This window comes from Nocardia higoensis, assembly GCF_015477835.1.
Lineage (GTDB): Bacteria > Actinomycetota > Actinomycetes > Mycobacteriales > Mycobacteriaceae > Nocardia > Nocardia higoensis_A.
Genome location: NZ_JADLQN010000002.1, coordinates 745,330 through 803,000, shown reverse-complemented (window position 1 = coordinate 803,000; position 57,671 = coordinate 745,330). Strand labels below are relative to the sequence as shown.

At 68.8% G+C, this 57,671-nt stretch carries 45 protein-coding genes, 1 tRNA gene and 1 pseudogene (2 of these 47 only partly in view); 21 read left to right on the top strand and 26 right to left on the bottom strand.

The features are described 5' to 3' along the window. A protein-coding gene (locus IU449_RS17585) for a PIN-like domain-containing protein (RefSeq protein ID WP_195003122.1) crosses the window boundary here: on the top strand, positions 1–1,054 show its 3' portion. Its footprint begins 347 nt before the window's first position; 1,054 of the gene's 1,401 nt are visible here — the last part of the coding sequence; its start codon lies beyond the left edge, outside the window; its stop codon occupies positions 1,052–1,054. A 715-nt stretch (positions 1,055–1,769) separates the two neighbouring features. On the opposite strand, the gene IU449_RS17580 is transcribed toward IU449_RS17585, so the two are convergent. From IU449_RS17580 to IU449_RS29115, 4 genes are all read right to left on the bottom strand, one after another. Further along, a complete protein-coding gene (locus IU449_RS17580) occupies positions 1,770–2,327 on the bottom strand; it encodes a hypothetical protein (protein WP_195003121.1) in 558 nt (185 codons plus the stop codon). Continuing rightward, a complete protein-coding gene (locus tag IU449_RS17575) occupies positions 2,317–3,600 on the bottom strand; it encodes a cytochrome P450 family protein (RefSeq protein ID WP_195003120.1) in 1,284 nt (427 codons plus the stop codon). The genes IU449_RS17580 and IU449_RS17575 overlap by 11 nt, the downstream gene beginning before the upstream one ends. 17 nt (positions 3,601–3,617) lie before the next feature. Continuing rightward, the gene (locus IU449_RS17570) at positions 3,618–5,132 is read right to left on the bottom strand and encodes a cytochrome P450 (RefSeq protein WP_228804801.1); all 1,515 of its coding nucleotides are present in this window, start codon (positions 5,130–5,132) and stop codon (positions 3,618–3,620) included. 547 nt (positions 5,133–5,679) lie between these two features. Continuing rightward, a complete protein-coding gene (locus IU449_RS29115) occupies positions 5,680–7,326 on the bottom strand; it encodes a radical SAM protein (RefSeq protein WP_228804799.1) in 1,647 nt (548 codons plus the stop codon). Positions 7,327–7,992: 666 nt separating this feature from the next. Here IU449_RS29115 and IU449_RS17555 point away from each other — a divergent pair. Next, positions 7,993–8,853: a DUF5919 domain-containing protein gene (locus tag IU449_RS17555; protein ID WP_195003119.1), complete on the top strand. Its 861-nt coding sequence runs from the start codon at positions 7,993–7,995 to the stop codon at positions 8,851–8,853. Next, positions 8,840–9,649, top strand: coding sequence for an inositol monophosphatase family protein (locus IU449_RS17550; protein ID WP_195003118.1), 810 nt, complete (start codon positions 8,840–8,842; stop codon positions 9,647–9,649). The genes IU449_RS17555 and IU449_RS17550 overlap by 14 nt, the downstream gene beginning before the upstream one ends. A gap of 439 nt (positions 9,650–10,088) precedes the next feature. Here the strand turns inward: IU449_RS17550 and IU449_RS17545 are convergent, their stop codons facing one another. The 4 genes from IU449_RS17545 to IU449_RS17530 form a co-directional block, all read right to left on the bottom strand. Next, a complete protein-coding gene (locus IU449_RS17545) occupies positions 10,089–11,249 on the bottom strand; it encodes an acyl-CoA dehydrogenase (protein ID WP_195003117.1) in 1,161 nt (386 codons plus the stop codon). Between the two features lie 133 nt (positions 11,250–11,382). Continuing rightward, positions 11,383–12,078, bottom strand: a complete 696-nt coding sequence (locus IU449_RS17540; RefSeq protein ID WP_324188297.1) for a TetR family transcriptional regulator — start codon at positions 12,076–12,078, stop codon at positions 11,383–11,385. Positions 12,079–12,271: 193 nt separating this feature from the next. Continuing rightward, positions 12,272–12,787, bottom strand: coding sequence for a 5-(carboxyamino)imidazole ribonucleotide mutase (gene purE, locus IU449_RS17535; protein WP_195003116.1), 516 nt, complete (start codon positions 12,785–12,787; stop codon positions 12,272–12,274). Further along, positions 12,780–13,952, bottom strand: a complete 1,173-nt coding sequence (locus IU449_RS17530; protein ID WP_195003269.1) for a 5-(carboxyamino)imidazole ribonucleotide synthase — start codon at positions 13,950–13,952, stop codon at positions 12,780–12,782. Before IU449_RS17530 ends, purE begins: the two co-directional genes overlap by 8 nt. 138 nt (positions 13,953–14,090) lie before the next feature. Here IU449_RS17530 and IU449_RS17525 point away from each other — a divergent pair. Then, positions 14,091–14,519 (top strand): annotated as a pseudogene (locus tag IU449_RS17525) (GtrA family protein); the annotation flags it as partial. Positions 14,520–14,612: 93 nt separating this feature from the next. Here IU449_RS17525 and IU449_RS17520 read toward each other — a convergent pair. The 4 genes from IU449_RS17520 to IU449_RS17505 all read right to left on the bottom strand — a co-directional run bounded on the left by IU449_RS17520 (position 14,613) and on the right by IU449_RS17505 (position 18,056). Then, complete coding sequence (locus IU449_RS17520; protein WP_195003115.1) at positions 14,613–15,920, bottom strand: sensor histidine kinase; 1,308 nt, start codon at positions 15,918–15,920, stop codon at positions 14,613–14,615. A gap of 1 nt (position 15,921) precedes the next feature. Further along, the gene (locus IU449_RS17515) at positions 15,922–16,599 is read right to left on the bottom strand and encodes a response regulator transcription factor (protein ID WP_195003114.1); all 678 of its coding nucleotides are present in this window, start codon (positions 16,597–16,599) and stop codon (positions 15,922–15,924) included. A 50-nt stretch (positions 16,600–16,649) separates the two neighbouring features. Then, entirely contained in the window at positions 16,650–17,153 is a 504-nt protein-coding gene (locus IU449_RS17510; RefSeq protein WP_195003113.1) for a PH domain-containing protein, read from the bottom strand. A gap of 75 nt (positions 17,154–17,228) precedes the next feature. Next, positions 17,229–18,056, bottom strand: coding sequence for a biotin--[acetyl-CoA-carboxylase] ligase (locus tag IU449_RS17505; RefSeq protein ID WP_416382183.1), 828 nt, complete (start codon positions 18,054–18,056; stop codon positions 17,229–17,231). A 154-nt stretch (positions 18,057–18,210) separates the two neighbouring features. On the opposite strand from IU449_RS17505, the gene IU449_RS17500 reads away from it, so the two are divergent. From IU449_RS17500 to IU449_RS17490, 3 genes are all read left to right on the top strand, one after another. Continuing rightward, positions 18,211–19,851: an acyl-CoA carboxylase subunit beta gene (locus IU449_RS17500; RefSeq protein WP_195003111.1), complete on the top strand. Its 1,641-nt coding sequence runs from the start codon at positions 18,211–18,213 to the stop codon at positions 19,849–19,851. A 152-nt stretch (positions 19,852–20,003) separates the two neighbouring features. After that, positions 20,004–20,327 (top strand): acyl-CoA carboxylase subunit epsilon, encoded by a 324-nt coding sequence (locus IU449_RS17495; protein ID WP_195003110.1) that lies wholly within the window; start codon positions 20,004–20,006, stop codon positions 20,325–20,327. 34 nt (positions 20,328–20,361) lie between these two features. Beyond that, complete coding sequence (locus IU449_RS17490) at positions 20,362–21,003, top strand: Maf family protein (protein WP_195003109.1); 642 nt, start codon at positions 20,362–20,364, stop codon at positions 21,001–21,003. Here IU449_RS17490 and IU449_RS17485 read toward each other — a convergent pair. Continuing rightward, positions 20,929–21,720, bottom strand: a complete 792-nt coding sequence (locus tag IU449_RS17485; protein WP_195003108.1) for a helix-turn-helix transcriptional regulator — start codon at positions 21,718–21,720, stop codon at positions 20,929–20,931. The genes IU449_RS17490 and IU449_RS17485 overlap by 75 nt on opposite strands. 193 nt (positions 21,721–21,913) lie before the next feature. On the opposite strand from IU449_RS17485, the gene IU449_RS17480 reads away from it, so the two are divergent. From IU449_RS17480 to IU449_RS17470, 3 genes are all read left to right on the top strand, one after another. After that, the gene (locus tag IU449_RS17480; protein WP_195003107.1) at positions 21,914–22,834 is read left to right on the top strand and encodes a sulfurtransferase; all 921 of its coding nucleotides are present in this window, start codon (positions 21,914–21,916) and stop codon (positions 22,832–22,834) included. Between the two features lie 250 nt (positions 22,835–23,084). Further along, on the top strand, positions 23,085–24,878 hold the full coding sequence (locus tag IU449_RS17475; RefSeq protein WP_195003106.1) for an acetyl/propionyl/methylcrotonyl-CoA carboxylase subunit alpha: 1,794 nt from the start codon (positions 23,085–23,087) through the stop codon (positions 24,876–24,878). A gap of 72 nt (positions 24,879–24,950) precedes the next feature. Continuing rightward, positions 24,951–25,904 carry a patatin family protein gene (locus IU449_RS17470; RefSeq protein WP_324188295.1) on the top strand — a complete coding sequence of 318 codons (954 nt, stop codon included), beginning with the start codon at positions 24,951–24,953 and terminating at the stop codon, positions 25,902–25,904. On the opposite strand, the gene IU449_RS17465 is transcribed toward IU449_RS17470, so the two are convergent. Both IU449_RS17465 and IU449_RS17460 read right to left on the bottom strand, forming a co-directional pair. Beyond that, entirely contained in the window at positions 25,901–28,051 is a 2,151-nt protein-coding gene (locus tag IU449_RS17465; RefSeq protein WP_195003105.1) for a protein kinase domain-containing protein, read from the bottom strand. The genes IU449_RS17470 and IU449_RS17465 overlap by 4 nt on opposite strands. A gap of 19 nt (positions 28,052–28,070) precedes the next feature. After that, complete coding sequence (locus IU449_RS17460) at positions 28,071–29,210, bottom strand: RNA-guided endonuclease InsQ/TnpB family protein (protein ID WP_195003104.1); 1,140 nt, start codon at positions 29,208–29,210, stop codon at positions 28,071–28,073. A 485-nt stretch (positions 29,211–29,695) separates the two neighbouring features. Here IU449_RS17460 and IU449_RS17455 point away from each other — a divergent pair, with 485 nt between their 5' ends. Beyond that, positions 29,696–30,034, top strand: coding sequence for a hypothetical protein (locus IU449_RS17455; protein ID WP_195003103.1), 339 nt, complete (start codon positions 29,696–29,698; stop codon positions 30,032–30,034). A 227-nt stretch (positions 30,035–30,261) separates the two neighbouring features. On the opposite strand, the gene lat is transcribed toward IU449_RS17455, so the two are convergent. Next, positions 30,262–31,617 carry an L-lysine 6-transaminase gene (gene lat, locus IU449_RS17450; protein ID WP_195003102.1) on the bottom strand — a complete coding sequence of 452 codons (1,356 nt, stop codon included), beginning with the start codon at positions 31,615–31,617 and terminating at the stop codon, positions 30,262–30,264. Between the two features lie 64 nt (positions 31,618–31,681). Next, entirely contained in the window at positions 31,682–32,134 is a 453-nt protein-coding gene (locus tag IU449_RS17445) for an Lrp/AsnC family transcriptional regulator (protein ID WP_195003101.1), read from the bottom strand. A 121-nt stretch (positions 32,135–32,255) separates the two neighbouring features. On the opposite strand from IU449_RS17445, the gene IU449_RS17440 reads away from it, so the two are divergent. The 5 genes from IU449_RS17440 (at position 32,256) to IU449_RS17420 (ending at position 37,528) form a co-directional block, all read left to right on the top strand. Continuing rightward, a complete protein-coding gene (locus IU449_RS17440; protein WP_195003100.1) occupies positions 32,256–33,818 on the top strand; it encodes an aldehyde dehydrogenase family protein in 1,563 nt (520 codons plus the stop codon). Between the two features lie 65 nt (positions 33,819–33,883). Next, positions 33,884–33,957: transfer RNA gene (locus IU449_RS17435), tRNA-Met, on the top strand. 232 nt (positions 33,958–34,189) lie between these two features. After that, complete coding sequence (locus IU449_RS17430; RefSeq protein ID WP_324188294.1) at positions 34,190–36,754, top strand: ATP-binding protein; 2,565 nt, start codon at positions 34,190–34,192, stop codon at positions 36,752–36,754. Next, entirely contained in the window at positions 36,723–37,157 is a 435-nt protein-coding gene (locus tag IU449_RS17425) for a roadblock/LC7 domain-containing protein (protein WP_324188293.1), read from the top strand. Before IU449_RS17430 ends, IU449_RS17425 begins: the two co-directional genes overlap by 32 nt. Further along, positions 37,154–37,528, top strand: a complete 375-nt coding sequence (locus tag IU449_RS17420) for a DUF742 domain-containing protein (RefSeq protein WP_195003099.1) — start codon at positions 37,154–37,156, stop codon at positions 37,526–37,528. The genes IU449_RS17425 and IU449_RS17420 overlap by 4 nt, the downstream gene beginning before the upstream one ends. 98 nt (positions 37,529–37,626) lie before the next feature. On the opposite strand, the gene IU449_RS17415 is transcribed toward IU449_RS17420, so the two are convergent. The 3 genes from IU449_RS17415 to IU449_RS17405 form a co-directional block, all read right to left on the bottom strand. Then, the gene (locus IU449_RS17415) at positions 37,627–39,582 is read right to left on the bottom strand and encodes a GMC family oxidoreductase N-terminal domain-containing protein (protein WP_195003098.1); all 1,956 of its coding nucleotides are present in this window, start codon (positions 39,580–39,582) and stop codon (positions 37,627–37,629) included. A 137-nt stretch (positions 39,583–39,719) separates the two neighbouring features. Further along, entirely contained in the window at positions 39,720–40,499 is a 780-nt protein-coding gene (locus IU449_RS17410; protein WP_195003097.1) for a DNA-formamidopyrimidine glycosylase family protein, read from the bottom strand. A 9-nt stretch (positions 40,500–40,508) separates the two neighbouring features. Beyond that, a complete protein-coding gene (locus IU449_RS17405; protein ID WP_195003096.1) occupies positions 40,509–45,353 on the bottom strand; it encodes a DEAD/DEAH box helicase in 4,845 nt (1,614 codons plus the stop codon). A 73-nt stretch (positions 45,354–45,426) separates the two neighbouring features. Here IU449_RS17405 and IU449_RS17400 point away from each other — a divergent pair, with 73 nt between their 5' ends. From IU449_RS17400 to IU449_RS17390, 3 genes are all read left to right on the top strand, one after another. After that, on the top strand, positions 45,427–45,972 hold the full coding sequence (locus IU449_RS17400) for a histidine phosphatase family protein (RefSeq protein WP_195003095.1): 546 nt from the start codon (positions 45,427–45,429) through the stop codon (positions 45,970–45,972). Between the two features lie 148 nt (positions 45,973–46,120). Further along, entirely contained in the window at positions 46,121–47,482 is a 1,362-nt protein-coding gene (gene hpnE / locus IU449_RS17395) for a hydroxysqualene dehydroxylase HpnE (protein ID WP_195003094.1), read from the top strand. Continuing rightward, positions 47,479–48,102, top strand: a complete 624-nt coding sequence (locus IU449_RS17390; RefSeq protein WP_324188292.1) for a TetR/AcrR family transcriptional regulator — start codon at positions 47,479–47,481, stop codon at positions 48,100–48,102. The genes hpnE and IU449_RS17390 overlap by 4 nt, the downstream gene beginning before the upstream one ends. Positions 48,103–48,186: 84 nt before the next feature. Here the strand turns inward: IU449_RS17390 and IU449_RS17385 are convergent, their stop codons facing one another. Continuing rightward, the gene (locus IU449_RS17385; RefSeq protein WP_195003093.1) at positions 48,187–49,920 is read right to left on the bottom strand and encodes a glycerol-3-phosphate dehydrogenase/oxidase; all 1,734 of its coding nucleotides are present in this window, start codon (positions 49,918–49,920) and stop codon (positions 48,187–48,189) included. 225 nt (positions 49,921–50,145) lie between these two features. On the opposite strand from IU449_RS17385, the gene glpK reads away from it, so the two are divergent. Further along, positions 50,146–51,645: a glycerol kinase GlpK gene (gene glpK / locus IU449_RS17380; RefSeq protein ID WP_195003092.1), complete on the top strand. Its 1,500-nt coding sequence runs from the start codon at positions 50,146–50,148 to the stop codon at positions 51,643–51,645. 10 nt (positions 51,646–51,655) lie between these two features. On the opposite strand, the gene IU449_RS17375 is transcribed toward glpK, so the two are convergent. From IU449_RS17375 to IU449_RS17360, 4 genes are all read right to left on the bottom strand, one after another. Further along, positions 51,656–52,843 (bottom strand): PLP-dependent aminotransferase family protein, encoded by a 1,188-nt coding sequence (locus IU449_RS17375; protein WP_195003091.1) that lies wholly within the window; start codon positions 52,841–52,843, stop codon positions 51,656–51,658. 90 nt (positions 52,844–52,933) lie between these two features. Continuing rightward, positions 52,934–54,091: a hypothetical protein gene (locus IU449_RS17370; protein WP_228804797.1), complete on the bottom strand. Its 1,158-nt coding sequence runs from the start codon at positions 54,089–54,091 to the stop codon at positions 52,934–52,936. Positions 54,092–54,162: 71 nt separating this feature from the next. Further along, the gene (locus tag IU449_RS17365; protein ID WP_228804795.1) at positions 54,163–55,230 is read right to left on the bottom strand and encodes a hypothetical protein; all 1,068 of its coding nucleotides are present in this window, start codon (positions 55,228–55,230) and stop codon (positions 54,163–54,165) included. 291 nt (positions 55,231–55,521) lie between these two features. After that, positions 55,522–56,925, bottom strand: a complete 1,404-nt coding sequence (locus tag IU449_RS17360) for an NAD(P)H-quinone dehydrogenase (RefSeq protein WP_195003090.1) — start codon at positions 56,923–56,925, stop codon at positions 55,522–55,524. A gap of 140 nt (positions 56,926–57,065) precedes the next feature. Here IU449_RS17360 and IU449_RS17355 point away from each other — a divergent pair, with 140 nt between their 5' ends. Continuing rightward, positions 57,066–57,545 (top strand): gamma-glutamylcyclotransferase, encoded by a 480-nt coding sequence (locus tag IU449_RS17355; RefSeq protein ID WP_195003089.1) that lies wholly within the window; start codon positions 57,066–57,068, stop codon positions 57,543–57,545. Between the two features lie 61 nt (positions 57,546–57,606). Here the strand turns inward: IU449_RS17355 and IU449_RS17350 are convergent, their stop codons facing one another. Continuing rightward, a protein-coding gene (locus tag IU449_RS17350) for a M20 family metallopeptidase (RefSeq protein WP_195003262.1) crosses the window boundary here: on the bottom strand, positions 57,607–57,671 show its 3' end. The gene runs 1,090 nt beyond the window's last position; only the last 65 of its 1,155 coding nucleotides appear in the window; its start codon lies beyond the right edge, outside the window; the stop codon is at positions 57,607–57,609.

Sequence of the window (57,671 nt, the reverse complement as noted above, 5' to 3'; positions counted from 1 at the left end):
AGCTCTGTCGAGTTTTACCAAGTTGCGTGAGAAGAATCGATCCGCAAGGGAGTGGTCTCCTGCCGAAGCAGGCATTGGCCTAGACGCCCTGACGGCCAAGATAAAAGGCATTCTTGCGCCTGCTCTTTCCGAGTTGGATGCCCTTGAGGGGGAGATCGGAATAGGCCCGAAAGACTTGGACTCGGATCCGGTTCACCTCCGCTTGGCTGCTCTATTCACCGGCCGGATTGGGCTACCTTACTCTCCGGAGAAGCTGCGAACGCACGTCGAGTACGCCATGAATTTCCGATACCCGAACAACATTCCACCCGGTTTTGCGGACGTGTCGGATAAAGACACAGACCTCCGCCGATCAGGTGACTACCTGGTTTGGCGACAGTTACTCGACTATGCTGCAACACGCCCGGTAGAAAAGGGAGATCGGATCATGTTTGTCACCAGTGATGTTAAAGAAGACTGGTGGGTTCTGGATTCGAGCAAGAAGCCGGTGGAGCCACATCCCGAGTTGCTGCAGGAAATCTATGAAGAGACCGGGCACTCGATCCGTATCGTGACACTCACCCAGTTCCTTGAGGGCATACGCGAACACCTTAATTCCGCCATCTCGGATGAAGCGATCTCCGAAATTCAGGAGCAGGAAGTGGACAGCGATGAGATAGTTTTGAATGCTCATTCGACAATGCACGATTTAGCTCGCGTCGGCCCTGGAATGTTCCCCTATGTTGCGGAGACCATTCTGGGCACCCTTGGGCTGCAGTCCTTCCTGGACCCGAAGCTTATCCCCCGAAATTTCGGCCTGGATACAATTGCACGCGATTCTTCAGGACGGGTGGTCGGGGTAGTGCTGATGCCGTCCGGGGGAGACCCTGGAAAACTCGTGCGCGGTCTCCGCGCCATTCTAAACGCCAACAAAACTATCGACGGCATCATCGTGATAGCTCCAACGCGAATCTCCAGACGCCCATGGTCACCATCGGATGATCGTATAAATATCATCGACGGCGCCGATATTCTGCGGATTCTGCAAGATTTCGATGTTGAGATTCATATCTGAGGCGCGAACGGGCTTGCAGGGCTGATCGGAGACTACGGGCGGTGCTATCCCGCGGGGCCCGGCAAGTGGTACATGTGGCAAGCGAGCGAAGCTCGTGCGGCAGCCCATGAAAGCCTTGGAGCGGAAGGCTGGCGGTTAGAGCTGGAAGGGATCTGCGTTTCCGGTGGTGCGGTGTGCCGCCGACGCGACCTACCCGCCGCGGCGACCGTGCTGTTTGGGAGCCGCGCTGCGCATCGTAGCGCCCCGGCGGCGCGCAGCGCCGCCGGGGCGCCTTGACTTCATATGGCGAGTTTCGGCAACTACTCACGTAGCGGTTGGTCGTGGATCAACTGATGCTCTACACGTTGGCTGCGGCTGAAGGTGGCCGCCGTTGGTCGCAGGGGTTTGATTACCCGGACGTGGTCGTTCTGGAGAGCCTCCGGGCCGGCTCGGAACCCGGCGCGCAACAGCGCTGCGGCTGGTCAGGGGTTGGTTTCAGTCGGTGGTGATCGCGGTGGTGGGTCGGTGTTTGGTTTCCTCGGCGGGTTGATTCCAGTGAACTGATCGCCGCCGTTAGTTGGTGTGGCGGCGTGTTTGACCGCAGTCGGCCTTGGAGAGGCTGGTGAGTCGGGCCACCATGGCCAGACAGCGGTTGAGATTGCTGCCTGAACGTCCGCTGACTGACAGAAAGCCGGCCGCTCACGCTCCTGCACCCTTACCGTGTCGTCCTGCCAGGTCAGGGATTGGGGTTCCAGCCCCGAACCTGGGGAATGACGGCTCGGGGCACGACCAGCGTGGCTGCCAGGGTAAGGGCTTTGGTCGCTGTCCCGAAGTGTTCGATGCTCGGGGCCAGGATCGTGGTGGCGCGGATCTTGTGGGCGCTGTCGATGATGAGCGTGGTGGGCATGAAGGTGTCTTCGTCGATGTCGAGAACCTGGGTGATGGTGCAGCCGTGCGCCACGGCGAGTTCGACGAGTGTGTGGCGGTCGGTGTCGGGTGCGGTGCTGACGGTGAGGTTCAGCAGTCCGAGAGCGATGGGTGCCCATGCGTTTCCTTCGATCCGGCCGCGTTCGCGGAAGTACTGGTAGTCGTTCCTGCTCACCAGGAGGGCGGCGAGCTTGGTGGAGCAGTGCCACGCACAGCCACCGTGGAGCTGCAGCGCGTTCGCGGCGTGTTCGGGTGATCGTGTGGGCCAGTGCGGGTTGTCGTGGCGGCGCTCGTCGGCGGCGGTGCGGAGGCTGGGTGCCCGTTCGAGCGGGACGACGGCGCAGATCGGCGGAGTGTCAGCGGCCACGGTGGGGCCCTCCCGGGTCGCGCGGTCGGTCCAGATACGCGGGCAGGGACTGGTGTCCGTGGGATACGAAACTGGGCAGCGGCCGCAATTCCCCCGGCTCGACAGCGAGTGTCAGATCGGGAAACCGCCCGAACAAGGCGGGTAGTGCTTCGATGGCCTCCAGCCGGGCCAAGGGTGCGCCGAGGCAGTAGTGCGGCCCGTACCCGAAGGACAGATGCTCGGTGTTCGGGCGAGCCGGGTCGAAGACGTCGGGATGCGGGCCGTGCAGGTGCGGGTCACGGTTAGCGGCGGCGAAGCAGGCGAGGATCGCGTCCCCGGCTTGGATCCGCTGGCCCGCGATGTCGATATCGGTGACCGCATAGCGCAGCGGCAGATTCGGCACCGGCGGCGCGTACCGCAAGCACTCTTCGATCAGCTGCGACCACGTCACAGCACCGACGCGCAGTTGCGCCAGTAGCTCAGGCCGGGTCAACACCTGATGGATGGCCCGGTCGATCAGGTTGACGGTGGTCTCGTAGCCGGCGCTGATCACCAGCAACAGCGTGTGGACGAGTTCTTCTTCGCTGAGCCGGTCGGCGTGGGCGTCGCGGTGGCTGATGAGCAGGCTGGTCATGTCCGCACCGGGCTCGATGCGGCGGCGCGCCACCAACAGGGTCAGGGTGTCGACCAGCTCGGTGAAGGTGGTCGACGGGTCGCGGCGCGGGCTGGTGGAGAAGATCTCGGCGACACACACCCGCAGTCGTGGCTGGAGGTCGGCGGGCACGCCCATCAGGGCGGTGATCACCCGCAAGGGCACTTGGGTGGCGTAGTCCTCGCGCAGGTCGATCACCGTCCCGTCGGGTCGGGCGGCGAGATCGTCGAGCAGCCTGCGGATGATCATCTTGATCTGCGGGCGCAAGGCGAAGACGCGGCGGGCGGTGAAGGCGGGCCCGACGAGTTTGCGCAGACGGTGGTGGTCTTTGCCGTGGGCGGTGAACATGTTGCGCACCGACACCCATGTGATCAACGGCCAGTCCGGGGGCACCTCACCGGAGCGGAATGCGGGCCAATGCTGGTGGGCGTCTTTGGAGACTCGCCAGTCGGTGAACAGTTGCCTGAGCACCTCGGGGTCGGTGACCGCCCAGGCGTGGATATCGCCGGGCAGCACCACCCGGACCAACGGCCCTCGGTCACGCAGGGCGATGGCCTCGCCGGGGATGTCGGTGCCGGTGACATCCAACACGACAGGAGCAGCAGCGGGAGAAGAGGCGGGGGCGGAATGTATATCGGTCATGAGGGATTGCCTGACTTTCAGCGGGCGGCCGGAACGGACAATGACGCAACGGGAGCGAAAACGACAGGAAGCGCTTCCAAGGACCGATGGAACGGGCCCGGCCGCCAGCGCAGCCGGTCCGCGGGCACTGCCAGTTCGATCTCGGGCAGGACGTCGAGGAGCTGATCGATCGCGTCACCGGCGATCAGCTCGGCCAGCGCCCGTGCGGGGCAGCGGTGCGGACCCGCACCGAAGCCCAGATGGGACTCGTTGCCGAAGATGTTGCCGCCCATCACGGCCGGGTCGTTGTTGGCCGCGGCCAGGCTGATCACGATCGGCTGATGCGCCGGCAGCCAGGTGCCGCCGACGAGTTGCGGTTGGCGCGGGTAGGACATGCAGAAGTTCGCCAACGGCGGATCACGGAACAACACATGGTTCAGCGCGTCACGGGTTGAGACCTCGCCCGCGACGACCCGGCCCCCGAAGTCCGGGCGGCTCGTCATCAACGACACCGTGTTGACGATCAGATTCGTCAACGGCTCACTCGCCGCCGCATACAGGGTGAACAGCTGGTGGACCAGTTCCGCATCGTCCAGACCGGCCGGATGCGCGAGCAGCCAGGACGTGATGTCCTCCCCCGGCCGAGCACGTTTGCGGGCGACGAGTTCACCCAACGCCGCTACCGCCAGCCGGTTCCCCCTCACCGCATCGGTGGTGGTGTCGAACATCGTCGCCATACCGGCGGCAGCCCGCTCGCTGATGTCGGGGTCGCACCCGATCAGCTCGCCGATCACCTCGAAGACCAGCGGGCGCGCGTAGTCGCCGAGCAGATCGGCGCGGCCCGCACTGCTGAACCCGCCGATCAACCGCACGGCACTGCGCTCGACGACATCGTGCAGAGCGGTCAGATCCACGCGCCCCAGAGCGGCTACGTTGGCTGCGCGATATCGCGCATGTTCGATGCCGCTGCTGCGCAGTGCATTCGGGCGCTTCTCCATCATCGGCAGAACGGGGCAGCCCCGGGGAACATCACGCTGCCAGGAACTGGGGTCGGCGGGGAAGTGCTCGGCATCGTTGAGAATTTTCAGTGCGGTCCAGTAGCCGATTACCAACGTCGCTGGAACTCCGGGAGCCAGCCAGACCGGTACCAGTGGCCCGAATTGTGCTCGCATCCGGGTGTATGCGGCGTGCGGGTCGGAGGCGAATTGGTCGGTGTAGAGCGGTACACGCGACGCGTTGTCGACATCCGGTGGTGAGCCACGACCGACGGGGCATTTGCTGGGGGCAGCGCGATCGAGGTGCCTGGTGGACGAGTACGCGGTCGGCGGCTTTTCGCCGAATTGGGTGGTCGTGCGGTCGACCTGTCCGACACACACCCGGGCATCAGTCCGACCGCCGAGGTCGAACGAATTTCCCTTTGCGTCACGGTAATTGTTGGGCTGCAATGGGATCGGCGCGGCCGACTTCCGGGTACCGGCGAGAAACGGCACGAACACGCCGAACGCTGTCAGCGGGAGGACCGCCAGGAACAGATACATTTCGTACACAGGCATCTCAGATCCTCTGGACACAAGAGAGTTGGGAAGTACGCTGCGAATTTCTGCGCGACAAATAGCCCCGTTGCGCACGGAGCACAGGCGCGGTGTTGAAGTCGGCGAGCACGGCTCGATCAACGCGGCCTGTGGCCGGTATCCGTGGGCCGAATCAGTACGAGGCCGACGTGGCGGCGGCCGGTTTGGTCGAGGCCGACTGGTGTATCAGCAGCCGACCGAGACGTTCATTTCGAGGTGATCGATGTCGGCGGTACCCGGAATCGGTAGCACCACCGGCGACTGCCGAAGTAGCCACGGAGAGGGCGCCAGGACTGGGCAACTTCATTGACAGGCTGATCAAGGTGCGGAAACTATTCACTGAGGCCCTCTTTGACGACCTTTCCAACAACGAGACCCCTGGCTTCGACGTGCAGTTGCTCGACAGGACCAGGTCCAGGCCCGCAGAGCGAGATCGGTGACGCCTTGGTCGAAGGGCGGATACCCGACGCGGAATAGGACACGGCGACAGGGCATCCGCATCGGTCAGTGATCGCCGGCTGACGCGAGGTCAGAACCGCAGTTCTCGAATCGTGTTCAGGTCGATCCCGTGGCGAGCGTAGATCTTGATCGTGTTCTCACCGGTGAGATCGGCTTCGTGGTAGCCGAGAAGTTCGGCGACACGGATCACGTCGGCCTTGGTGGGGGCCTCGATCTCGAGGTAGGGCGGGATGCGGGGCCAGGTGTCGAGTTCGAGTTCCGCGCCGTCGAGGGTAAAGCTGACTCGTTTGGTCTCCTGGTAGGACTTCGCCGAGAAGCCGAGCATCACCAGCAGGGCGTTGGTGGTGGCGAAGTCGTCGACGGTCACTTCGACCTCGTGGGTGCCGTCGATGGCGTCGCTGGTGATCTCTTTGACGGCAAGGGTGGTGCGGTTCCCGTCGTCGCGGAGTCTGATCCATTTCCCCTCGACGCCAGGAGTGATGTCGTAGACGTGGCGGCGCATCAACCGTTCCCCGAGTTTGCGGCCTCCCTTGTCCAGGATGCGACATTCGATGGTTGCGGGGTCGACGTCGAGGACTTTCGCTTCGTGCTCGATCGGCACAGGTGCTCCTTGTGGGTTGACGTTGGCGTGAGGCTGTCCGACGCGGCAGGTTGTGAGCCGGGCGTATTCGTGTTCTCGCAGTGCGAGGACTTCGGCGCGTAGGGGGCTGGTCAGGAACTCGTCCAAGGGTAGGCACAGGTCCATGCGCTGGATGCAGACACCGACTTGCCAGGTGCCGGTTCTGTCGTAGTAGAGACGGACCCCGTAGAACCCTTCCTCGCAGTCGGTTCGGTTGTTGAACCGGCATCCAGCGCAGGTGTGCGGCAATCGGACGGGACGGATGTGTTTGAAGAAGATGCGCCGTCCGTCGGGCAACCGGTAGGCGGTGCGGGAGTTGGAGCCTCCGGCGGTGATGTAGTGCGCTTCGGCGACGGCTTCCCGGTCAGCGAGGATGCGTTCGATCGCCTGACGGGAAGTGTCACCGCGGTCGAGCGACATGAGCAGCCGCACTGTCAGATTCGGCGAGAACTCATCGAGCAGCCGGTGTACTCGTGGGGCATGCGTGTGGTCGGGGACAACGATGTTGGCACTGGCCTTGACGCCGTGTGTCTCGCAGGCGGAGATCGACCGTGTGAGTGCATCGATCTTGCGCTGGGCCAGGGAGGGATTCCGAAAGCGGGTGTGCTGGACTTCAGCGAGTTCGGATGCGGTGGTGCCGAAAATGGAGAAGTTCACCCGGTCCAGCCCTACGGCAGCGCAATCGGGGATGACGCGTTCGCCGCGTTCACCGTTGGAAGTCATGCCGACGCGGAACCCCGCATCGACGGCGATCTTCGTCAGGGTGGCGACGGCTGGGTGCAAGGTCGGCTCGCCGCCGGTCAGGTGCAACTCTGTGAGTTCGAGGGCCGCCCCTAGTGTGGTGAGTGCGTGGGCGAAGTTGTCGGTGGCAGGGACCGGCGCGGGCAGGAATGCCGCACCGTTGGTGAGGGCGTAGATCGACATGCGTCCGCTGGGACCGGTCGCGAGGAAGTCACCGGCCCCACGGTCGCGGTTGTCGGCGGCGACGGGTGTCCCCTCGTTGTGACAGAAGGTGCAGGTCAGGCCACATGCGTCATGGATCTTGACGCGCAGAGTGGTGTCTCTGTCGACGTGGACAGGGATTTCCGCACGGGACATGGCCGTGCTCCCTTCGTTGAGTTTGTCAATGGTGCCGGTAGTGGCCCGGAGGGGCGGTGACCTTCGGCTCACTACCCGTCGTGGGCGGTCAGTTGGTGGCGGGGCCGGCGTGTGCCCGGTCCATTTCGGCGCGGATTTTGCGCCCCGAAGCAACCGAGCATGATCTCGGCGCCGATCGGCCGACGCGATCTGTGATCCGGCCGATGCCGGGATCCACAACGGCGTCCAGTCCGCACACCAACTGGTGGAACTCACGCCGGGATTTCGGTGAATCAAGAGCCACCACAGCCGGATTGACGACTCCACCGCCTCGCGATGTGATGGTCACCGGGGCCGGACGATGACCCAACCCGCCCCAGGGACGGCTTGTCGGCCCGGGAACGAACAGCGGATGCGACTCTCTCCAAGACTTCGGCGCGCCGCGGCTGTCCCGCATGCGTTCCTCCTTATAGCCGGTGTATCAGTGGGTTTCGCGGACAAATCGGCTTGGTCGTTCAACTTCGGCCGGGTCTGCGCCATATCGCTGACAACCTTGTCGCCTCGCGCGGTATCACCGCGCCGCCAGGCGTGTCTTATCTGCACGCTTCGAGGTCCGATCTGGTGTCTTCTATGGCTCATCACAGATACAATCGGCCGAATAGGGCACATGATGACGAGGGGTACGACATGGGAACAGTGCTCAAGGCTCTACTTCAGCAGCAACACCTTCAGACAGTTTCCGCATTCAATCGTGAATATGACGCAATAGCGACGAAGATCGCCCCCGAGTCCGTCGGAGTCGGACCGAAGAAAGCGCAGTTCTATCGATGGCTTTCAGGAAATATTTCCACTATTCCATACCCGCACCATTGTCGAATACTTCAGAATATGTTTCCCGGATGGACGGTTGCGGAACTGTTTTCGACTTACAAGGAGGGCATGGATTTATCGGATCGAAGACGGGCCGTCGTGCGGCCGACCGAGGTGCGCGCCGACGCAATGTCGGACATCGAACGCGTATTCGCCAGACGAGGCGACTTCTTGAGAGTTAATCCTCCGCAGGAAATGTTTCGGGACGCCAGAACGATTGATCTGGTAGGGCTGTCTCTGAATATCCTGTGCCAGCAGTGTTCGGATAGCGAAGTGCTGCGCTTGATGCAGGAAGGGACAAAAATGCGATGCCTGTTCCTCGACCCGGAGGGGTTGAACATCGCCGAGCGGGAACGGGAGGAAGGCCACGCACGTAGAGCGCTGGTCAACCTGACGAAGCTGAACATCCGTATGCTGCAACGAGTCCGGTCGAACTGGACAGAGGAAATGTGCGGGCGGATCGAAATCCGCGTCTACGATGCACCGGTCCGATTCAACATTTGTATAGTGAACTCAGAAATTTGCATAATGCAGCCATACTTGCCATTCGACCGCGGCCTGGAGTCACCGACGTTCGTATCGAAGCGAAGTGAACGCGAAGGCACCTTTCAGACCTTCGCCACAGTATTTGAAGAAATGTGGACCAAGGGAACGGAGCCCGTGGGTGAATATCACTAGGGAATCATTGCTCGAATCGGCACGTCGTGCGGTGAAGAGCGGAGTTTCCATAGTCGATTCGGCCGCCGTCGGATCGGTAACGACGAAAGGAGACCGAGATTTCGTAACCGATATCGACATCAGAGTGCAAGAACATATCCGACGGTTGCTGAGTGCTGAAACTCCACACATTGCATTTCTCGGCGAAGAGGGCGGCCAAGCCGGTCGAGATCATGACCCATTCTGGGCACTCGATCCCATAGACGGCACTTCGAACTTCATTCACGGCATCCCGCTCTTCGGGATATCACTCGCACTGTTCGAAGGCAACGAGCCGACCATTGGCGTTATCGCAATGCCCGCATTACGCATCGAGTACTACGCGGCAATCGGAATGGGCGCCTTCAGAAACGGTAATTTGATCCGAGTAGGTAATGCGTCGAAACTTTCCGAGTCAATAGTTTCCATGGGAGACTATGCGGTCGGGAACGCTGCTGTGGAGCGAAACCGCCCGAGACTGTCACTGACCGGGCTGTTGGCTTCCCGGGCGGAGCGGATCAGGATGTTCGGGTCCGCCGCCTTCGATCTTGCCTGCGTAGCCGATGGCAGCACTGACGGGTGCGTGATTTTGTCGAACAATCCTTGGGATATCGCTGCGGGCACGGTCATCGTGCGTGAAAGTGGTGGATCTGTGTATGACTCGGACGGGAGTACGCATGACATCCGTTCACGGCACACCATTGCCGGAAACGGGGTAACGGCAAAGGAACTCGTGGCGTTGGTGCAGAAAGCACACTCCGAGTCGACAGTCTACTGAGGGGCCGGAGACTTCTCGGACAGCGAAATTTTGGTCATCTCGCGCTGTCTGATTCCGATCGAACCATTCCGACTCCACTTCGTTCGGTGTGACACCGCTACGCTGGTCACGAGGTCTCCGGCTCTGATTCAGGTTTGCTTGGTCGCTAACCCGAACTACCGGAGACCTCACACATATGCCAACGCAGACAACAGCTTCGACCACAAGCAGCGATGGGGTGGCACCGCTGAGCGGTACCACCCCATCAACTCACTTCGACACACGCCCTAGTCGAAATGTGGCCCTTCCCTACGCACACACACGCATCTGGTGCCGTCGAGCTTCGAGCGTGCGCGGACGGCGTTGGATGAAGCGCTTCGGCGGCCTGGTACGGCTGACGGCCTGGAGGCGGCCTGAGATGCGTACCGGGACCGACCGAAGCGCCTCGGCTTTGGAGAAATCAGCCCTTGAGCAGGGCGCGGGACATGACGACCCGCTGGATCTGGTTGGTGCCCTCGTAGATCTGGGTGATCTTGGCGTCGCGCATCATCCGCTCGACCGGGAAGTCGGTGGTGTAGCCCGCGCCGCCGAAGAGCTGAACGGCGTTGGTGGTGACTTCCATCGCGACGTCGGAGGCGAAGCACTTGGCGGCGGCGGAGATGAAGCCGAGGTTCTTCTCGCCGCGCTCGGCGCGGGCCGCGGAGGTGTAGACCATGAGGCGGGCGGCCTCGATCTTCATCGCCATGTCGGCGAGCATGAACTGGGTGTTCTGGAAGTCGGCGATCGGCTTGCCGAACTGCTTGCGGTCCTTGGTGTAGGCCAGCGCGGCGTCCAGGGCGCCCTGGGCCAGGCCGACGGCCTGCGCGCCGATGGTGGGGCGGGTGTGGTCGAGGGTCTGCAGCGCGGTCTTGAAGCCGGTGCCGGGCTCGCCGACGATGCGGTCGCCGGGGATGCGGCAGTTCTCGAAGTACAGCTCGGCGGTGGGCGAGCCCTTGATGCCGAGCTTGTGCTCGAGCGGGCCGACGACAAAGCCTTCGTCGTCCTTGTGGACCATGAATGCGGAGATGCCGTTGGCGCCCTTGTCGGCGTCGGTCACGGCCATCACGGTGTACCAGCTGGACTTGCCGCCGTTGGTGATCCAGCACTTGGAGCCGTTGAGGATCCAGTCGTCGCCCTCCTGGCGGGCGCGGGTGCGCATGGACGCGGCGTCGGAGCCCGCCTCGCGCTCGGACAGCGCGTAGGAGGCCATTTCGCCGTTGACGATGTCGGGCAGCACCTTGGCCTTGAGTTCCTCGGAACCGCTGAGGATCAGACCCATGGTGCCGAGCTTGTTGACCGCGGGGATCAGCGAGGAGGAACCACAGACGCGGGCGACCTCTTCGATCACGATGCAGGTGGCGACCGAGTCGGCGCCCTGGCCGCCGAAGGCGTCCGGGACGTGCACGGCGTTGAAGCCGGCGGCGTTGAGCGCGGTCAGCGCCTCTTCGGGGAAGCGGGCCTCACCGTCGACGGCCTTCGCGTGCGGCGCGATCTCCTTCTCCGCCAGGGCACGGATGGCCGCACGCAGCTCGTCGTGGAAGTCCTCGAGCTTGAACAGGTCGAAATCGGGGTTTCCCGCCATCGGGCACACTCCTGGGTATCGGGGTCAACGCATCGGCACTCGGTGCCATCCTACCGCGAAGCGCGCACCCGACCAAGGGCGACACTAGGGGATACGTATTGGCACTCAGTGTCAGGCAGTGGTGGTTATCGCTTCACAGCGTACCCAGCCTGCGGGTGAGCAGATCGGCAACTCGGCGCGTGGGCATATCGCGAGGGAACACCGCCACCACGAGTTCGTCGGCGGCATGCTCGCGCTCGTGCCCGCGCGGAATCGAGGCCAGCTCCTGACGCAGATCGGCGGCGCCCGCGTCGGACTCCCCGCGCACCATGCGGCGCAGCAGGTAGTTGTGGGTGGCGGTCACCGCGGCGGTGAACTGCACACGCGCCAGATCGGGCGAGTCGGGCAGCCGATCACGCAGGTAGTCGGTGAACAGCCGTTCGTAGCGGAATACCGTGACGATCTCGCGTTCGCGCAGGGCGGGTACCCGGCGCACCACCCGGTACCGGCGCGCGGCGATATCGCGCCACTGGGTGAAGCGCTCGAAGACCTGCACCACCGCTTCGCAGACGGCATCCCACGGATCCCCCTGCGCGGCTTCCAGGAACGCGGACGCGGCGACGAGCTGCGCCTCGTGGTCGGCGAAGATCACGTCCTCTTTGGAACGGAACTGCCGGAAGAACGTACGCCGCGAGATGCCCGCGGCCTCCGCGATCTCGTCGACCGTGGTGGCCTCGTAGCCCTTGTCCGCGAACAGCCGCAGCGCCACGTCCACCACGGTCAGCCGGAACCGCGCCGGATCCACCCCCGTCACCCCGGGACGTACCCGGGAATTCTCCGCACTCGCCACCGAACCACCGTATCGGCTGACGCGAGCGGCACGGCCCACGGAACGAGCCGACCTGCCAGTAGCCTGTCCCGGAAACGCGCTCCGGCCCGCCGAGCTCCCATCGCCGTTCACATCGACGAGCTGACGCGATACCGGCACCGTCCCCCGTCCCGATCCGGACGATCTCGGATCCGGGCCGCCACGAACTCCGGCTTCAGCCGAGCAGCTTCTCGCGCAGAGCGCGGTCCTTGTCGAGCACCATGCTCTCGAGATCCGCCTGGAACCGCTCCATGCGGGCGCGCAGCGCGGGATCGGCGGCGGCGAGGATGCGCACAGCGAGCAGGCCCGCGTTGCGCGCGCCGCCGATGGAGACGGTGGCCACGGGCACGCCCGCGGGCATCTGCACGATGGACAACAGCGAGTCCATGCCGTCGAGGTACTTCAGCGGGACGGGCACGCCGATGACCGGCAACGGGGTCGCGGAGGCGACCATGCCGGGCAGGTGGGCCGCACCGCCCGCCCCCGCGATGATCACCCGCACACCGCGGCCCGCGGCCTGGCGGGCGTAGTCGAGCATGCGCTGCGGGGTGCGGTGGGCGGAGACGACGCCGACCTCGAAACGAACGCCGAATTCGGCCAGTGCCTCGGCGGCGGCCTCCATGGTCGGCCAGTCCGAGTCGCTGCCCATGATCAACCCGACCGCCGGGCCGGTATTGCCGATCTCACTCATGCGGATCCCATCCGTCGGTCCAAACGCCGTGCGACATCCAGTGCGCCGCACGCTCTGCCTTCTCACGAACCTCGGCGACATCCTCGCCGAGCACGTTCACGTGCCCGATCTTGCGGTCGGGGCGCTCGCTCTTGCCGTAGAGGTGCACCTTGGCCTCGGGCATCCGGGCGAACAGGTGGTGCAGGCGCTCGTCCATCGACATCGCGGACGCTTCGGCGGCGCCGAGGATGTTGGCCATCACGGTGACCGGAGCCAACGGTGTGGTGTCGCCGAGCGGATAGTCGAGGACAGCGCGCAGGTGCTGTTCGAACTGGCCGGTGCGGGCGCCGTCCATACCCCAGTGACCGGAGTTGTGCGGGCGCATCGCCAGCTCGTTGACCAGTAGCTCGCCCTGCCTCGTCTCGAACAGTTCGACCGCCATCACGCCGACCACGCCGAGTTCACGCGCCAGGTTCAGCGCCATGGTCTCCGCCCGCGCACCCAGTTCGTCGGACAGGTCGGGGGCGGGCGCCAAGACCACCGCGCACTGACCGTTGCGCTGCACGGTCTCCACCACCGGCCAGGTCGCGGCCTGACCGAAGGGCGAGCGTGCCACCATCGCGGAGAGTTCACGGCGCAGATCGACCTTGGCTTCGGCGAGCAGCGAGACACCGCGATCCAGCTGTTCGGCGACCAGCCGTTCGGCTTCGGCGGCGTCGGCGGGCATCCAGACGCCACGGCCGTCGTAGCCGCCGCGCACCGCCTTGAGGACGAACGGCCAGCCGTGCTCGTCGCCGAACGCGGTCGCCTGGGCGGGGGTGGTCACGGCGGTGAAGGCGGGGACGGGCAGGCCGAGCTCACTCAGGCGCACGCGCATGTCCAGCTTGTCCTGGGCGTAACGCAGGGCGGACGGTGGCGGGGCCACGGTCACGCCCTCGGCGACGAGGGCTTCCAGGTGCTCGGTCGGCACGTGCTCGTGGTCGAAGGTCAGCGCGTGCGAGCCGACGGCGGCCTTGCGCAGCGCGGCCAGATCGGTGTGCGAACCGAGCACGACATCGGGGCTGACCTGCGCGGCCGGATCGTCGGATCGTTCGGCCAGTACCCGCAGCCGCTGACCGAGTGCGATCGCGGCCTGATGCGTCATCCGTGCCAACTGTCCGCCGCCGATCATGGTGACGGTGGGCATGGCAGAGGGGTCGAAACTACGGGTGCTCACGTCGGGCAATCTTGTCACGTCGGGTCGGCGCGCCCCCTACCGGTACACTTCGACCCCGTGTCCATCGTCGACGACGCGGTCAGCGTCCTCCCCCAGCCCGTGCGGGAGATGGCCTACCGCCACCACGAACTGATCAAGTTCGCCATCGTCGGGGCCACCACCTTCATCATCGACAGCGGCATCTTCTACCTGCTGAAGTGGACGGTGCTGACCGACAAGCCGGTCACCGCCAAGATCATCTCCGGCGTCATCGCCGTCATCGCCTCCTACGTCCTCAACCGCGAGTGGTCGTTCAAGCACCGCGGCGGACGCGAGCGCAGTCACGAGGCGCTGCTGTTCTTCGGGGTCAGCGGCGTGGGCGTGGTGCTCAGCAATATCCCGCTGTGGATATCGAGCTACGTGTTCGATCTGCGTCAGCCCGCGGTCAGTTTCCTGGTGGAGAACGTCGCCGACTTCGTCAGCGCGTTCATCATCGGCAATCTGCTGCAGATGGCGTTCCGCTTCTGGGCGATGCGCAGGTGGGTGTTCCCCGACGAGATGGCCGACCTCGAGGCCGAGTTCGAAGAACTCATCGAGGAAGAACGGCTCGACCGCAGCTGATCGGTACGGCCCGGTGCGGCGCGGACCCGTTCAGCGCGGTTCGGGTGCGACGGAGACCGGTTTGCCGGTCACCGAGGAACCCAGGAACACCCGGAACATCGCGGGACGGCGTTGCTGGAGTTCGAGCCTGCCGCCGTCGGCCTCGACGAGAGCGCGAGCCAGCGCCAGACCGACGCCGGTCGAGCCGCCCGCGGAGAACCCGCGGTCGAAGATGTGCGGGGCGAGTTCGTCGCGCACGCCCTCACCCTGGTCACCGACCTCCACACACACCAGCTGCTCACGCGCGAAACCGGGCCGCACCGCGCGTACCGAGACCGTGCAGGTCCCGCCGCCGTGGATGAGCGCGTTGTCGACCAGCACGGTGACCGCCTCCCGCAGCCGCGACGGGGTGATCCTGGCCCGCAGCGACTCGTCGCCCGCCAGCACCAGCCTCCTGCCCGCCTCCCCGAACGGCGGCTTCCATTCCTCGATCACCGCGCGTAACTCCTCCATCACCGCAATGGGGTCGCGGTCGGCGGCGTCCTCGTCACGGGAGGCGCGCACGAGGTCGTCGATGGCGTCGGTGAGCCGGTCGACCTGGGCCATCGCCTCCTCGGCCTCGTGCACCACCTCGGGGTCGTAGTGCGCCGACAGCTCGTCCAGGCGTAACCGCACCGCGGTCAACCGGCTGCGCAGCTGATGGGAGACATCGGCGACGAGGGCATGTTCACGTTGCAGGCGGCCGGCGATCTCGACGGTCGCCGAATCGAGCACGTCGGACACCCGGTCCAGCTCGGAGATGCCGTGCCTGCGCGGGTCTGGCCGGAAATCGCCCATAGCCAGCCGCGCGGCCCGCGCCGCCACATCGCGCAGCGGATCGGCGACCCGGCGGGCGGTCACCACCGCGACGGTCGCCGCGGCGGCGAGCGAGGCCAGCACCGCCAGCGCCACCACCGCCGCCGCCTGGCGTTGCATCTCCTTCATGGGCGCGGCGGGCACCTCCAGGCGCAGCGAGCCCGAAGCCCCCATCGCCAGCGATTCCACCAGCGGATCCTCGACGGAGGGAACACCGATCTCGGCGCGCGCGGCATTGTCGAGCCTGGTCGGGTAGACGATGGTCAACCGCCCGTCGACCGGCACGATCGCGCGCACCGACCGCAGATCCAGACCACCGTCGACCCGGCCGTCAGGGCCCTCCTGCAGCACGATCTCGGTCGCCACGCGGTCGAGGCGGTCGCGCAGGTCCCCGCGGGTGATGTCCTCGACCCACAGCCAGGCCAGATAGGTCAGCGGGACGCCGAACAGGACCGTGGTGACGGTCAGCACGGCCAGCATCGAACGCAGGATGCGACGGCGCACGTCAGTCGGTGTTCAGCCGGAAGCCGATGCCGCGCACGGTGACGATGCGGCGTTCGGCCATCGGCCCCTCGTCGCCGATCTTGCGGCGCAGCCAGGACATGTGCATGTCGAGGGTCTTGGAGCCGCGGAGCTCGGCGTCGCCCCAGACCTCGCGCAGGATCGTCTCCCTGGGCACCACCTGGCCCGCCCGGTCGATGAGCACCTTGAGCAGTGCGTATTCCTTGTTGGCCAGACCGACCTCGGCACCGTTGACCAGCACCCGGCGCGCGGCGGGCTCCAGCCGGATTCCACCGACCTCGACGGCTTCGTCGCCGATGCCGCTGCGGCGCAACAGCGCACGGACCCGAGCCAGCAGCTCGGCGAGCCGGAAGGGTTTGCCCACATAGTCGTCGGCGCCGGCGTCGAGACCGACGACGAAATCCACTTCGTCGGTGCGCGCGGTGAGCATGAGCACCGCGAGGTCGGCGCCGCGGGCCCTGACCTGGCGGCACACCTCGAGCCCGTCCATGCCGGGCAGGCCGAGATCGAGGATGAGCAGGTCGTGATGGCCCTCCAGGGCCCGGCTGAGCACGGCGGGACCGTAACTCTCCACGGTCACGGAATATCCCTCGCGCCCCAGCGCCCGCGAAAGCGGCGCAGCGATGGCCTCGTCGTCTTCGGCCAGCAGTACCGCGGTCATGGGACCAGATTACGGATCGGCGACCGGCCCGGCGCGGCGATCGGCCCGGATCAACGATCGATGGAAGCCTCGAACACCTGGTGATAGAGCAGCGAGTGCACGCCCTGCACGTCGGGGATGTCGTCGTATTCGAGCGGCTCCTCCGAGGAGGAACCGATGATCAGGGTGCCGGTGCCCAGCATCCGGTCGAAGATCCCGTGCCGGAACTGCACGCTGGAGATGCGGCTCATCGGAATGTCGATGCCGGTGTGGGTCAGCACGCCCTCGCGCACCAGCACCCGGCGGTCGGTGACGATGAAATGCGTCGTCTTCCAGGCCAGGACGGGGGCAAGCACGCGCCAGAGCACCACCAGAACCCACACCACGGGCACCGCGATCAGCAGCACCGTGCGCAGCGTGCCCTCGGTGGTGCGGTAGGCCAGCCCGCCGCCGAAACCCGCCAGCGCGGTGCCGACGATGAGCGTCACGACCGGCCAGAACAGCATCTTCCAATGCGGATGGCGGTGGAGTATCAGCTGCTCTTCGGGCGCGAGCACATCCTCCGGGTAACCCATATCCGAAACGCTACCCGCGCCGACGGCCGCTGCCGGGGATCTCCGGCCGTGGCGGACACCGCATTTCGCCGGTCCTCAGCGCCGATACTGGCCGCGCAGGTGGGTGACATCGCCTGCGGAGACCGCCTCGCCGCCCACCAGCAAACGTCCCGCATCGTCGATGCCGGTGGCTGTTCCGGTGAGCGCGCGGCCGCCGGGCAGTTCGGCACGCACCTCGGTACCGATGGTGGCGCAGCGTTCGCGGTAGGCGTCGACGAGCCCGGCGGTGGCCCAGCCGGCGTCGCGCCATGCGGTGAAGCGCCGGTCGAATTCGGTGAGGACGGAGGCCACCAACTCGGTGCGATCCAGTTCCGCGGCTCCGGCGAGTTCGAGCGAGATGGCATGCGGCACAGGAAGTTCGGCTTCCCCGAGGGTGACGTTGACGCCGATGCCGATCACCACGGCGGGCGCGGGGCCGGCCTCGGCGACCTCGGCCAGGATGCCCGCCACCTTACGGCCGCCGATGAGGACGTCGTTGGGCCACTTGAGGTCGGCGGGCACCTGCGCGGTCGCGCGCAGGGCGTCGACGACGGCGATCCCGGTCAGCAACGGCAGCCAGCCGAGCACCGCGGGATCGACCCCAGGCAGGCGCACCAGCATCGACAGGGCGATCTGCGCGCGCGGCGGACTGGCCCAGGCCCGCGCGTGCCTGCCGCGACCGGACTCCTGCGCCTCGGCGAGCAGGACCGAACCGTCCGCGCCCGGCTCCCGGGAGCGGGCGATGAGATCGGCGTTGGTGGACCCGGTGGACTCGACGACGTCCACCCGGGAGAACGACAGCCCGGCCGAGGCGACGGCGGCGCGTAACCGGCCGACATCCAACGGCGTCCTGCGCTGCGCGGTATCCGGTGAAGGGCTCTGCACGGCGGCGACGCTACCCGTCGCGCGGAGCGCCCGTTCTGCCAGGGCAGAGGGGCCGGAAAAGAGCCGTAGGCGTGGTTCGACCTGGGCTTTTCTACTCGCCGGTAGGCACCGCGCCGTTACGGACCGTTCCTGTCTCTGGTTACACTCCGAACCCATGACGAGTGTCCAGCAGCAGTCCGCCTCTGGTTCGGCGGACTCCCCCGATATCCACACCACCGCCGGGAAGCTGGCTGACCTGCGGAATCGGCTGGAAGAGGCCAAACACCCGATGGGTGAGGCCGTGGTCGACAAGGTGCACGCCAAGGGCAAGATGACCGCCCGCGAGCGCATCCTCGCGCTGCTCGACGAGGGTTCCTTCGTCGAGCTCGACGCGCTGGCCCGGCACCGCAGCGTCAACTTCGGCCTGGAGAACAACCGGCCGCTCGGCGACGGCGTCGTGACCGGCTACGGCACCATCGACGGCCGCGACGTCTGCATCTTCAGCCAGGACGTCACCGTCTTCGGCGGCAGCCTCGGCGAGGTCTACGGCGAGAAGATCGTCAAGGTGATGGACCTGGCGCTCAAGACCGGTCGTCCGCTGGTCGGCATCAACGAGGGCGCGGGCGCTCGCATCCAGGAGGGCGTGGTCTCCCTCGGCCTCTACGGCGAGATCTTCCACCGCAACATCCAGGCCTCCGGCGTGATCCCGCAGATCTCGCTGATCATGGGCCCGGCCGCCGGTGGTCACGTCTACTCGCCCGCGCTGACCGACTTCGTGGTGATGGTGGACCAGACCAGCCAGATGTTCGTCACCGGCCCGGACGTCATCAAGACGGTCACCGGCGAGGAAGTCACCATGGAGGAGCTGGGCGGCGCGCACACCCACATGGTGAAGTCGGGCGTGGCGCACTACGTCGCCTCCGGTGAGCAGGACGCGCTGGACTACGTCAAGGACCTGCTGTCCTACCTGCCGAGCAACAACCAGGCCGAGGCGCCGCGTTTCCCGGCGACGGACCCGATCGAGGGTGCCATCGAGGACTCGCTCACCGCCGAGGACATCGAGCTGGACACGCTCATCCCGGATTCGCCGAACCAGCCCTACGACATGCACGAGGTCATCCGTCGCCTGCTCGACGACGACGAATTCCTCGAGGTGCAGGCCGAGCGCGCGATGAACATCATCGTCGGCTTCGGCCGCATCGACGGCCGCAGCGTGGGCATCGTGGCCAACCAGCCGACCCAGTTCGCCGGCTGCCTGGACATCGACGCCTCGGAGAAGGCCGCACGGTTCGTGCGCACCTGCGACGCGTTCAACGTCCCGATCATCACCCTGGTCGATGTTCCCGGCTTCCTGCCCGGTACCGGCCAGGAGTACAACGGCATCATCCGGCGCGGCGCGAAGCTGCTCTACGCCTACGGTGAGGCCACTGTGGGCAAGATCACCATCATCACCCGCAAGGCCTACGGCGGCGCCTACGACGTCATGGGTTCCAAGCACATGGGCGCCGATGTGAACCTGGCCTGGCCGACCGCGCAGATCGCCGTGATGGGCGCTTCCGGCGCCGTCGGATTCGTCTACCGCAAGCAGTTGCAGCAGGCCGCGAAGGACGGCAGCGACGTCGATGCGCTGCGGCTCGAGCTCCAGAACGAGTACGAGGACACTCTGGTGAACCCGTACGTCGCGGCCGAGCGCGGATACGTCGACGCGGTCATCCCGCCGTCGCACACCCGCGGTCAGATCGTCTCGGCGCTGCGGCTGCTCGAGCGCAAGATGGTCAGCCTGCCGCCGAAGAAACACGGCAACATCCCGCTCTGAATAAGCGATACCCTCGTTAGGCCGCGCACACTGGAAAGTCGAGAGGCCCGCGGGCGGATGTGCCTGCGGGTCGCAAGGCCTGGAAAGTCGGGAGGCGTTCTTCGCCTGTCGAGGGAACACGCCTGATCGAGTGAGAGAGAGGATCTGGCACTGTGACGACCGTGGCAGAAGAAGATGTGTTGACCGCCGCCGAGCTGGATCTGGCTGTGGAACCCCTCGCCGAGGAGACAGAAGCCGCCGTGGACGCGGTCGCGACCCCCGAGCCGAGCGCGGCGCCGTTCCTGCAGATTCTGCGCGGCTCGCCCAGCGACGCCGAGATCGCCGCCCTGGTGTGCGTGTTCGCGGCCGCGGCGGGTGGGTCCGGGGACGCCGATTCCGGCAAGCCACGGGAACTGTGGGGCAGGCCGACGCAGATGCATCGCGGCGCTTCCCCGTTCTCGCCGTATTCCTTCCCGGCGCTCTCGCGGCTGCGCTGAGCCACCGCGGGACATGACCTCACGGCGGAACACGATGCCCACGCTGATTCTCGCGTCCGCCTCACCCGCGCGCAGACACGTGCTGCGCCGGGCGGGCATCGATCCTGTCGTCCGGGTGTCCGACGTCGACGAGGACGCGGTGGCCGCGGCACTGCCCGCGGGCACCGCGCCCGACACGGTGGTGACCGAGCTGGCACGCGCCAAGGCCCTGGATGTCGCCGCCGCCGCCGATATCGGTGAGTACCGCGACGACTGCCTGATCGTCGGCTGCGATTCCATGCTCCTGATCGACGGCGTCCTGCAGGGCAAGCCGCACACCCTCGAGGTCGCACGAGCGCGCTGGTCCGAGATGGCCGGGCGCAGCGCCGATCTCATCACGGGGCACTGCGTGCTGCGGCTGCGGGCGGGCGAGATCGTCGGCGAGGCCGTCGACTGCAGCACCACCACGGTGCATTTCGCCAAGCCCGAACCCGAAGAACTCGAGGCCTACCTGGCCACCGGCGAACCGCTTCAGGTAGCGGGTGCGTTCACCCTCGACGGGATGGGGGGCTGGTTCGTCGACCGCATCGAGGGCGACCCGTCCAGCGTGATCGGCATCGGTCTACCACTGCTGCGCAGATTGCTTCGCGATGTCGGCGCCGGAGTTGCGCAGCTGTGGAGCGACCCGCCCCGTTGACGGATGGGTGAGGACGGGCTCGCCTCGGCCGTCCTGGTTTCCGCCCTCCGGCCCCTGGGGCGCGCCGTTGTTCCTCGCCGGCCTGCGGGCCATCTCCAGCCTGGTCAGGCACAGTTCCGGCTCCACGAACGGATTCAGCCGCACCTTCACCGCGCCGCGTTCGCCGCTGCGGTCGAGCACTTCCTCGATCAGGCCACGGTGCACCGCGCACACCACGTCGGAATGGGTGCGTGCCAGATCGCGCAACGGGCAGCCGGTCATCCGGATCACCACGTGTTCGCCGTCGTCGGAGGCGGTGTCGCGCTCGGGGGCGAAACCCAGTTCCGACAACAGGCCGATGGTGACGTCCTTGGCGTCGGACAAGGTTTCGACGCGACGTTCGTCCGCGTCGAGCTTGGCGCCCCAGGCCCGGCCCGCGGCCAGCCCCGCTTCCGAGCGGGAGCGCGGGTCGGGGCCGAGCTGGTCGGCGAGGACCTGCGCCAATTCCTGATATCCCAGCGTCCGTTGCACGGCGCGGTAACCGATCCGCGGGCGACCGCGCCCGCGCGGGGGTTGCTGGAACTGGCGGACCAGGGATTCCTTGGTGAGCACATCGAGGTGGAACCGCACGGTGGTCACGTGCTGTCCGGTGATCCTGGCCAGTTCCTGGGCATCGAGGGGCTCGCTCGCGCCGCGCAGGATCGCGAGCAGTCGCCGCCGCGGCCACGAATCGGACATAGCTCACCCCTCCTCTGAAGGAGACTTTATCGGATGCGGGTTCGATCTAATCGGCCATTGCGTTAATCGGTCGTCGCGGCGATTCGTTGCCTGAAACAACGTCCGGTAACACTCCACCTCTACCATCGCTGGTGAAGCGGACCCGCCTCATGACGCCTCACGACGGCCCCTCACGTGCGAAGGAAACCCCATAGTGCCCGTTGCCCCGGACCCCTACGCCCCCTTCGGCGCCTACGCACATCCTCGCCGTTTGGTGACCACGGAGTGGCTGTCGGCGAACATCGGCGCGGCGGGACTGTCGATCGTGGAGTCCAACGAGGACGCGCTGCTCTACGACATCGGCCACGTGCCAGGGGCGATCAAGATCGACTGGCGTCGTGATCTCGAGGACCCGTTGATGCGCGACTATATCGACGGTTCCCGGTTCACCGAGCTCATGCGAGCCAAGGGCATCGGCCGCGAGGACACCGTGGTGATCTACGGCGACCGCGGCAACGCCCAGGCCGCGCACACCCTGTGGCTGTTCACCCTGTTCGGGCACGAGGACGTCCGCTTGCTCGACGGCGGACGCGAGGCCTGGATCTCCGAGAGCCGCGACACCACCTTCGAGCTGCCCTATCCGCGCCCCACCAGCGCCTATCCGGCGGTGCGCCGCGACGACGGCATCGCGCGCGCCTTCCGTGACGACGTGCTGAGCACTCTCGGCACCTCTCCCCTGCTGGATGTGCGCTCGGCGCGCGAATACTCCGGCGAACTCAACCACGATCCGGTCCACCCGGCCGACGCCGCGCTGCGCGGCGGGCACATCCCGACCGCGGTCAACATCGATTGGACCGAGGCCTTCGGCCCGGACGGCCGGTTCCGCGCACGCGCCGAGCTCGACGCCGTCTACGGCGAGCTCAGCGCTGCCGAGGACCTCGTGGTCTACAGCCGCGTCGGCGAGCGGTCGAGCCTGACCTGGTTCGTGCTGACCTACCTGCTCGGCTACCGGGGCGTGCGCAACTACGACGGCTCCTGGACCGAATGGGGCAACTCGGTGCGGCTGCCCATCGCCCGGGGAGCGGAACCGGGTGAGGCGCCCGCGCGGGCAGGGCGGCGCGCACGGGCCCGCTGAGGGCCGAATAAACTGACATCGGATGCCAGCACAATGGACGCCGGACACATCATCGGTCGAGTGTGATGCGACACCTACTGTTCAGTAGGGCTATCCGAGTTCGGCGTCAATTGGCAGACTGCCTACACTCGCCCAGACGTACATTGTCGGCACGGGCGGAGCTCGTGTGGTGTTCCGACCCCCAACCGGGAGCGGGCCGCGCGGCCACCGTCCCGCGAAGCGACCAGAAGAATGCAAACCAGGAGGCTCAGTGCCCAGCCATGCCAGCGCGCGGATCACGAAGGTACTCGTAGCTAACCGAGGCGAGATCGCCGTACGCGTGATCCGGGCGGCGAAAGACTCCGGCATCGCCAGCGTCGCCGTGTACGCCGAGCCGGACGCCGACGCGCCCTTCGTGAAGCTCGCCGACGAAGCCTTCGCGCTGGGCGGCCAGACCTCGGCCGAGTCGTACCTCGTGTTCGACAAGATCCTCGACGCCGCGGCCAAGTCCGGTGCCGACGCGATCCACCCCGGCTACGGATTCCTGTCGGAGAACGCCGACTTCGCCCAGGCCGTGCTCGACGCGGGCTTGATCTGGATCGGCCCCTCGCCGCAGTCCATCCGCGACCTGGGCGACAAGGTCACCGCCCGCCACATCGCCGAGCGCGCCAAGGCGCCGATGGCCGCGGGCACCAAGGACCCGGTGAAGAACGCCGACGAGGTCGTGGAGTTCGCCAAGCAGTACGGCGTCCCGGTCGCCATCAAGGCGGCCTTCGGTGGTGGCGGCCGCGGCATGAAGGTCGCGCACACCATCGAGGAGATCCCCGAACTGTTCGAGTCGGCTACCCGCGAGGCGATCGCGGCCTTCGGTCGCGGCGAGTGCTTCGTCGAGCAGTACCTGGACAAGGCCCGCCACGTCGAGGCCCAGGTCATCGCCGACCAGCACGGCAATGTCGTGGTCGCGGGCACCCGCGACTGCTCGTTGCAGCGCCGCTTCCAGAAGCTCGTCGAGGAGGCGCCCGCGCCGTTCCTGTCCGACGAGGTCCGCACCAAGATCCACGAGTCCGCCAAGCGCATCTGCCGCGAGGCCGGCTACTACGGCGCGGGCACCGTGGAGTACCTGGTGCAGGGCGAGACCGTGTCCTTCCTCGAGGTGAACACCCGCCTGCAGGTCGAGCACCCGGTCACCGAGGAGACCGCGGGCATCGACCTGGTGCGCGCGCAGTTCCGCATCGCCAACGGCGAGGAACTGGAGATCACCGAGGATCCCACCCCGCGCGGCCACTCCTTCGAGTTCCGCATCAACGGTGAGGATGCCGGCCGCGGCTTCCTGCCCGCCCCCGGACCGGTCACGGTCTACCGCGAACCCACCGGCCCCGGCGTGCGTGTCGACTCCGGCGTCGTGCAGGGCAGCGTCATCGGCGGCCAGTTCGACTCGATGCTGGCCAAGCTGATCGTCACCGGCGAGAACCGCACCCAGGCGCTCGAGCGCGCCCGTCGCGCGCTGGCCGAGTTCCAGGTCGAGGGCCTGGCCACGGTCATCCCGTTCCACCGGGCGATCGTCGAGGATCCGGCCTTCATCGGTGACGGCGAGAAGTTCGACGTCTACACCAAGTGGATCGAGAACGAGTGGAACAACACCATCGAGCCCTACACCGGCGCCGGCGCCGCCGCTGACGAGGACGAGGACGGTCCGCGTCAGAAGGTGGTCGTCGAGGTCGGCGGCCGTCGGGTCGAGGTCTCGCTGCCGGGCAACTTCAGCATCGGCGGCGGCAACGGCGGTGGCGGCGGCGCGATCCGCAAGAAGCCCAAGCCGCGCAAGCGCGGCGGCGGTGCCGCAGGCGCGGCGTCCGGTGACGCCGTGACCGCCCCGATGCAGGGCACCGTCGTCAAGGTCGCCGTCGAGGAAGGCCAGTCCGTCGAGGCGGGCGACCTGATCGCGGTGCTCGAGGCCATGAAGATGGAGAACCCGGTCAACGCGCACAAGGCCGGCGTGGTCACCGGTCTGGCGGTGGAGGCGGGCGCCGCCATCACCCAGGGCACGGTGCTGGCCGAGATCAAGTGATCAACGGCTGAGCCCATCCGAGGGCGGGTTCGGACCACGGGTCCGAACCCGCCCTCGGCGTATGGTGATCGGGTGTCCAGCTCACCCGTGGCCGACATCATCCGCGGCCGAAAAGCGACAGGTTCCCGGGCCGACGGTCATCGCCTCTTCCTCGTCGTCGAGGGCGGCGGCAGCCGGGGAGTGTATTCCAGCGGCATGGTGCAGGCGATGGAGGAACTCGGCCTGTCCGGGTTGTTCGACGCGATCTACGGCACCTCGGCCGGAGCGATCAACGGCGCGTGGCTGCTGTCCGGGCGCGCGGTGCCCGGCATGCGATCGTGGTCGAATCCGGAGATCATGAATGCGGTCATCAACCCGGCGCGAATACTGCGCGGTGGGGCCGCTTTCGATGTCCGCTACCTGGTGCATCGGGTGTACGACGGGGTCGAGCCGATGGATTTCGACGCCATCCTCGAGCATGCGACCACTCTGCATCCCATCGCCACCGACGGACGCACCGGCAATCCGGTGGATCTGCGCCCGCACATCACCGACAAGCGCAGTCTGATGCGCGCGCTGCGGGCCAGCGCGAACCTGCCGATCCTGGCGGGCGGGCCGCTGATGCTCGGCGGTGTGCCCTACTTCGACGGCGGTATCGCCGAGCCGATCCCGATCCGCTCGGCCGTGCGCGCGGGCGGCACCCACTTCTTGGTGCTGCGCACCCGCCGCACCGACGAGAAGCGCGAGCCCAACTCGCGGGTACATCAGTTGGTGGGCGGCAATTATCTGCGGTTCGTCGCGCCGGGCGCCTATCGGGCCTTCCTGGCCCGGCCCGCTCTGGAGGAGGCGGAGAACCGCGCTTTCGCCGAACTCGGCGACGCGGTCCTGCAGATCCATCCGCCCGCCGACGCGCCCAGAGTGGACTCCACCGCCCGCGACACCGACCTCCTGGCCCGTGCTCTGGAGATCGGCCGCCGGGCCGTGTACGCGGTCTTCGGCCCGCAGGAGGCCCGGCCCCGGCCGGACGACCAGGAACCCGCCGTCTAGTACAGCGCCACCGACACGCCCTCGGAGAGCACGAAATCGTGCAGTTCCAGGTGCGCGGCCGTGCCGGTGTCCGGCACGTCGAACACCAGCACGGCGGTCCCGGACGCCCCCGGCGGCAGCTCGAAGGTATGCCCGAGCCGGTGCTGCACGGCCTGCCACGCCGTCGCGGTGGCGTCGTGTTCGACGACGGCGCCGTCGGTGAGGACCAGTTTCTGCCCGAACGGCAGGAACCACTTCGTCTCGTCGGAATGGTTGAGGACGTCCAGCGTGACGATCAGGAACGAACCGTTCGCGTTCTGGAATCCCACCCGATCGCCGGAGTCGAGGCCCGCTACGGCGAACTCGAATTTTCCGTCCCGGACGGGAGTACCCGCGGGCGCCACCCCGGCCGAGCCGGGAGCCGGTTCCTCCGCTGTGGCCACGGGCGGCGGTGTGTTCTGCTCGGCGGAACCGTCCGAGGAGTCCGACGCCAGCACCGCCAGGCAGCCCACCGCGAAGACGCACGGCGCGACGAGGATCAGCACCGTCGCCCACAGCAGGGTGCGCAGGACGCCACCGCGGCGCCTACCTCGGCGCGGGGCCCACTGCCGCGATCGCGGGGCCGGTCGCCGCCCATCCCCCTGCCGCGGGGCGGCGGCGCGGCCGGACCACGTTCCGGGAGCACCGGACGCCGGGGCGGGCACCGGATCGGCGGGACGCGGTCGCCGCAGGCTTGCCGGGGGCGGCGCGGGGACGGGATCCGCGGGACGCCGCCGCCCCAGACCTGCCGGGGGCGGCGCGGGGACCGGATCGGCGCGACGACGCTCCGGCGGCGGAACCCAGCGCTGCCCGCCCGCCGGGGCCGCGGGTGGGTGAACCGGCGACGGGGCGACGGCCGCGCCGGTCGGGTCGGCGACGGGCAACACCTTGGTCGGATTCGGACTTCGCACCGCGACTGCGTCCGCGGCGTCGGGATCAGCCGCCTCGGGATCGGGCGTCGCCGCGGGCAGCCGCGAGCCGGGGGACGGGATCCGGGCCGCGCCGATCTCTCCGACCGGCTCCGCGTAGTGCGGGACGCCGGGGTGGACACCCCGATCGGGCCGCCCCGGTGCCGCCGTCGGACAGGACGGCCCAGAAGTCGGCATCGAGACCGGTGGCGCGTCGGCGGCACCTGCCGATGCCGGTTCGGGCAGTGCGTTCGTCGGAGTCGGTGGTCGTCCCCCGGTCGAGGCGGCGGTGTCGATTCGGGTGGGTGGTGGAGCGGGCGCGGCGGCCGGGTTCGCGGAGTCGCGCGCGGGGCGGCCGCCGAGTGCCGCGCGGGCGGCGCGGACGAATTCCCCGGCGCTCGCGGGCCGGAGGTCGGCCTGCTTGGCCATGCCGCGGGCGAGGATCTCGTCGAGGGCGGGCGGGACGGCCGGGTTCGACGCGGCGGCGCGCGGCGGGTCGGTCATGAGGTGGCCGTGCATCTGCTGGGCGGGCTCGGTGTCGCCGTAGGGCCGGCGGCCGGTGAGGGCTTCGAAAAAGACGCAGGCCAGCGAGTAGATGTCGGAGCGGGCGTCGGCGTGACCGTTGAAGCGTTCCGGCGCCATGTAGGCCCAGGTGCCGATGGTCAGGCCGGTCGCGGTGACCGAGGTCTGACCGTGGGTGCGGGCGATGCCGAAATCGATCAGGTAGGCGAAGCCGTCGGGGCGGACCAGGATGTTCGAGGGTTTGACATCGCGGTGGATCAGGCCCGCGGCGTGCGCGGTGTCCAGGGCCGAGGCCACCTGGGTGAGGATGTCCAGGGCGGTGGGCGGGTCGAGTGGCCCGTACGCGGCCAGGCGCGCCGACAGGTCCGCGCCCTCGACGAGTTCCATGTCGATGAACAACCGTCCATCGACCGCGCCGTGGCCGTGGATGGCGGGGATGTGCGGGTCATGCAGCGCGGCGGCGAGCAGAGCCTCCCGCTCGAACCTCGTGCGGTATCCCTCGTCGGCGGCGAGTTCGGCGGGCAGCAGTTTCAGCGCGACGCGACGGCCGTCGCGGGTGTCGAGGGCCGCCCAGACCTGGCCCATGCCGCCGCTGCCCAGCCGCCGTTCCAGCCGGTAGTGACCGAACTGCGCATTGACTTCCTCCCCCGCCTGAAGGCGGGGGATTCCCGGGCTCGCGCCCGGGGGTTCCTGCTTCACCGACAGCCGCCTTCCCACATCAACTGTGGGACGGACTCACACCATCTCCACAGGCCAGCACGACCAGCCCAGCCGCGCGTATATTCCTCGCCGCGTTCACATCCCGATCATGCACCGCACCACACGCACACGTCCACTCCCGCATGTGCAACGGCAGTTCCTCGATGACCCGACCACACACCGAACACGTCTTCGACGACGGATAGAACCGATCCACCGCCACCACCGTGCGCCCGTACCAGCCGGCCTTGTACTCCAGCATCGACCGGAACTCCGCCCAGCTCGCATCCGAGATCGCCCGAGCCAGGCAGCGGTTGCGCAGCATGTTCCGCACACACAAGTCCTCGATGGCGATCACTTGGTTCTCGCGCACCAACCGAGACGACAGCTTGTGCAGATGATCGCGACGCCGATCCACGATCCGCGCATGGACACGCGCCACTTTCCGCCGGGCCTTCGCCCGGTTGGTTGATCCTTTTTGCTTGCGCGACAACACCCGCTGGGCTCTCGCCAACCGAGCGCGGTCGCGCTTCTCGTACCGGGGATTGCCGATCTTCTCCCCGGTCGAGAACGTATACAGCGAGGTGATCCCCGCATCCACCCCCACCACCACATCCGTGGCCGGGTGTTCCAAGACGGTCTCTTCGACCAGCAGCGAGACGAAGTAGCGGCCCGCCGCGTCCTTGGACACCGTCACCTGCGACGGCACCCCACCCTCCGGCAGCGGCCGCGACCAGCGGATATCCAGCGGCTGCGACTGCTTGGCCAGCTTCAACCGGCCGTCGCGGAAGGTGAAACAGTTCGAGAAATAGGTCGCCGAATCCCTCGACCGGCCCTTCTTCTTGAACCGCGGATACTTGGCTTGTTTGCGCCAGAACTTCTCGAACGCGCCCTGCAGATGCCGCAACACCGCCTGCAACGGCCCCTTCGACGGCTCGGTCAACCACACCGTGTCCGGATCGCGCTTCCAGCCGGTGAGAAGCTTGTCGGACTCCGCATACGAAACGCGGCGCTGCTCCTGAGCCCATGCGCGGGAACGTTCCGCCAACGCCCGGTTGTACACATACCGCACACAACCGAACGTGCGGGCCAACTGCTCAACCTGCTCAGGGGTCGGATAGAAGCGATACTTATACGCCCGCTTCACCACCCGCCCCATCACGCCAACCTAACACGCCACACCCGCCAGGATCGAACGAATGTGCTAACCCCGGCCTGAACGGCGGCGCCTGCGCACCACGCCTCTCGGTCACATCGACGCGGATTCCGCGCCCGCAGGACGCCCGGGCATCCCGGCGCCGGTCCCCCCGCGCGGGGCCTACCGCGATCTCGTCGGCGGCGGTCGAGCCGTGATCGGAGCCTACCCGGCGCGTGAACCCCGCAGCGACGTGATGCGGCGGGCGCCACTATCGGCGCCGGAGCGACCACGCAACGAGCGGGATGCACCGACTGCGGCGACCACCCGAGCACTAGCCTGGCCCGAGAATTGTCGAGTGCTCGGCACAACACGCAACTGAAAACGACCACCTGGTGCCGACGCCTTCGGTACACGAACAGCTCGTGCGCACGACGCATCGAGCGCAGCGCGTGTGAGCACAGGGTCGACAGGCAGGGTGACGGCAGATGCGGATACGAGGAGTGGTGATGGAACCGATCGAGATCAACGCGGGCAGCTGGTATCTGCGCGCACTGCGGGCCGACGAGCGCATCGACGACCGGCCCGCACTCGCCGAAGGAGGCATCACCGACCCCGAGTACGTGGGACGCCGTAACGCCGACTGGGAGACCGGGACCCGTTACTCGTGGGCCGTGTGCGAGCCCACCACCACCGAACTGGTGGCCGAAATCGTGCTCACTCCCGGGGCGGACGGTTCGGCCGAGATCACCGGTTGGGCGCAAGCCGGTCAGGATCCCGCGCTGGTCGCCGCCCGGGCCGCGGTCTCCCGATTCGCCGTGGGCGCGCTGGGACTGCGCCTGGACTGACCGCGCCGCCGGGCCGCGAGCGGGCGCCGCGCGTGCGAGCGGTCGCGTCCTTGCCACGAGTTCGACTGCGGTGCCCACCGGCGGCGCCCGACGGCGCACATCTCCACTCTCGGCAGCATCCGATACTTCCCAGCGCTGTGCAGGTCGCCCGTCGGTGCCGGCGAGCCGAGCTCACCCGTCCCTGGCCGGGTGAGCGAAAGGGTGAGTTGCCGGCGCGGAGGCGAGTCTCACCCGAGGACGGTGAGTACCCGGTCGAGCGCGTCGACAGCCTGATCGAGTTCTTCGGCGGTCACGGTCAGCGGCGGCCGGAATCGGATGCCGCGGTGCCCGGAGCCCAGGATCAGCACGTGCTCGCGTTCCCGCAAGGCCGTCACCGCCGCATCGCGCAATTCGGGAGTCGTCAGGGTGATCGCGCACATGAGTCCGCGGCCGCGGGGCTCGGTGACCGACGGGTGCGCGGCGGCCAGCGTTCGCAGGCGGGCGAGCAGATGCGCGCCGAGCCGGCGGGAGCGGTCGAAGAGGTCGTCGCGCTCGATCACCTCGAGGATCCGGCGGGCACGCACCATGTCGGTGAGATTCCCACCCCAGGTCGAGTTCAGCCGGGAGCCGACCACGAAGACGTTGTCGGGTACCTCGTCGACGCGGCCGCCCGCCATGATCCCGCACACCTGGGTCTTCTTGCCGAAGGCCACCACATCCGGTTCCAGGCCCAATTGCTGGTACGCCCAGGCGGTTCCGGTGCCGCCGACGCCGGTCTGCACCTCGTCGAGGACGAACAGCGCGTCGTTCTCGTGGCAGAGCCGTTGCATCGCGCGCAGGAATTCCGCGCGCAGATGCCGGTCACCGCCTTCGCCCTGGATCGGTTCGGCGATGAAGCAGGCGATGTCGTGCGGGTGCTCGGCGAAGGCTCGGCGGGCTTGGTCGAGTGCCAGTGCCTCGGCGACCTCGACGGGGTGGCCCTCACGCAGATACGGGGTGTCGATGCGCGGCCAGTCGAAGACCGGGAAGCGGGCGGTCTTCACCGGATCGGTGTTGGTCAGCGACATGGTGTAACCGGTGCGACCGTGGAAGGCCCCGGTCAGATGCAGCACCTTGGTGCCGCGGGCCTGCCCGAGCCTGCCGTGGGCTTCGTTGTGCCTGCTCTTCCAGTCGAAGGCGACCTTGAGCGCGTTCTCCACCGCGAGCGCCCCGCCGTCGATGAAGAACAGGTGCGGTAGCCGCGGGTCGCCGAGCACGCGGGCGAAAGTCTCCACGAACGCGGCCATCTCGACGGTGTAGATGTCGGAGTTGCTCGGCTTGTTCAGTGCGACCTCGGCGAGTTCGGCGCGGAACTGCCGGTCCTGCGCCAGCGCCGGGTGGTTCATCCCCAGTGCGTTCGAGGCGAAGAACCCGAACATGTCGAGATAGGCGGCGCCGTCGCGCTGGTCGACGAGCGTGCGGCCGTGCGAGGCGCGCAGATCGAGCACCAGCGGGAAACCGTCGGCGAGGATGTGCGTGGACAGCGCGTCGTGCACCCGAGCCGCGGGGACGATCGCCGAAGCCGTCGCTGTCCCCGGCCGGGGGCGTTCCAGTTCGAGGCTCACACCGGCAGGATACGAAATAATTCAGGCGTCGTCCACGACACGCCGTATAAATTATCGTCCAGACCTATCTGTCATAGAATGTCTGCAGGATGATGGTGCTGCGGGTGCGGACATTCGCTGTCGCCCTGATCTCCTGCAGCAGCTGTTCGAGATGCCGGGGCGAAGCGACCCGGACCAGCAGGACGTAACTCTCGTCCCCCGCCACCGAGTGGCACGCCTCGATGCCGGGAATGTGCTGGAGCGCGGCGGGAGCGTCGTCGGGCTGCGAGGGATCGAGAGGAGTGATCGCGACGAATGCCGACAGCAACTGCCCGAGCGCTTCGGGATCCACGTCGGCGGTGTACCCGCGGATCACGCCGCGCGCCTCGAGCCTGCGTACGCGCGACTGCACCGCCGAGACCGACAGGCTCGCTTTCTCGGCCAGGTTCGACAAGGTGGCGCGTCCATCTGCCATCAGTTCCCGAATCAGCAGACGATCGATGTCGTCGAGTGCAGGTTTTGCCGGTGTATCCGCCACCAGCGAAGGCTAACGCAGCCGACGCGCACCGTGTCGAGAAGTTGTCCGCGATCACCATCGCCCGGGGTCCGGTCGCCCACGCCGCGCCGCCCGCGGGCTCGAAACCGAAGGGGAACAACCGATGACGGCAACCACCCGTACCGCCGCCGCGAGCGTCCGCACCGATCCGGCAACCCCGCTCGCCCGGGAGGCCGCTGAGGCGTTGCGCGCACTCGGCGTCGAGGTGCCCGCACCCGGCGAGCTGATCGCGCGCACTCCCATCACCGGCGAGGGCCTGCTCACCCTCGCCGCCGACGACGCGGCGTCGGTCGACGCCGCCGTCGAGCGGGCCGCCGTGGCGTTCCGGCGATGGCGCACCGTGCCCGCGCCGGTGCGCGCCGCGGTGGTGCGCAGGCTGGCCGAACTGCTCGTCGCGCACAAGGCCGACCTGGCGGCGCTGGTGACCCTGGAGGCGGGCAAGATTCGCGCCGAGGCGCTGGGCGAGGTGCAGGAGATGATCGATGTCTGCGAGTTCGCCGTCGGCCTCTCGCGGCAGTTGTACGGGCGGACGATGCCCTCGGAGCGGCCGGGACACCGGCTGATGGAGACCTGGCATCCGCTCGGCGTGGTCGGGGTCGTCTCGGCGTTCAATTTCCCGGTCGCGGTGTGGTCGTGGAACACCGCGATCGCGCTGGTCTGTGGCGACACGGTGGTGTGGAAGCCGTCGGAGACCACACCGCTGACCGCGCTGGCCTGCCACACCCTGGTGCGCCGCGCCGCCGTCGAGGTGGGCGCGGATCCCGAAGTGCATCAGGTGATCCAGGGCGACGCCCGGATCGGGGAACGACTGGTCGACGACGAACGGGTGGCGCTGCTGAGCGCGACCGGCTCGGTCCGGATGGGCCGCGCCGTCGCCCCGCGCGTGGCCGCCAGGTTCGGCCGGTGCCTGCTCGAATTGGGCGGCAACAACGGCGCGATCGTGACGCCCTCGGCGGATCTGGACCTGGCGGTGCGCGCGATCGTGTTCGCCGCGGCCGGCACCGCGGGGCAACGCTGCACCTCGTTACGCAGGCTCATCGTGCATGCCGAGGTGGTCGACCGCCTGATGGAACGGCTCGCCGAGGCGTATCGGACACTGCGCGTGGGTGATCCGCGCGCCGACGGCGTGCTGGTGGGCCCGCTGATCGACGCAAGAGCCTACGCGAGCATGCGATCGGCGCTCGACCGCGCATACGCCGACGGCGGCGAACTGGTCTGCGGCGGTGAACGAGTCGAGGGATCCGGCGAGCCGTTCCCGGCGGAGGCGTACTACGTGCGCCCGGCCGTGGTGCGGATGCCGGAGCAGACCGAGGTGGTCCGCGAGGAGACCTTCGCGCCGATCCTGTATGTGCTCACCTATCGGGATTTCGAGCACGCACTCGACCTGCACAACGCTGTTCCACAGGGACTTTCGTCGGCGGTGTTCACCCGCGACCAGCGCGAGGCCGAGCGGTTCCTCGCCGTGGATGGTTCGGATTGCGGAATCGCCAACGTCAATATCGGCACCTCCGGCGCGGAGATCGGCGGCGCGTTCGGCGGGGAGAAACAGACCGGCGGCGGACGAGAATCCGGTTCGGACGCATGGAAGGCCTACATGCGCCGCGCCACCAACACGATCAACTACTCCACCGAACTCCCGCTCGCCCAAGGTGTCGAGTTCGGCTGACAAACGCTCCTGACCAGGCGATTAGGTGTCCCCACCCGACGTGTGTAATGTTGGGGACACCCCGACGCGGGGTGGAGCAGCTCGGTAGCTCGCTGGGCTCATAACCCAGAGGTCGCAGGTTCAAATCCTGTCCCCGCTACAAAGAATAACCCAGGACGACATCCAGTCGTCCTGGGTTTTTCCATCCCCACCCCACCGCTTCCGTCGGACCGAACGGTCCCGCACCACGCGTGCGACGGCGAATCGCCGAGTGGACGTGGAAAACTCGACTTTCTACTTGTCAGTTTCCTTGCGCGCGTGATCTTGCACTGGATAGGGTGACGCATAAATCCGCACATAGGGCGCTCAATGCCCAGAAGTAGGCAAGATCGGTGATCAGCAGCAGTATCAAGCGCCTATTACCGACCGATGTGCTGAAGCCGAGTTCTCGCGCACGTATTCGCGGACCCATCGGAATCAGAACCCGATTGCTGGCGATCGTGCTCATCCCGAGCCTCGCATTGCTCGCCATCGGCATCGGCGGAGCACTCTATCTGGTCGACGACGGTCGCGAGTCGCAGGACTTCTCCGACGTCGCGGCCGCCGTCACCACCCCCGCCATCCGCATGGTCGAGGCGATGCAGGACGAGCGGCAGGCCTCGCTGCTGCATCTGGCCGGTTCGCCGCGCGGCACCGAGAGTCTGGTCGTCGCCCGGCGTAATGCCGACGCCGCGCTCGACGGCCTCTACGATCTGGCCCAGTCGGCCAAGGAGGCTCAGGGCGAGGTCGCCTCGGATGTCGATGGCTACTCCGAGATCTACGATCAGCTGCCGCAGTTGCGTAGCGCCATCGACGCCCGGGTCATCCCGGCCGCCCAGGTCTCCATGGTCTTCAGCACGGTCATCGACACCGTGGTGCAGGCCTCGCTGGTGGCCGCCGAGATCGCGCCGACCCCCGAGATCGCGGTGGGCCTCTACAACGCCGTACACGCGTTGCGCGCCGGTGAAGCGGTGGTCCGCGCGGCATCGATCGGCATCACCGCGATGCTGACCGGCCAGTTGCCCGCCGGTCAGCTCAGCGAGTTCGCCAGCCAGGTCGGCGATGCTCGCGGCGAGGTCGCCTTCAGCACCGGCATCGTCGAGGGCGAACGGCTGGCCGAACTCCAGGCGATCATCGCGGGCCCCGACTGGCAGCGCCTGGTCGCCATGGAGGACGCGTTCATCCAGCGCGGCCCGGTGGAGGCCGAGGATTCCTCGCCCGGCTCCGGTTCCTCGAGTTCGTCGAGTTCGAGTTCCGGTTCGAACGCCGGCGCCGGTTCGACGAGTTCGAACGGTTCCTCCGGCTCGACCGAGTCCGATGTCGCGCTGCCGATGAGCGCCGAGGACTGGGAGCGCACGGCCGACGCCGTCAGCGCCCAGCTGATGGGTCTGTGGGAGAACCTCAGCCGCGACCAGCACGCGGTGGCCATCGCCGAGGGTGACGAACTGGCCCGCAATTCGTTCTGGGCGGGCGGCGGCATTCTCGCCATCGCGCTGATCGCCTTCGCCGCGGCCATGCTGCTGGCCAACCGCTTCGTCGGCCGCATGCGCGGCCTGCGGCGGGAGACCCTCGAGCTGGCCGACGAGAAACTGCCCGCCACCATCCGCAAGCTGAGCGCGGGCCAGGACCTCGAGGCAGGCGAGGACATCGCGCCGCTGAAGTTCGGCAACGACGAGATCGGCCAGGTCGCCGACGCCTTCAACCGCGCCTACGCCTCCGCGGTCTCCGCGGCGGTCGCCGAAGGCAAGACCCGTGCGGGCGTCAACGCGGTCTTCCTCAATATCGCCCACCGCAGCCAGGTGATGGTGCACCGGCAGCTGGTCCTGCTCGACAAGGCCGAGCGCGAGGAAGAGGATCCTGCTCGTCTCGACACTTTGTTCCAGCTCGACCACCTCGCCACCCGCTCCCGGCGCAACGCCGAGAACCTGGTGATCCTCGGTGGCGAGCAGCCGGGCAGGCGCTGGCGCAATCCCGTGCCACTGGTCGAACTGGTCCGCAGTGCCGTGGCCGAGAGCCTCGACTACACCCGTATCCAGGCGGGCAAGCTGCCCGAGGTCCGGGTGCTGGGCAATGTCGTGGCCGACTTGATCCACCTCATCGCCGAGCTGACCGACAACGCGACCGCGTTCTCGCCGCCGGAGTCGCGCGTGGAGGTCTCGGGCAATCTGGTGGGCAAGGGCTTGGCGCTCGAGATCACCGACCAGGGCCTCGGCATGTCCGAAGCCGAGCTGACCGAACGCAACGAGCTGCTGGCCGAACCGCCGGACTTCAGTGTCGCGGCACTGTCCGGCGATGCTCGCCTCGGCCTGTTCGTGGTCGCGAAACTGGCTGCCCGGCATGGCATTTCGGTGCGGCTCGCCGATTCCGACTACGGCGGCGTCAAGGCGATCGTCCTGGTGCCCACCTCGCTGCTGTCCACCGGCCGCGAACAGGCACAGGTCACCGCCGGACCCACGGCGATCCCCGCCGCCCCGGCCGCTCCGGTGCCGCCGCAGACGGGCGGCTACCCGGCGCCGCACCCGTCCACCACGACGACCGCGGTCATGCAGCCGATAGGCGGCGGTCTGGCGGGCCGCGGCTCGTTCAACGGCTTCGTGCCACCTGCCACCACGGTGAGCACGGTGTCCGCACCGGGTGCGCCGGTCGAACAACCCCCGGCCGCGCCCGTCAAGCCCGCGCTGCCCCGGCGACGCAGGCAGAGCCCGGCCACCGCCGAGCCGACGCCCGCCGACACGCCGCCGCCGAGCCCGGCCGCCGCCCGGCCGCGCACCGCCGAACAGGCCAGAACCCTGATGTCGGCGATCGAGAACGGCACCAGGCAGGGCCGCCTGAACCGCATCGATACCGACGCCGGACACCCGGCGTCCGATCACAAGGAAGGTGCCGGTGACGACTCCCAAGCCCCCCAAGCCCCGTAGCCTCGATTGGCTGTTGGACGACCTGATCGATCGTCTGCCCGACGTCCGCTACGCCGTCGTGCTGTCGACCGACGGCCTGCTGCTCGGCCACAGCACCAAGATCGACCGCTCCGACGCCGAACGCTTCTGCGCGATGGCCTCCACCCTGCACGGCGTCGCTCGCAGCGCGGGCATGCACTTCGAAGCGGGCGGCGTGCACCAGACGGTCGTCGAACTCGATCGGGCCGTGCTGTTCATCACCGCCGCCGGTGACAACGCCTGCCTGGCCGTGCTCACCGCCGAATCGGCCAACATGGGCATGGTCGCCTACGAGATGAACCAGACCGTGCAACGCGTCGGTGTCCACCTGTCCGTCGACCCACGACCTCATCCGTTCGATGAGGCCGGCCTGCGGCAGCCATGAACGACCAGCGTGAGTCCTGGTTCGACGACGAGGCCGGACCGTTGGTCCGTCTCTACGCGGTCACGCGCGGACGGTCGGACGGCCGTCCCGAGCTGAACATGCTCACGCTCGTGGTGTATTCGGGCTCGGCGATCCTGCGCCGCACCGAGCCCGAATACGCGGAGATCCTGCGACTGAGCCGCACGGTGCAGTCCATCGCGGAACTCGCTGCCCAGATGAACCTGCCGCTGACCACGATGAAAGTCCTCGTCGGCGACCTCATCGACGACGGACTGCTCGATCATCGCGCACCGGAACCCGCGCCCGACACGGGCCCGCCGCGCGACGTGGGCATGCTGCGGGCGGTGCTCAGGGGCATCCAGGCGCTCTGAGCTCGGCGGGCGCATTGCACCATGGCCACCGACGACAGCGGCCGAGGGCCGGGTCCGAACGAATCGGACCCGGCCCTCGGCCTTTTCGCGGTGGCGGCTCAGCCGAGCCGGGCGGCCAGTCGCTCGGCGTTCATGTAGGCGATCGCCTCGATCGAGACCATCGGGTTCACGCCCGAGGACGTCGGGAAGCAGGAGGCGTCGGCGACCACGACATTGGGCACCTCCCAGGTCGCGCCGTCCGGGTCGAGCGCGGCATCCTCGCGGCTGCCGCCCATCCGCGCCGAGCCCATGATGTGCAGCGCCGCCACGCCGCAGCGGCCGGGCGCGTAGCCGGAAGCCGCGCAGGCCGCGGCGAACTCCGCGTGTGAGCCCTGCTCGCCCGGCCGGTAGCTCGCGCCGGACTGATGTCCGGAGTAGATCTTCTTCGCCCCCGCGGCTTCGAGAAGCTGTGCGGCACCGACGATTCCGGTGTGCAGGTGATCGCGGTCGCGGTCGGACAGGGTGTACTTGACGACGGGATGCCCGGCCTTGTCCACATCGACGCGGCCACTGTCCCTGTCCCGCGTGATGACGCCGATCGAGGCGGTGCGCGCCAGGTCCAGCATCGCGTTGCGATGGGCTTCGCCGCCGCGCCAGTTCATGAAGCCGACGAGCATGCCGGGGTGCACCGGACCGGTCTCGTAGATGACGCCGTAGCCGTCGCCGTCGAGGTCGGCGTGCTGGCGCGAGATCCGGGTCTGCAGCCCGCCTTCCCACGGGCGCAATTGCTCGGCGAAGACGCCGAAGACCGCCGAGGCCGGGTGCAGGCGCAGGTGTGCGCCGATGTTCTTGTTGCGCAGGCCCGAGCGGCGCAGCAGCGCGGGGGTCTGCACCGCACCGGCCGACACCACGACCGCCTTGGCGCGCACGTGCAGGCGCGCGCCGCTGTCGGTGATCGCGACGACGCCCTCGGCCCGGCCCGCCTTCACCTCGATGTGGCGCACGTCCGCGCCGACGACCAGGCGCGCGCCGTGCTCGGCGGCGTCGGCCAGCCAGGTCTTGGTGGCGGACTGCTTGGCACCCACCCGGCAGCCGTAACCGCAGCGACCGCATTCCACGCCCGCGTCGCAGGCGTCGGTGACATTGCGCGGCAGCGGGCCCATGTCCCAGCCCAGCGCCCGCGCGCCGCGTTCCAGCACGGTGTCGCGCGCGGAGATGGTGGACCTGTCGAAGGTGACCGAGATCCGCTTCTCCACAGCGTCGAGCGCCGCGTCGAACTCCTCGGTGGCGAACTGGGTCGCGCCGAGGCTCGCCCACTCCTGGCGCACCGGGTCCGGGGTGCGCAGCGAGGTGCTCCAGTTGACGACCGTGCCGCCGCCCAGGCAGCCGCCGGCGACCAGGGTGAGCTGGCCTTCGGCGGTGCCGTTGGGACCGGGCGCGTAGAGCTTGGTCAGCGCGTCGAGTTCGCCCGCGCCGAAGTCGGCGTCGTCGTAGTAGCCGCCGCGTTCGAGGACGACCACGTTCAGCCCGGCCTCGGCGAGCACAGCGGCCGCGGTCCCGCCGCCCGCGCCGGAGCCGACCACCACGACATCGCAGTCCAGGGTGGTGTCCTGGCTGTAGCCGACCGGTTTCAGCGCGGGCTGGGCCGCGCCGGCGAGCTTTCCGGGCGGACCGGGGTATTCCATCTGCTTCCACAGCGGATTGAAGCCCTCCGGCCCCGGCGCGACGTAGTAGGACAGCAAGGTGCCCTTCTTGAGCGCCTGGAACACCGAGCGCTTGGCGCCGATCCGCGATTCGCCCAGCTTCAGCAGCACCTTCTCGCGCTCGGCGGGCGAGAGCTTGGAGAACGAGCGCGGGCCCGCACCGGCGAACAGGCCGAACAGCGGGCTGTCCCACAGGCCGAGCAGCGTCGCCAATTGCCTGCCGCCCGAGGGGTCCGGATCGCGGGCGAGCATCGACAACATGACGTCGGGGACGCCGAGGGCGGTGGCCGAGGGCAGGCCGAGCCCGTCCCCGGGCGCGAAGGTATCGCAGATCAGCTCGAGCGCAGCGCGCTGCTTTGCCGTCAGCTCCATGTGGTGTGACTCCAGGAAGAAAGAAGGATGGCGAGAACGCGCGATGTGGGTCTAACGCGCCGGAATGGACGATCACATATTCTGAGTGATGAGAAACCTACTCCGCGGGATTTTCTGAGTAAAGAGCAGTTTTTCGCTCACTCCGGCGCGGGCTGGCAGCGCGGGCAGAAGTAGATTCCGCGCTCGCGTTGAATGAACCGGTCCGACATCGGCACGCTCTCGCCGAGCGCGCGCACCACGATGTTCGCACCACACCGCTTGCACGGCATCCTGGCGCGTCCGTAGACCAGTTCGCGCCAGGGCGGGCGGTACGCCGCGGCGTGCAGGACGCGATGCGATTCGTTGATCAGAGCGGGCAGATCCGGCACCTGCGCGACCGGCACGGCCGGGTGCACGCGACGCAGGAAGCAGATCTCGCTGCGGTACTTGTTGCCGATTCCGGCCAGGTTGCGCTGGTCGAGCAGGGCCAGGCCGATGGCGCGCTCAGGGTCGGCCGCCAGCCTGCGCTCGGCCTCCTCGGCGTCCCAGTTCGGGCCGAGCAGATCGGGACCGAGGTGGCCGATGATGGTGTGTTCGTCCGCGCGCCGCACCACGTCGACCGCGCCGAGGGAGAATCCGACCGCCTCGGTGTCGTCGGTGGTCAGCACCAGCCGGGCCTGCACCCGTGGGCGGGTCCAGCGCTCGCCGACACAGTAGGTGCGCCACACCCCCTCCATCTTCAGGTGGGTGTGGATGCTGACCTCCCCGACCCGGATGAACAGATGTTTTCCGTAGCTGACGACCTCATCCACCAGCTCGCCGGACAGATCGAGCGTGGCGTACCTCGGCACCCGGAAGTCGCTGCGCACCAGCGTCTTGCCCGCCAGCGCCAGGCGCAGCCGGTTGGCGGCGAAGAAGACGGTGTCACCTTCGGGCACGGTGGTTCCTCACGGCCTGCTGCGCAGCCGCAGTCCCCGCGGGGTGGCGGAGAATCCGGCCTCGGTGAGGACGTCGGCGACGGTATGGCCGTGCACGGTCTCGCCGTCGATCTTGTCGATGACGAGGGCGTCGACGCGACGGCGGCGTACCAGCGCGGCCAGTTCGTGGGCGGCCGCGCGCCTGGGATCGGGGTCGGCGGTGAAGGTCAGCAGGGTCTTGCCGCCACGTTCCAGGTAGAGCACCAGTTCGCCGTTCACCAGCACCACGATCGCGCCCGCCTTGCGACCCGGCCGGTGCCCGCCGTCCGCCTCACCCTTGGGCCACGGCAGCGCCGCGCCGTACGGGTTGGCGGGGTCGCAGGCGGCCAGCGCCGTGGCCGCCGGGCCGCCGCGGCTGTCACGAGCGGTGTCGGTGGCGCGCAGCCGGTCCACCACGTCGGTGGTGGAGAACTGGGCGCCGCCGAGCGAATCCACGAAGTAGCCGCGACGGCAGCGGCCCCTGTCCTCGAACTCGGTGAGGACCCGGTACATCAGCGCGAATCCGCCGGGTACGCCTTCGCTGTGCACCGATCCCTTGGTGAGCACGCCGTAGCGTTCCAGCAGGATGTCGGCCTGGGCGTGTGCGCGCACGGTGTTGTCGGCGACCCGTTCGGGCAGCAGCGACCAGCGCCCGGCCACCGAGGGCGGCCCGGTGCGGGTCGGCATCGCCGGGCGCGGCAGATAGGCGCGGCCGCGCGGTGTGCGCCGGGGCGGGCGGTGCGCGGTGGTGGTGCGCGTCGTGCCGGACAGCAGGGCGCGCACCGGGGCGAAGGTGTCGCCGGAGACCTGCCCCGCCCACACCAGATCCCACAGCGCCGTCGCGACCGCCGCGTCGTCGAGCAGACCGGTCGCGTCGGAGAGCTGACGGAAGAAGTACGCGCCGCCGCCGCGCGGGACCGCGCCGTCGGCCGGGCCGGGGACGAGCACCGCGCCGAGCGCCTCCAGCAGCCGCAGCGCGGTCTCGGAATATTCGATCTCGGCGGGCGGAGTCAGCGTGAAGGGCGCCTGCTCGGCCGGGTGCAGAGCGATCCAGCCGTCCTTGGCGGTGATCGCGCCGTGCCCGGACCAGATCACCTCGCCGGTGGCCATGAGCTCGTCCAGCATGGCGGGGCTGTAGTCGTCCACCCGCGCGGGCAGGATCAGCGACTCCCAGGCCGAGGCGGGCGCGGGCACCCCCGCCAGTTGCTCGATCACCGAGGCGACTCCGTCCACCCCGCGCAACTCCCCCGTGCCCACGTGCTGCCAGGCGGGCAGGAACCGCCCGAAGGCCGCCGTGGCGACCGGCTCCACCTCGTGGCGCGCCGCGGCGAGCGAGCGCCGCCGCAACCGGCGCAGCACCTGGCTGTCGCACCATTCCGATCCGCTGGCGCCCGGCGTGAATTCGCCCTCGACCACGCGTTTCTCGGCCGCCAACCGGTGCAGGGCGGTGGCCGCCACCGCCGGCCCGATACCGAACCGGCGCGCCACCGCGTCGATCTCGAACGGCGCGTGGGTGCGGGCGAAGCGGCCGACAAGGTCGCCCAGCGGATCGGGAACCGGCTCGGCGAACGCCTCGGGGAGACCGACCGGCAGCGGTACGCCCAGCGCGTCGCGCAGGCGGGCGGCGTCTTCGACCGCCACCCACCAGGTGCGGCCCGCGAAGGCGACCGTCAGCGCGCGGCGGGCGGCCGCCAGTTCGGCGAACCACTGTTCGTGCGCGCCGCCGGACCGGGCAGACGGCATTGCGTCGAGGGGCGCATCTCGCGCGCCCGCGCGGGCGGCGTCACCTGCTGCATCAAGGGCCCCGCCCGCACCGGCGACGTCGTCGTCTGCGGCCGGGGCGTTGCCCTCGCCCGCATCGGCGCAACGCCGACCCGCTTCCTCCGGCGTGAGCGGGCCGAGCAGGCGCAGCAGGTCGGCCAGCCCCTCGGCGTCGCGGGCACGCCGTTCGGGGGTGAGCCGTTGCAGTTCACGTTCGGTCTGTTCGAGGATCCGCGGGTCGAGCAGTTCGCGGAGTTCCACCCGGCCGAGCAGTTCGGCGAGCAGGCCGGAATCCAGGGACAGGGCGGCGGCGCGGCGTTCGGCCAGCGGGCTGTCGCCTTCGTACATGAACTGGCCGATGTAGTCGAACAGCAGAGCGTTGGCGAAGGGCGAGGGGGTGGCGGTCTCCACGTCGACCAGGCGCAGTTGCCTGCGGGCGACCCGGCCGAGCACATCGGTCAGCGCGGGGAGGTCGTAGACATCGCGCAGGCATTCGCGCACGGTTTCCAGCAGGATCGGGAAATCGGGGAACTTCCTCGCCACATCGAGCAATTGGGCGGCGCGTTGCCGTTGCTGCCACAGCGGGGCGCGTTTGCCCGGGTCGCGGCGCGGCAACAGCAAGGCCCGCGCGGCGCATTCGCGGAAGCGGGAGGCGAACAGCGCCGAGGCGCCGACCTGCTCGGTGACGATCTCGTCGATCTCGTCGGGCTCGAAGACGAACAGTTCGGCGCCGGGCGGCTCGTCGGTGGTGTCGGGCAGACGCACCACGATGCCGTCGTCGGAGGCAGTGGGCGCGGCGTCCACACCGAACCGCTCGCGCAGCCTGGCTCCGACCGCCAGCGCCCACGGCGCGTGCACCGGCAGCCCGAACGGCGAGTGCATGACCAGTCGCCAGTCGCCGAGTTCGTCGCGGAACCGCTCCACCACCAGGGTCTTGTCGGTGGGCACCTGTCCGGTGGCGGCGCGCTGGTCGGCGAGCAGGGCGATCAGATTCGCCCGTGCGTTCTCGTCCAACCCGGCGCCGGACAGCAGGTCGCCGAGCATGCCCTCCGAGTCCGCCGAAACGGAGGCGGCTTTCTTCGTCTGGCCCTTGCCCACCGGACTCTGCTCCCGCCGGGCCTTCCCCGACGCGCCCTCGGTGCGTTTCGCGCCGTCGGTCCGAGCCTCGGACGATGGTGTGAACAGCGCGTCCGAGGCGTTCGCGGGAATCATCTTCACCGCCTTGCGCACGAATTCGCCCAGGGCCGCGCCGAGTTCGGCGGGGCGGCCGAGACCGTCGCCGTGCCAGAACGGCAACCGGCCGGGCTGCCCGAACGCCGGGGTCACCAGGACCCGGTCGAAGGTGATCTCCTCGATGCGCCAGCTGGTGGCGCCGAGAGCGAACACATCGCCGACCCGGGATTCGTAGACCATCTCCTCGTCGAGCTCGCCCACCCGGGAGTTCTTCTCGCCCACCATGTAGACCGCGAACATCCCCCGATCGGGGATCGCGCCGCCGGAGGTCACCGCGAGTCGTTGCGCGCCGGGCCTGCCGGTGAGCGTTCCCGCGTCGCGATCCCACACCAGGCGCGGGCGCAGCTCGGCGAACTCGTCGGAGGGGTAGCGGCCGGCGAGCAGATCGAGCACCGATTCGTAGGCCGAGCGGGGCAGATCGGCGAAACTGCCGGTGCCTCGCACGGTCTCGAACCAGGCGTCGGCGTCGACGGGTTCGAGCGCGCAGACCGCGACCGTCTGCTGGGCCAGGATGTCGAGCGGATGCGCCGGGATGCGCAGCGCCTCGATCTGTCCGGTCACCATCCGGTGCGCGGCCACCGCGCAGTGCACGACATCGGTGCGGTGTTTGGGGAACAGCACGCCGCGCGAGATCTCCCCCACCTGGTGCCCGGCCCGCCCGATCCGCTGCAACCCGCTCGACACCGAGGGCGGTGCCTCCACCTGCACCACCAGATCGACCGCACCCATGTCGATGCCCAGTTCCAGACTGCTGGTCGCCACCACGCAGCGCAGCCGCCCGCTCTTGAGATCGTCCTCGATCAGCGCGCGCTGTTCCTTGCTCACCGAGCCGTGGTGCGCGCGGGCCAGCAGTTGCCCCGCGCCGTGCACGACCTCGGTACTCGGGCCAAGCTGGGCGGGCGGGGCGTGTGAGGTCTGCACCGGGTCGCCGATGCGGGCGGCGTAGGACTCGTTGAGCCGGGCGGTCAGACGCTCGGCGAGCCTGCGGGAATTGGCGAAGACGATGGACGAGCGATGCGCGAGTACCAGATCCACCACGGCTTCGTCCACGTGCGGCCAGATCGAGCCCGGCTGATCGGAATCGCCCGGCTCGGTCATGTCCGGCACCGGCACCCGCACGCTGAGGTCGAAGGTCTTGGGCGCGGGCGGCGCGACGATCGTGACCGGAGCCGATCCGGTGAGGAACCGGCCCACCTCCTCGGCCGGACGCACCGTCGCCGACAGGCCGATGCGCTGGGCGGGCCGCTCGGCGAGCAGGTCCAGGCGGGCCAGCGAGAGCGACAGATGCGCGCCGCGCTTGGATCCGGCGACCGCGTGCACCTCGTCGACGATCACCGTCCGCACGGTGCGCAGGGTCTCGCGCGCCGCCGAGGTGAGCATGAGGAACAGCGACTCCGGGGTGGTGATCAGGATGTCGGGCGGGGTGCGCGCCATGGTGCGCCGCGCGGCCTGGGAGGTGTCGCCGGAGCGGACGCCCACGGTGATCTCCGGGGCGGGCAGGCCGAGGCGGGCGGCGGTGCGGGTGATGCCTGCCAGCGGTGCGCGCAGATTGCGCTCGACATCCACCGCCAGCGCCTTGAGCGGGGAGACGTAGAGCACCGAGGTGCCCTTCGGCGGCGGCTCACCCGACTCCCCGGCCGGGTTCCGGCGGGCCAGTTCGTCGATCGCCCACAGGAAGGCCGAGAGCGTCTTGCCCGAGCCGGTCGGGGCCACCACCAGCGTGTGCTCGCCCGCGGCGATCGCCTGCCACGCGCCGAGCTGGGCCGAGGTGGGCGCGGCGAAGGCGCCGTCGAACCATTCCCTGGTCGCGCGGGAGAACCTGGCGGTCGAGAACGGAGGCACCAGTTCAGTGTGCACCCGCGCACCGACAGCGGGCCGCGACCCTCGCGGCGACCGAGGCCGTACGCTGCTGTGCGTGCGCAGCGTGCTGAAACTCGACCTGATCGCCCACGGCGTCACCGAGGCGCTGCGCGCCGCGCGCTTCCCCGCCGACGAACCGCTCACCGAGGCGGGCCGGCGTGCGCTGCCCGGCTACACCCCTCCCGCGGAGGCCGTGGTCCTGACCGGTCCCGAACGCAGGGCGGTGGAGACCGCCGAACAGTTGGGGCTCGCAGGCACGCCCGACGACCGGCTGCGCGATCTCCAGGCGGGCGTATGGCGCGGAGCCGATATGACGGCACTGCCGCCCGGGGAGCTCCGGAGCTGGCTCACCGAGCCGGCGTTCACCGGACACGGCGGCGAATCGGTCGTCGACATCGTGGCCCGCACCCGGCACTGGCTCGACGACGTCGGCGCCACGGGTGTCTCGACCGTCGCGGTGACCCACCCCGCGGTCATCCGGTCCGCGCTGCTGGTCGCCCTCGACGCGCCGCCCACCTCGTTCTGGCGGCTGGACGTGGCGCCGGGGAGTGTCACCCGCCTGCATCATCGGGGACGATGGACGGTACGGATCACCGCGTGATCGCCCGGCGCGGTCAGCGCCGGTGATCCCGCTCGCGGCCGTCGGTGCCCCGGCCGCGATCGCCATCCGGCGCAGGGTCGAGTCCGCTTGCGCCCGTTGACGAATGCCGATTAACTAACAATTCGTAACTCGAGCGGGAGGAGCGGATATGGGTGATCCGCGGCAGTACGTGGTGATCGGCGGCGGATTGGCGGGGCTGGCCTCGGCGGTCTGGTTGGCCGAGGCGGGAAAGCAGGTCACGCTGCTGGAACGGCGGGGCAGGCTGGGCGGGCGCGCGCATGCGATGAAAGTCGACGCGGTCGACGATCCGCCGGACAACGGTCAGCACGTGATCGCCAGCGGATACGAGCACCTCTTCCGCTACCTGACCAGCGTCGGCACCCGTGAGCACGTCGCCTTCCCCGACCGCTCCACCCTGCGCTGGCCCGACGGTCGCTCGGTGACCATGTCCACCAGCGGCCTCGGCGCGATCCGCACGCTCACCGGCCTGCACCCCGATACCGGACTGCTGGACCGGCTGCGCACCCTGCGGGCCACCGGGCTGCTGGTCTGGCAGGCCCTCAACCAGCCGCACGATCTGGCCGACCTCACCACCGCGCAGTGGTTCGACCGCATCGGCATGCCCGCCAAATCACGTGAGGCACTGTGGGACTGGCTGGCGCTCGGCATCGCCGCCGAGCCCGTCGAGATCGAGTCGGCGAAGGTGTTCGCCGATGTGATGGCCACCGGATTCCGGCTGGGCGCCAAGCATCTGCGCGCGGTCGAAATCGGCTACCCGACGACCGATCTGGACACCCTCTACGTCGACGGCGCGCTGAAGGTGTTCCAGGAACGCGGCGTGGAGGTGCGCTACCGGGCGGTGGCGCGGCGCATCCACATCACCGACGGCGAGGTCACCGGCGTGGCCATGGCCGACGGCTCGGTGGTGCCCGCCGACGCGGTGATCTGCGCGGTCCCCAACACCAATATCGGCGGCCTGCTCGACGATCTGCCCGAGCACGCCGAGATCTACGCCGCCGCGGACAAGCTGCATTACACCCCGATCGTCAGCACCAACCTGTACCTGGACCGGCCGCTGGGCACCACCGCCGAATTCGAGGCGCTGATCGGCGGCACCGGCGTCATCGACGAGGTGTTCGACCGGCAGCTGATGACCGGGCGCAGCACCGAGAAGGCCTGGCTGTACTGCTTGACCACCAGCGGCGCCTACGAGCAGATCCACAAGACCAACGCCGAGATCATCGCCGAGCAGATGGAGCTGCTGCGCCGCTACTACCCGGCCGCGGTCGAGGCGAAGGTCGTGCAGGGCCATGTGGTGCGCATGCCGAAGGCCACGTTCTCCCAGACCGTCGGCACCCACGCGCTGCGCCCACCGCAGCGCACCTCGGTGCCCTCGCTGGTGCTGGCGGGCGACTGGACTGCCACCGACTGGTCGGCCACCATGGAGAGCGCCGTTCAGAGCGCTGCCAAGGCGGTGGATCTCCTGCTGGCGCGACCATCGGTGCGGTGAATCCCGGATCGGGGGGCAAGCGCAAGCGGATGTCGGCCGCCGAGCGGCGCGATCAGTTGCTCGACGTCACCCGCGACATCGTGGTGGCCGAGGGCTTCGCCGCCGTCGGCATCGACCGGGTCGCACGCACTGCCGGCGTCGCACGCGCCTTGATCTACCAGCAGTTCGGCGACCTGGCCGGGCTGACCGCGGCACTGCTGGAACGCGAGACCAGGACCGCGTTCAGCGGCATGCTCACCGTGGACCGACCGGAGACCGACCCCGCGGGCGACTTCGATGTCGACGACATCGGGCGCGGCGTGCTCGCCTATGTGCACGCCGCGCCGGACAGCTGGCGCATCCTGCTCAGCCCGCCCGAGGGCGGGCCGCCACTGTTGCGCGAGCAGCTGGAGGTCGGCCGCAAGTTCGCTCGCGGGATCGGCGCCCGGCACCTGTCGCGCTACGCGGGCGTCCCCGTCGACCCGAACGGCACGACCACCCGGCTGGTGATGGCCTCGATCGACGAGCTGATCCGGCTGCACCTGGCCGACGCCGAAGCCTGTGACGACGAGACCGTGCTGCGGTACCTGCGAGCCATCATCGGCTGGGCGGTGCGCCTGGAGTCCGGCGAGCGCCGTTAGCCCTCGCCCGAGGTGCCGCCGAGCACCAGCACGTCCACGGCACCACCCACGTCCACGACGAGCGCGCTCACCCCGCGCGGGCGCTCAGCTCTCGACAGGCACCGGCTCGAGCAGTTCGGGGCGCGGTTCCGGCGCGGCGACCCGCAACGCGTCCGCGGAGGCGTCGTCGGGCTGCTTCTGCGATCGGATCTCGGCGTCGACGCGAGAGCGGTAGGTGGCGATCTCCCGTTCCGTCTCGGCCTCGTCCCAGCCGAGCACGGGCCCGATCAGCCGCGCGACCTCCTCGGCGCAGTCCGCGCCGCGGTGGGCGTATTCGATGGAGATACGCGTGCGCCTGGCCAGGACGTCGTCGAGGTGCAGCGCGCCCTCGGCGGTCGCCGCGTACAGCGCCTCGGCCCGCAGGTACGACGGCGCGGCCGCGATGGGATGCAGCAGGTCGGGAGCGTCCCCGGCGGCGGCGAGCACCTCGTCGATCAGCGAACCGTAGCGGTCGAGCAGATGCTTGACCCGATACGGGTGCAGGCCGTAGAGCTCGGCCAGTTGCACCGTCTGGTTGACCAGGGCGAAGTAGCCCTCCGCACCCAGCAGGGGGACCTTCTCGGTGATGCTCGGTGACACCCGGGCCGGAATGTCCTTGGCGGCCTCGTCCACCGCGTCGTAGGCCATCACCCGATAGGTGGTGTACTTGCCGCCCGCGATGGCGACCAGGCCGGGCGCGATCCGGGCGACCGCGTGCTCGCGGGACAGCTTCGAGGTCGAATCGCTCTCCCCGGCCAGCAGCGGGCGCAGCCCGGCGTACACGCCGGTGATGTCGTCGTGGGTGATCGGGGTGACCAGCACCTCGTTCACCCGGTCCAGCAGGTAGGCGATGTCGGCCTGCGTCGCGGCCGGATGGGCCAGATCGAGATTCCAGTCGGTGTCGGTGGTGCCGATGATCCAGTGCGCGCCCCACGGGATCACGAACAGCACCGAGGTCGCCGTCCGCAGGATCATGGCGGTATCGCTGACGATGCGGTCGCGCGGCACCACGATGTGCACACCCTTGGAGGCGCGCACCTGGAAGCGGCCCCTGGTCTTCGACAGCGCCTGCACCTCGTCGGTCCACACACCGGTGGCGTTGATCACCACGTGCGCCCGGACCTCGGCGGTGCGCCCGTCCTCGGTGTCGCGGATCTTCACCCCGCTCACCCGGTCGGCTTCGCGCAGGAAGCCGACGACCTGGGTGGAGGTGCGGATGACCGCGCCGTAGTGGGCGGCGGTGCGGGCGATGGTCATGGTGTGACGGGCGTCGTCGACGACGGTGTCGTAGTAGCTGACCCCGCCGATCAGTGCGTCGCGGCGCAGACCGGGCGCCAGGCGCAGCGCACCGTGCTTGGTCAGATGCCGTTGGCCGGGAACCGATTTCGATCCGCCCATGGTGTCGTAGAGGACCAGTCCGGCGGCCACGTAGGGGCGTTCCCAGCCGCGGTGGGTCAGCGGGTAGAGGAAGCGCAACGGCTTCACCAGGTGCGGCGACAGGGTGGACAGGGCGAGTTCGCGTTCGCGCAGCGCCTCGCGCACCAGGCCGAACTCGAGCTGCTCCAGATAGCGCAACCCACCGTGGAACATCTTCGACGACCTGCTCGACGTGCCGGAGGCCAGGTCGCGCGCCTCCACCAGCGCCACGTCCAGGCCACGGGTGGCCGCGTCCAGCGCGATGCCCGCGCCGACCACGCCGCCACCGACGACCACCACGTCGAAGTGCTCCTTGCCGAGCCGATCCCAGGCCGTGCGGCGCTGCTCGGGGCCGAGCAACTGCGATTGCGGTTTCTTGGTCATGCTCGACTCCTCCAGCGACTGGTCTGCGAGCGCGTGATGTCGGCGGTCGGTTTCCACGGGCGATTCTTCTCCAGGCTAGGCAATCGGGACACCCCGGGACACCCTCCGCCGCGATGCCCCGCCGCGTCCCGGCAGGGACAACACGACGGTAACTCCGATGCCCGGCCCGCCGCTGTGCGCGTCGATGTGATCCCCACCATCCCGGCCGTTGCGTATTCTGCGTCCATGCGTCGGTATGTGGCCGCCCTCGATCAAGGTACGACCTCGAGCAAATGCATCGTCTTCGACCGCGGCGGGCGCGTCGTCGGCGTCGCCCAGCGCGAACACGAGCAGATCTTCCCCCGTCCCGGCTGGGTCGAGCACGACGCCGGGACCATCTGGCGCAACGCCGAACTCGTGCTCGCCGAGGCACTCGGCAGGCTCGACCTGAGCCACGAGGACATCGCCGCCCTCGGCATCACCAACCAGCGCGAGACCACCGTGGTGTGGGAGCGCGCCACCGGTGCGCCGATCCACAACGCGATCGTCTGGCAGGACATCCGCACCGACCGGCTGGTCACCGAGCTCGGCGGCGACCAGGGCCCGGCCCGCTACCAGGACCGCACCGGCCTGCCGCTGTCGACCTACTTCTCCGGGCCGAAACTGCGCTGGATCCTCGACACCGTGCCCGGGGCCAGAGCACGCGCCGAGGCGGGCGAGCTGTGTTTCGGGACGGTGGACAGCTGGCTGCTGTGGAACCTGACCGGCGAGCACGTCACCGATGTCACCAACGCCTCGCGCACCATGCTGATGGATCTGCGCACCCAGCAGTGGGACGAGGAGATCTGCGCGGATTTCCGGGTACCGCTCGCGATGCTGCCGCGCATCGCCAGTTCCTCGGAGGTCTACGGCGAGATCACGGTGGGGCCGCTGGCGGGCGTACCGGTGGCAGGCATCCTCGGCGACCAGCAGGCCGCCACCTTCGGGCAGGCCTGCCTGTCCCCCGGCGAGGCCAAGAACACCTACGGCACCGGCAATTTCATGCTGCTGAACACCGGAACCACCCCGGTGTTCAGCAAGCACGGGCTGCTCACCACCGTCTGCTACCGGCTCGGCGACCAGCCCGCCGTCTACGCGCTGGAAGGTTCGATCGCGGTCACCGGTTCGCTGGTGCAGTGGCTGCGCGACAACCTCGGCCTGATCTCCTCGGCCGAGGAGATCGAACCGCTGGCCCGCAGTGTCGCCGACAACGGCGGTGCCTACATCGTGCCCGCCTTCTCCGGCCTGTTCGCGCCGCGCTGGCGGCCGGACGCGCGCGGGGTGATCGCCGGGCTGACCCGCTTCGTCACCAAGGCGCACCTGGCGCGCGCGGTGCTCGAGTCCACCGCGTTCCAGACCCGTGAGGTGGTCGACGCCATGCGCGCCGACGCCGAATCCCAGCGACTGGACCTGGAGTTGACCACCTTGAAGGTCGACGGCGGCATGACCGGCAACGAGCTGCTCATGCAGTTCCAGTCCGACATCCTCGACGTGCCCGTCGTGCGCCCGGTCGTCGCCGAGACCACGGCGCTCGGCGCGGCCTACGCGGCGGGACTCGCGGTCGGGTTCTGGTCGGGCACCGACGACATCCTGGCGAACTGGGAAGCCGAGACCACCTGGCTGCCCGCCATGTCCGAGCAGGAGCGGGAAGCCCATCTCGGCGCCTGGAACAAGGCGGTCGAACGCACCTACAACTGGATGGACTGAGCGGAAGCGATCAGGCGCTCTGGGCCGCGTGCGCCTTCGCCAGCCGCGCGACCGCTTCCTCGAGCACGGGCGGGGCCGAGGTGGTGAAGCACATCCGCATCGAGCCCCGGTAGCCCGCGCCGGTAGCGAAAGCCGTGCCGGGCACGTAGGCCACGCCGGCCGCGAGGGCGCCGGAGAGCATCCGCTGGGTGTCGGTGCCGTCGGTGAAATCGGCCCACACGAACATGCCGCCCGCCGCGTCGGTGCAGACCACACGCTCGCCGAAGGTGGTGCGCACCGCGTTCACCAGTGCCCCGGCCCTGGTGCCGTAGCTTTCGCGCACCAGGTCCACATGCCCGGACAGCCACGCTTCGTCGGCCAGCAGATCGGCGGCGATCTGCTGGGTCAGCGCCGAACCGCACAGATCCGCGCCCTGCTTGAGCAGCTCGACCGCCCGGCACACCTCCTCGGGCGCGACCATCCAACCGACGCGCAGGGTCGGCGCGAGGATCTTGGAGGCGCTGCTCAGCCGGATCACCTGCCGCGAGTAGGAGGCCACCGGCGCCGGGGCGGGCGTGTCGAACCACAGTTCGCCATAGGGGTCGTCCTCGACGACCCAGAACCCGTACCGCTGCGCGAGCTCGGCCAGTTCGGCGCGGCGGGCCGGGCTCATCGTCACCCCGCCGGGATTGTGGAAATTGCTGACCGTGTGCACCACGGCCGGGCGCTCGCCGGAGGCCAGCAGTTCGCGCAGCGCATCCATCCGCATACCGTCGGCGTCCAGCGGAACAGCGACGATGCGCGCGCCCGCGGCCCGGAACACCTGCAGCGCGCCGACGTAGGCGGGGTCCTCGACGACCACCAGCGCGCCCGGATCGAGCAACACCTCGGCCAGCAGTGACAGCGCCTGCTGCGAGCCGTGGGTGACGAAGACCTCCGCGACCGGCACCGACCGGCCCAGCCGCGCGGACTCCCGCTCGGCCAGCACCGCCCGCAGCGGGCCCCAGCCGGGTGACTCGGTGTACTGCAGGCAGCCGGGACCGCTCAGGGCGGCCGCGGCGGCCTCCGCGATGCGCTCGCGCGGCATGAGCTCGGCGTCGGGAAGGCCGCCCGCCAAGCTGATGATCTGCGGATCGGCGGTGAGTTTCAGCAGGTCACGAATGGCCGAGCTCTGCAGACCGGCGAGCTTGGCGGACAGCGACGGCAACGTCGACGACATCGGGACCTCCGGGAGATGCCACGGAACGGGATGCCTCCATCGTTTCACATCCTCAACCAGGATATGAAACAGCCTTCCCGAATAGTGGGATCACGCGCGGCCGTCGATAGCGGTCACCAAGATCCTTCCCGCACGCTCCACCGTGGTCACACGCTGCGGATACACCGTGGTGGTGCCGTCCGGCCGATGCTCGGTGAGGTCGACGTCGAAGGTGTCCGAAGCCACTTCGGTGATCCGTAGGCAGTGCGTGGTCCCCACCGGGATCTGCTCGTCGATCGCCTTCTGGATGATCGGCGCGCTGGAGATGTTGGCGGCGTCGGCGGCGACGAAATCGCGCACCCGCTCACCGTCGCGCTCGACATAGAACGCGTACTGGAAGCCCAGGATGGCGTCCGCCCCACTGGCCGTGGAGCCCTGACCGTTGCCGACGACGACCTTGCCGCTGCGGTTGGGCGGACAGCTCAACGCGGCGGTGGAGTACGGTCCCGACGCCCGGCCGGTCTCGTCGTTGCCGCTGAGCGAGACGATGGTGACCACGAGCGCGATCAGCAGCACCACCACGATCGCGATACCGATCAGCATCTTGCGGGTCGAGATGTGCTGCGCGGGCCCGGAGCCGGAGCCGCCACCGGTGCCGGTGACCGCGGGCTTGGGCGCCAGGCGCTTGGCGATCGGATCCTCGGCCCACGACAGGCCGGGGGGCGACCCCACGTCCGCGGGCGGTTTCGGAACGTCGCCCGACTCGGTCGGGCTGTTCCACCACCGCTGCGAACCACCCTGCGGCTTGGCCACCGACGGCTTGCTCGCGGTCGCGGCGGTGTCGGTGGAGTAGCGCACGGTCTCGTCCACGGAGACATCGCGCTCGGCGTCCGTCTGCGCGGCGACCGGGGCGGCGGCGAACCCGGAGCTGTCCGGCGCGCGGAACGGGTCGGCTGTGGGCGCGCCGAATGTCACGGTCGGGTCGGCGGGCGCGGGCCGAGATGCGGGCGGCGGTACCGGAACAGCAGCCGCCGGGGGCGGCGAGCCGTCGGCGGGGCGCCAACCGATCTCCGGGGTATCGGCCGGGGGTTTCCACATCGGCCCTGTCTCCGCCAGGGACGGGCCGCCGAACTCGTCCACCGGCGGACCGAAATCGCCGACGGGCGGACCGAAGTCGCCGACCGGAGGACCGAAATCACCTACCGGCGGACCGAATTGCGATCCCTGCCGGTCGGTGTCGCGATCCTTCGCGTCATCCTCGGAAACCACACGAATCCTCTCCCCGGGAACACGCGGGTGGGGCGGCCGTTACCGACCGCCCCACCCTCGAAGCATCCCGTTCAGTACTGGAACGAACCACCCCACTGGGTGGTCACGCCTGCGACGTTCAGCGTCTGCGGCGCGACGTCGCCCGCGGGGACGAGCGGCGGAAGTTTAACCTGTGCGGCCGCTTCGAGCGCGGCGGCTCCGCCCGGCTGCGCCGCGATCCAGGACTCCACCGCGGCCTTGGCCGCGTTGACCTGGGTGGTGTCGAGCACGAACTCGCTCTTGTTGTCGGCCAGACCCGCCCCACCGGTGTAGGTGGTGACCTTGACGGTGTTCACATCGATGAACTCCACCGACGCGCCCGCCTCACCGGCTCCGGTCGGCGTGGAGTAGCCGATGGTGCCGACGTAGCCCGCGTCGTTGCTGAAGTGGTGGGTGTTGGCGACGTAACCGGGCAGCAGCGCGCCGCCGTCGACGTTGGCGCCGATCTCCTGGTGCGGGCCCGTCATCTCGACGACCGGCGCGGCGGGTGCCGAGTCCAGGCGCGGGGCCGACCAGCGCGGCTCCTGCACGAGGGTGTCCGACTCCGACGGCGTGCCCGGCTCGGCGGGGACGCCGGCCTGCGGCCGCGGCTGCGTGGTTCCCGGCTCCGCGCCCTCGTTTCCGTCGGCGGCACCCGGCTCGGCCTGCTCGGCGCCGGGCTTGTCGCTCTCGGGCTTGTCGGTCTCGGGCTTGTCGGTGCCGTCCTCCGGGGTGGCGGCGGGCTGCGGAGCGTCGGCCTGACCCGGCACCGGCAGCGGCGCGACGCGCGGGGTGGTGACACCCGGCTGCGTCGGCGTGGCCAGCTTCGGATCCTTCGGCGGCTCCGGCATCACCTGGTCCTGCTCCGGCGTGGTCACGCCGGGCTGACTGGGAGTCGGCTTGCTCTCCGGCTTGTTCTTCTTCTCTTCCTGCTCCTGGCTGCCCTGCTCGGGCTGCGCGGTGCCGGGCTGCGATCCGCCCTGCGGCGCGTCGTTGGTCCCCGGCTGCACCGGAGCCGGCGTGGCCGGTGTGGTCGGATCGTTCGGAACGGCCCCCGCCGGCGACGCGAACAGGGTAGCCACGGCAGCGGCGGTGGCCAACGGCAACGACGTGCTGGCCATCGCTCGCTGCGCCCGACTCGGCTTACGATGCTTCACTTTTCGCCAATCCCTTCCCGGGTACGCCCGCGAATTCGGCCGCACTCAGTTGTCCCTCGCGAGACGCGCCGGATCGCCGAATGACCGAGGGCCATTTCTCGTTCGGCTCGGAAAGGACCATCCCCCCACACCAGAACCCCATGGCGACCCACTCGATCGCATCTCTCGCGAGCGAGTCAACCACACCACTGCCGTCGCTGGCAACGCGGCGAAAGCCCCCGCGCCGCCAGCGATATCGGCGATCTCCCGCGGTTGTCAGTCCAGGTCGTCGTGGCGCATGAGCAGGCGCGCCGCCTCGGTGACCGACCCGGTGAGCGAGGGGTAAACGGAGAATGTCTGGGCGAGGTCGTTGACGGTCAGATTGTTCTGCACCGCCAGCGCGATCGGCAGGATCAACTCGGAGGCGATCGGTGCCACCACCACGCCACCGATCACCACGCCGGTGGCCGGACGGCAGAAGATCTTGACGAAACCCCTTCGCAGGCCCGACATCTTGGCACGCGGATTGGTGTTCAACGGCAACATGACCGTGCGGGCGGGCACCTCACCGTTGTCGATCGCGGTCTGGCTGACCCCGACGGTCGCGATCTCCGGACGCGTGAACACCGCGGAGGCAACGGTCTTGAGCCGGATCGGGCTGACCCCTTCGCCGAGCGCGTGATACATCGCGATGCGGCCCTGCATGGCCGCGACCGAGGCCAGCGGCAACAGGCCGGTGCAGTCGCCCGCGGCGTACACACCCGACACCCCGGTCCGTGACACCCGGTCCACCCGCAGGTAACCACCCTTGTCGAGTTCGACGCCGACCTTCTCCAGTCCCAGATCCCCGGTGTTGGGAGTGGAGCCGACGGTCATCAGCGCGTGCGTGCCCGCGACGGTGCGCCCGTCGGCCAGCTTGACCACGATGCCGTCGGCGGTGCGCTCGACCGCGTCCGCGCGGGCATGCTTGACCAGCTCGACGCCGCGCTCGGCCAGCGCCTCCTCCAACACCAGGGCGGCATCGGCGTCCTCGCCGGGCAGCACTCTGTCACGGCTGGAGACGAGCTTCACCTGCACGCCCATTTCGGTGTAGGCGGAGACGAATTCGGCGCCGGTCACGCCGGAACCGACCACTACCAGCGTTTCCGGCAGCTCACGCAGGTCGTAGAGCTGGCGCCAGGTCAGGATGCGCTCGCCGTCGGGTTCGGCGCCCGGCAGCACGCGCGGGCTGGCGCCGGTGGCGATCAGGACCACCTCGGCGTCGATCTCGCGATCGCGCCCGTCGGAGGTCTCCACCCGGATGCGGTGCGGAGAACGCCCGGGCGCGGGCTCGGTGAACCGCGCCTTGCCGGAGAGCAAGGTCACACCCGCCGACTGCAGCTTGGAGCGGATGTCGGAGGACTGGGCCAGCGCGAGCGCCTTGACCCGCGCGTGGACCTCGGGCAACTGCACAGCGGCCTGGTCGGGATCGAGGGTGATGCCGAGGCCGCGGGCCCGGCGCAGGTCGGTACGCATGCCGGTGGAGGCGATGAAGGTCTTCGAGGGCACACAGTCCCACAGCACGCAGGCACCGCCGATGCCGTCCCGATCGATCAGCGTCACCTGGGCGCCGTGCTGCGCCGCCACCAGCGCGGCCTCGTAGCCCGCCGGTCCGCCGCCGATGATCGCGATTCGGGTCATGGGTACTTCCCTTTCGGCTCGTCGAACCGGGATCTCCGGTATGAGGTTCACGGTAATCGCCGGGCCGGTGTCGGCTTCACCACACACCCGCGCGGTGGATGCGCGGCGAACTGTGACCCGGGCAAGCTAACCTTTGCAACGTGCCGATTTACGCCGCTTACGGGTCGAACATGGACTCGTCGCAGATGCTCGAGCGCTGTCCGCACTCCCCCATGTCCGGGACCGGCTGGTTGGAGGGCTGGCGGCTGACCTTCGCCGGTGACGACATCGGTTGGGAGGGCCCGCTGGCGACGGTGGTGGAAGACCCGAACTCCCGCGTCTTCGTCGTGCTCTACGACGTCTCGCCCGAGGACGAGCAGCGGCTGGACCGGTGGGAGGGCTCCGATTTCGGAATCCACAAGAAGATCCGGCTACGGGTGACGCCGAGCCCCGGCAGCGGCACCGAACCGCGCCTGGCCTGGCTCTACGTCCTGGACGCCTACGAAGGCGGCCTACCCTCGGCCCGCTACCTCGGCGTGATGGCGGACGCGGCCGAGAAGGCGGGCGCTCCCGCCGACTACGTGCACGCCCTGCGCACCAGGAACAGCCGCAACGTCGGACCGGGCAACTTCTCGGTCTGAGACCGGCGACACGAGCCCGGCGGTCCCGCGGCGGGACCGCCGGGCTCGTGTCTGTCCGCGCTCAGCAGTGCGGATTCAGCACCAGATTGGTGAACAACCGGACCCCCACGGCCAGCGCTCGCTCGT

Coding starts and splice junctions, on each gene's coding strand:
- IU449_RS17420 (WP_195003099.1), top strand. CDS start 37,154: ATGAACGACCAGCGTGAGTCCTGGTTCGACGACGAGGCCGGACCGTTG.
- IU449_RS17385 (WP_195003093.1), bottom strand. CDS start 49,920: ATGACCAAGAAACCGCAATCGCAGTTGCTCGGCCCCGAGCAGCGCCGC.
- glpK (WP_195003092.1), top strand. CDS start 50,146: ATGCGTCGGTATGTGGCCGCCCTCGATCAAGGTACGACCTCGAGCAAA.
- IU449_RS17415 (WP_195003098.1), bottom strand. CDS start 39,582: ATGGAGCTGACGGCAAAGCAGCGCGCTGCGCTCGAGCTGATCTGCGAT.
- IU449_RS17555 (WP_195003119.1), top strand. CDS start 7,993: ATGGGAACAGTGCTCAAGGCTCTACTTCAGCAGCAACACCTTCAGACA.
- IU449_RS17490 (WP_195003109.1), top strand. CDS start 20,362: ATGCCCACGCTGATTCTCGCGTCCGCCTCACCCGCGCGCAGACACGTG.
- IU449_RS29115 (WP_228804799.1), bottom strand. CDS start 7,326: ATGTCCCGTGCGGAAATCCCTGTCCACGTCGACAGAGACACCACTCTG.
- IU449_RS17500 (WP_195003111.1), top strand. CDS start 18,211: ATGACGAGTGTCCAGCAGCAGTCCGCCTCTGGTTCGGCGGACTCCCCC.
- hpnE (WP_195003094.1), top strand. CDS start 46,121: ATGGGTGATCCGCGGCAGTACGTGGTGATCGGCGGCGGATTGGCGGGG.
- IU449_RS17365 (WP_228804795.1), bottom strand. CDS start 55,230: ATGGCCAGCACGTCGTTGCCGTTGGCCACCGCCGCTGCCGTGGCTACC.
- IU449_RS17530 (WP_195003269.1), bottom strand. CDS start 13,952: ATGCCCACCGTCACCATGATCGGCGGCGGACAGTTGGCACGGATGACG.
- IU449_RS17440 (WP_195003100.1), top strand. CDS start 32,256: ATGACGGCAACCACCCGTACCGCCGCCGCGAGCGTCCGCACCGATCCG.
- IU449_RS17375 (WP_195003091.1), bottom strand. CDS start 52,843: ATGTCGTCGACGTTGCCGTCGCTGTCCGCCAAGCTCGCCGGTCTGCAG.
- IU449_RS17485 (WP_195003108.1), bottom strand. CDS start 21,720: ATGTCCGATTCGTGGCCGCGGCGGCGACTGCTCGCGATCCTGCGCGGC.
- IU449_RS17545 (WP_195003117.1), bottom strand. CDS start 11,249: ATGGCGGGAAACCCCGATTTCGACCTGTTCAAGCTCGAGGACTTCCAC.
- IU449_RS17515 (WP_195003114.1), bottom strand. CDS start 16,599: ATGACCGCGGTACTGCTGGCCGAAGACGACGAGGCCATCGCTGCGCCG.
- IU449_RS17360 (WP_195003090.1), bottom strand. CDS start 56,925: ATGACCCGAATCGCGATCATCGGCGGCGGACCGGCGGGCTACGAGGCC.
- IU449_RS17510 (WP_195003113.1), bottom strand. CDS start 17,153: ATGGGTTACCCGGAGGATGTGCTCGCGCCCGAAGAGCAGCTGATACTC.
- IU449_RS17575 (WP_195003120.1), bottom strand. CDS start 3,600: ATGACCGATATACATTCCGCCCCCGCCTCTTCTCCCGCTGCTGCTCCT.
- purE (WP_195003116.1), bottom strand. CDS start 12,787: ATGAGTGAGATCGGCAATACCGGCCCGGCGGTCGGGTTGATCATGGGC.
- IU449_RS17460 (WP_195003104.1), bottom strand. CDS start 29,210: ATGGGGCGGGTGGTGAAGCGGGCGTATAAGTATCGCTTCTATCCGACC.
- IU449_RS17455 (WP_195003103.1), top strand. CDS start 29,696: ATGGAACCGATCGAGATCAACGCGGGCAGCTGGTATCTGCGCGCACTG.
- IU449_RS17570 (WP_228804801.1), bottom strand. CDS start 5,132: ATGCCTGTGTACGAAATGTATCTGTTCCTGGCGGTCCTCCCGCTGACA.